At 66.0% G+C, this 55,900-nt stretch carries 55 protein-coding genes, 1 tRNA gene and 1 pseudogene (1 of these 57 cut by a window edge); 29 read left to right on the forward strand and 28 right to left on the reverse strand.

What is annotated here, in order from left to right:
• Window positions 1-123 precede the first annotated feature (123 nt).
• Window positions 124-5,340, reverse strand: a complete 5,217-nt coding sequence (locus GQE99_RS18425) for a RecQ family ATP-dependent DNA helicase (RefSeq protein WP_235917298.1) — start codon at window positions 5,338-5,340, stop codon at window positions 124-126.
• Between the two features lie 16 nt (window positions 5,341-5,356).
• On the reverse strand, window positions 5,357-6,280 hold the full coding sequence (locus GQE99_RS18430) for an HNH endonuclease (protein ID WP_161353341.1): 924 nt from the start codon (window positions 6,278-6,280) through the stop codon (window positions 5,357-5,359).
• A gap of 584 nt (window positions 6,281-6,864) precedes the next feature.
• Between GQE99_RS18430 and GQE99_RS18435 the strand changes: the two genes are divergently transcribed.
• Window positions 6,865-8,316 (forward strand): sensor histidine kinase, encoded by a 1,452-nt coding sequence (locus GQE99_RS18435; protein ID WP_161353343.1) that lies wholly within the window; start codon window positions 6,865-6,867, stop codon window positions 8,314-8,316.
• Window positions 8,317-8,401: 85 nt separating this feature from the next.
• On the opposite strand, the gene GQE99_RS18440 is transcribed toward GQE99_RS18435, so the two are convergent.
• The gene (locus GQE99_RS18440; protein ID WP_161353344.1) at window positions 8,402-9,538 is read right to left on the reverse strand and encodes an AI-2E family transporter; all 1,137 of its coding nucleotides are present in this window, start codon (window positions 9,536-9,538) and stop codon (window positions 8,402-8,404) included.
• A gap of 256 nt (window positions 9,539-9,794) precedes the next feature.
• Between GQE99_RS18440 and GQE99_RS18445 the strand changes: the two genes are divergently transcribed.
• The 5 genes from GQE99_RS18445 (at window position 9,795) to GQE99_RS18465 (ending at window position 13,000) form a co-directional block, all read left to right on the forward strand.
• Window positions 9,795-10,103: an SHOCT domain-containing protein gene (locus tag GQE99_RS18445; RefSeq protein WP_161353346.1), complete on the forward strand. Its 309-nt coding sequence runs from the start codon at window positions 9,795-9,797 to the stop codon at window positions 10,101-10,103.
• A 111-nt stretch (window positions 10,104-10,214) separates the two neighbouring features.
• Window positions 10,215-10,544 (forward strand): hypothetical protein, encoded by a 330-nt coding sequence (locus tag GQE99_RS18450; RefSeq protein WP_161353348.1) that lies wholly within the window; start codon window positions 10,215-10,217, stop codon window positions 10,542-10,544.
• Between the two features lie 168 nt (window positions 10,545-10,712).
• Window positions 10,713-12,104: a multicopper oxidase family protein gene (locus GQE99_RS18455; protein WP_161353349.1), complete on the forward strand. Its 1,392-nt coding sequence runs from the start codon at window positions 10,713-10,715 to the stop codon at window positions 12,102-12,104.
• Between the two features lie 21 nt (window positions 12,105-12,125).
• A complete protein-coding gene (locus GQE99_RS18460; protein ID WP_161353351.1) occupies window positions 12,126-12,557 on the forward strand; it encodes a c-type cytochrome in 432 nt (143 codons plus the stop codon).
• 20 nt (window positions 12,558-12,577) lie between these two features.
• A complete protein-coding gene (locus tag GQE99_RS18465) occupies window positions 12,578-13,000 on the forward strand; it encodes a c-type cytochrome (RefSeq protein WP_235917303.1) in 423 nt (140 codons plus the stop codon).
• A 63-nt stretch (window positions 13,001-13,063) separates the two neighbouring features.
• On the opposite strand, the gene GQE99_RS18470 is transcribed toward GQE99_RS18465, so the two are convergent.
• Entirely contained in the window at window positions 13,064-13,594 is a 531-nt protein-coding gene (locus GQE99_RS18470; protein WP_161353355.1) for a Crp/Fnr family transcriptional regulator, read from the reverse strand.
• 64 nt (window positions 13,595-13,658) lie between these two features.
• Between GQE99_RS18470 and GQE99_RS18475 the strand changes: the two genes are divergently transcribed.
• The gene (locus GQE99_RS18475; RefSeq protein ID WP_161353356.1) at window positions 13,659-14,216 is read left to right on the forward strand and encodes a hypothetical protein; all 558 of its coding nucleotides are present in this window, start codon (window positions 13,659-13,661) and stop codon (window positions 14,214-14,216) included.
• 77 nt (window positions 14,217-14,293) lie between these two features.
• Here GQE99_RS18475 and GQE99_RS18480 read toward each other — a convergent pair whose 3' ends face one another.
• Window positions 14,294-14,749: an EF-hand domain-containing protein gene (locus tag GQE99_RS18480; RefSeq protein WP_161353358.1), complete on the reverse strand. Its 456-nt coding sequence runs from the start codon at window positions 14,747-14,749 to the stop codon at window positions 14,294-14,296.
• Between the two features lie 325 nt (window positions 14,750-15,074).
• On the opposite strand from GQE99_RS18480, the gene GQE99_RS18485 reads away from it, so the two are divergent.
• Genes GQE99_RS18485 through GQE99_RS18520 form a run of 8 tightly spaced genes read left to right on the forward strand, consistent with a single transcriptional unit; the run spans window position 15,075 to window position 22,814 of the window.
• The gene (locus GQE99_RS18485) at window positions 15,075-15,413 is read left to right on the forward strand and encodes an NADH-quinone oxidoreductase subunit A (protein ID WP_161353360.1); all 339 of its coding nucleotides are present in this window, start codon (window positions 15,075-15,077) and stop codon (window positions 15,411-15,413) included.
• Window positions 15,410-16,303: a hypothetical protein gene (locus GQE99_RS18490; RefSeq protein WP_161353361.1), complete on the forward strand. Its 894-nt coding sequence runs from the start codon at window positions 15,410-15,412 to the stop codon at window positions 16,301-16,303. The genes GQE99_RS18485 and GQE99_RS18490 overlap by 4 nt, the downstream gene beginning before the upstream one ends.
• Entirely contained in the window at window positions 16,300-17,208 is a 909-nt protein-coding gene (locus GQE99_RS18495) for a complex I subunit 1 family protein (RefSeq protein ID WP_161353363.1), read from the forward strand. The genes GQE99_RS18490 and GQE99_RS18495 overlap by 4 nt, the downstream gene beginning before the upstream one ends.
• Complete coding sequence (locus GQE99_RS18500; protein ID WP_161353365.1) at window positions 17,205-17,816, forward strand: NADH-quinone oxidoreductase subunit J family protein; 612 nt, start codon at window positions 17,205-17,207, stop codon at window positions 17,814-17,816. The genes GQE99_RS18495 and GQE99_RS18500 overlap by 4 nt, the downstream gene beginning before the upstream one ends.
• The gene (nuoK, locus tag GQE99_RS18505; RefSeq protein WP_161353367.1) at window positions 17,816-18,121 is read left to right on the forward strand and encodes an NADH-quinone oxidoreductase subunit NuoK; all 306 of its coding nucleotides are present in this window, start codon (window positions 17,816-17,818) and stop codon (window positions 18,119-18,121) included. Before GQE99_RS18500 ends, nuoK begins: the two co-directional genes overlap by 1 nt.
• Complete coding sequence (locus tag GQE99_RS18510; protein ID WP_161353369.1) at window positions 18,118-19,980, forward strand: NADH-quinone oxidoreductase subunit 5 family protein; 1,863 nt, start codon at window positions 18,118-18,120, stop codon at window positions 19,978-19,980. The genes nuoK and GQE99_RS18510 overlap by 4 nt, the downstream gene beginning before the upstream one ends.
• Before the next feature lies 1 nt (window position 19,981).
• Window positions 19,982-21,463, forward strand: coding sequence for a complex I subunit 4 family protein (locus GQE99_RS18515; protein ID WP_161353371.1), 1,482 nt, complete (start codon window positions 19,982-19,984; stop codon window positions 21,461-21,463).
• A 1-nt stretch (window position 21,464) separates the two neighbouring features.
• Window positions 21,465-22,814, forward strand: a complete 1,350-nt coding sequence (locus GQE99_RS18520) for an NADH-quinone oxidoreductase subunit N (RefSeq protein ID WP_161353372.1) — start codon at window positions 21,465-21,467, stop codon at window positions 22,812-22,814.
• A gap of 230 nt (window positions 22,815-23,044) precedes the next feature.
• Here GQE99_RS18520 and GQE99_RS18525 read toward each other — a convergent pair whose 3' ends face one another.
• From GQE99_RS18525 to GQE99_RS18535, 3 genes are all read right to left on the reverse strand, one after another.
• Complete coding sequence (locus tag GQE99_RS18525) at window positions 23,045-24,736, reverse strand: dihydroxy-acid dehydratase (protein ID WP_161353374.1); 1,692 nt, start codon at window positions 24,734-24,736, stop codon at window positions 23,045-23,047.
• A 120-nt stretch (window positions 24,737-24,856) separates the two neighbouring features.
• Window positions 24,857-25,777 carry a PHP domain-containing protein gene (locus tag GQE99_RS18530; RefSeq protein WP_161353375.1) on the reverse strand — a complete coding sequence of 307 codons (921 nt, stop codon included), beginning with the start codon at window positions 25,775-25,777 and terminating at the stop codon, window positions 24,857-24,859.
• 24 nt (window positions 25,778-25,801) lie between these two features.
• Window positions 25,802-26,272, reverse strand: coding sequence for a MarR family winged helix-turn-helix transcriptional regulator (locus GQE99_RS18535; RefSeq protein ID WP_235917299.1), 471 nt, complete (start codon window positions 26,270-26,272; stop codon window positions 25,802-25,804).
• Between the two features lie 207 nt (window positions 26,273-26,479).
• Here GQE99_RS18535 and GQE99_RS18540 point away from each other — a divergent pair, with 207 nt between their 5' ends.
• From GQE99_RS18540 to GQE99_RS18545, 3 genes and pseudogenes are all read left to right on the forward strand, one after another.
• Window positions 26,480-30,415, forward strand: a complete 3,936-nt coding sequence (locus GQE99_RS18540) for a calcium-binding protein (protein WP_161353377.1) — start codon at window positions 26,480-26,482, stop codon at window positions 30,413-30,415.
• A gap of 12 nt (window positions 30,416-30,427) precedes the next feature.
• Window positions 30,428-30,499: pseudogene (locus tag GQE99_RS21980) on the forward strand (hypothetical protein); the annotation flags it as partial.
• Window positions 30,500-30,514: 15 nt separating this feature from the next.
• Window positions 30,515-30,709 carry a hypothetical protein gene (locus tag GQE99_RS18545; RefSeq protein WP_235917300.1) on the forward strand — a complete coding sequence of 65 codons (195 nt, stop codon included), beginning with the start codon at window positions 30,515-30,517 and terminating at the stop codon, window positions 30,707-30,709.
• Window positions 30,710-30,717: 8 nt separating this feature from the next.
• Here the strand turns inward: GQE99_RS18545 and GQE99_RS18550 are convergent, their stop codons facing one another.
• A complete protein-coding gene (locus GQE99_RS18550; protein WP_161353379.1) occupies window positions 30,718-31,314 on the reverse strand; it encodes an exopolysaccharide biosynthesis protein in 597 nt (198 codons plus the stop codon).
• A gap of 166 nt (window positions 31,315-31,480) precedes the next feature.
• Between GQE99_RS18550 and GQE99_RS18555 the strand changes: the two genes are divergently transcribed.
• Entirely contained in the window at window positions 31,481-32,164 is a 684-nt protein-coding gene (locus GQE99_RS18555) for a hypothetical protein (RefSeq protein ID WP_161353380.1), read from the forward strand.
• A gap of 260 nt (window positions 32,165-32,424) precedes the next feature.
• Window positions 32,425-32,547 (forward strand): hypothetical protein, encoded by a 123-nt coding sequence (locus GQE99_RS21770; protein ID WP_268892760.1) that lies wholly within the window; start codon window positions 32,425-32,427, stop codon window positions 32,545-32,547.
• 75 nt (window positions 32,548-32,622) lie between these two features.
• Here the strand turns inward: GQE99_RS21770 and GQE99_RS18560 are convergent, their stop codons facing one another.
• The 19 genes from GQE99_RS18560 to GQE99_RS18650 form a co-directional block, all read right to left on the reverse strand.
• A complete protein-coding gene (locus tag GQE99_RS18560; protein ID WP_161353382.1) occupies window positions 32,623-34,281 on the reverse strand; it encodes an ABC transporter ATP-binding protein in 1,659 nt (552 codons plus the stop codon).
• Window position 34,282: 1 nt separating this feature from the next.
• Entirely contained in the window at window positions 34,283-35,347 is a 1,065-nt protein-coding gene (locus GQE99_RS18565; protein ID WP_161353383.1) for an ABC transporter permease, read from the reverse strand.
• Between the two features lie 12 nt (window positions 35,348-35,359).
• Window positions 35,360-36,316, reverse strand: a complete 957-nt coding sequence (locus tag GQE99_RS18570) for an ABC transporter permease (RefSeq protein WP_161353385.1) — start codon at window positions 36,314-36,316, stop codon at window positions 35,360-35,362.
• Window positions 36,317-36,495: 179 nt separating this feature from the next.
• Complete coding sequence (locus tag GQE99_RS18575) at window positions 36,496-38,106, reverse strand: ABC transporter substrate-binding protein (RefSeq protein WP_161353387.1); 1,611 nt, start codon at window positions 38,104-38,106, stop codon at window positions 36,496-36,498.
• 344 nt (window positions 38,107-38,450) lie between these two features.
• The gene (locus tag GQE99_RS18580; protein WP_161353389.1) at window positions 38,451-39,719 is read right to left on the reverse strand and encodes a M24 family metallopeptidase; all 1,269 of its coding nucleotides are present in this window, start codon (window positions 39,717-39,719) and stop codon (window positions 38,451-38,453) included.
• A 206-nt stretch (window positions 39,720-39,925) separates the two neighbouring features.
• On the reverse strand, window positions 39,926-41,023 hold the full coding sequence (locus GQE99_RS18585) for a tyrosine-type recombinase/integrase (protein ID WP_161353390.1): 1,098 nt from the start codon (window positions 41,021-41,023) through the stop codon (window positions 39,926-39,928).
• 187 nt (window positions 41,024-41,210) lie between these two features.
• Entirely contained in the window at window positions 41,211-41,762 is a 552-nt protein-coding gene (locus tag GQE99_RS18590; RefSeq protein ID WP_161353392.1) for a hypothetical protein, read from the reverse strand.
• A 148-nt stretch (window positions 41,763-41,910) separates the two neighbouring features.
• Window positions 41,911-42,234 (reverse strand): hypothetical protein, encoded by a 324-nt coding sequence (locus GQE99_RS18595; protein ID WP_161353394.1) that lies wholly within the window; start codon window positions 42,232-42,234, stop codon window positions 41,911-41,913.
• A 482-nt stretch (window positions 42,235-42,716) separates the two neighbouring features.
• Complete coding sequence (locus GQE99_RS18600) at window positions 42,717-43,235, reverse strand: hypothetical protein (RefSeq protein WP_161353396.1); 519 nt, start codon at window positions 43,233-43,235, stop codon at window positions 42,717-42,719.
• Window positions 43,235-44,308, reverse strand: coding sequence for a phage portal protein (locus GQE99_RS18605; RefSeq protein WP_161353397.1), 1,074 nt, complete (start codon window positions 44,306-44,308; stop codon window positions 43,235-43,237). Before GQE99_RS18605 ends, GQE99_RS18600 begins: the two co-directional genes overlap by 1 nt.
• A gap of 2 nt (window positions 44,309-44,310) precedes the next feature.
• Window positions 44,311-44,844, reverse strand: coding sequence for a hypothetical protein (locus tag GQE99_RS18610; protein ID WP_161353399.1), 534 nt, complete (start codon window positions 44,842-44,844; stop codon window positions 44,311-44,313).
• Entirely contained in the window at window positions 44,835-45,446 is a 612-nt protein-coding gene (locus GQE99_RS18615) for an HK97 family phage prohead protease (protein ID WP_235917301.1), read from the reverse strand. Before GQE99_RS18615 ends, GQE99_RS18610 begins: the two co-directional genes overlap by 10 nt.
• A gap of 3 nt (window positions 45,447-45,449) precedes the next feature.
• Window positions 45,450-46,715: a phage major capsid protein gene (locus tag GQE99_RS18620; RefSeq protein WP_161353400.1), complete on the reverse strand. Its 1,266-nt coding sequence runs from the start codon at window positions 46,713-46,715 to the stop codon at window positions 45,450-45,452.
• 14 nt (window positions 46,716-46,729) lie between these two features.
• Entirely contained in the window at window positions 46,730-47,044 is a 315-nt protein-coding gene (locus GQE99_RS18625; protein WP_161353402.1) for an HNH endonuclease, read from the reverse strand.
• Window positions 47,035-48,549 (reverse strand): terminase large subunit domain-containing protein, encoded by a 1,515-nt coding sequence (locus GQE99_RS18630; RefSeq protein WP_202530942.1) that lies wholly within the window; start codon window positions 48,547-48,549, stop codon window positions 47,035-47,037. The genes GQE99_RS18625 and GQE99_RS18630 overlap by 10 nt, the downstream gene beginning before the upstream one ends.
• A complete protein-coding gene (locus tag GQE99_RS18635; protein WP_161353404.1) occupies window positions 48,546-49,088 on the reverse strand; it encodes a hypothetical protein in 543 nt (180 codons plus the stop codon). The genes GQE99_RS18630 and GQE99_RS18635 overlap by 4 nt, the downstream gene beginning before the upstream one ends.
• 94 nt (window positions 49,089-49,182) lie before the next feature.
• Window positions 49,183-49,578 (reverse strand): hypothetical protein, encoded by a 396-nt coding sequence (locus GQE99_RS18640; RefSeq protein ID WP_161353406.1) that lies wholly within the window; start codon window positions 49,576-49,578, stop codon window positions 49,183-49,185.
• Window positions 49,579-49,623: 45 nt separating this feature from the next.
• A complete protein-coding gene (locus GQE99_RS18645; protein WP_161353408.1) occupies window positions 49,624-50,343 on the reverse strand; it encodes a helix-turn-helix domain-containing protein in 720 nt (239 codons plus the stop codon).
• A 236-nt stretch (window positions 50,344-50,579) separates the two neighbouring features.
• Window positions 50,580-50,654 (reverse strand) — tRNA-Thr (locus GQE99_RS18650).
• An 86-nt stretch (window positions 50,655-50,740) separates the two neighbouring features.
• Here GQE99_RS18650 and GQE99_RS21330 point away from each other — a divergent pair.
• From GQE99_RS21330 to GQE99_RS18690, 9 genes are all read left to right on the forward strand, one after another.
• Window positions 50,741-50,890 (forward strand): hypothetical protein, encoded by a 150-nt coding sequence (locus tag GQE99_RS21330; RefSeq protein ID WP_202530944.1) that lies wholly within the window; start codon window positions 50,741-50,743, stop codon window positions 50,888-50,890.
• A gap of 9 nt (window positions 50,891-50,899) precedes the next feature.
• Window positions 50,900-52,165: a UDP-N-acetylglucosamine 1-carboxyvinyltransferase gene (murA, locus tag GQE99_RS18655; RefSeq protein WP_161353409.1), complete on the forward strand. Its 1,266-nt coding sequence runs from the start codon at window positions 50,900-50,902 to the stop codon at window positions 52,163-52,165.
• Window positions 52,162-52,641: a DUF2948 family protein gene (locus GQE99_RS18660; RefSeq protein WP_161353411.1), complete on the forward strand. Its 480-nt coding sequence runs from the start codon at window positions 52,162-52,164 to the stop codon at window positions 52,639-52,641. The genes murA and GQE99_RS18660 overlap by 4 nt, the downstream gene beginning before the upstream one ends.
• A 4-nt stretch (window positions 52,642-52,645) precedes the next feature.
• A complete protein-coding gene (gene hisD / locus GQE99_RS18665; protein ID WP_161353413.1) occupies window positions 52,646-53,950 on the forward strand; it encodes a histidinol dehydrogenase in 1,305 nt (434 codons plus the stop codon).
• Between the two features lie 83 nt (window positions 53,951-54,033).
• A complete protein-coding gene (locus tag GQE99_RS18670) occupies window positions 54,034-54,510 on the forward strand; it encodes a UPF0262 family protein (protein ID WP_161353415.1) in 477 nt (158 codons plus the stop codon).
• Between the two features lie 18 nt (window positions 54,511-54,528).
• Entirely contained in the window at window positions 54,529-54,978 is a 450-nt protein-coding gene (locus GQE99_RS18675) for an arsenate-mycothiol transferase ArsC (RefSeq protein ID WP_407943803.1), read from the forward strand.
• A complete protein-coding gene (locus GQE99_RS18680; RefSeq protein ID WP_161353417.1) occupies window positions 54,978-55,427 on the forward strand; it encodes a nuclear transport factor 2 family protein in 450 nt (149 codons plus the stop codon). Before GQE99_RS18675 ends, GQE99_RS18680 begins: the two co-directional genes overlap by 1 nt.
• Window positions 55,424-55,813: a nuclear transport factor 2 family protein gene (locus tag GQE99_RS18685; RefSeq protein WP_161353418.1), complete on the forward strand. Its 390-nt coding sequence runs from the start codon at window positions 55,424-55,426 to the stop codon at window positions 55,811-55,813. Before GQE99_RS18680 ends, GQE99_RS18685 begins: the two co-directional genes overlap by 4 nt.
• Window positions 55,810-55,900 carry the 5' end (the start) of a GNAT family N-acetyltransferase gene (locus tag GQE99_RS18690; protein ID WP_161353420.1) on the forward strand. Its footprint extends 497 nt past the window's final position, so the window shows 91 of its 588 coding nt (coding positions 1-91); it begins with the start codon at window positions 55,810-55,812; its stop codon lies beyond the right edge, outside the window. Before GQE99_RS18685 ends, GQE99_RS18690 begins: the two co-directional genes overlap by 4 nt.

Here is a 55,900-nt window from a genome sequence, read left to right on the forward strand (position 1 = left end):
GTCCCATCATCGCCAGTCCCCCCAAACCTTGCAGGAATTGAATCAGCAGGATGACCCTCGATCAAGCGCGAGTTTTTCAACGGAATACGCCCATAACTTCCGTTCTGACAACTCCTAAGCCTTTTAGCCGCCTCTGACCTCTTCGAAGACCAGTTCAGGCACTACGACCTCCCAGTCATCTCGTTTTATCAAGTGATGAAACCGCTCATCCGCATCCTCTTTGCGCCAACGAATGATGGCCGCAATCTCGCCGGAGACGAATTTCGTGCCCGTCGGTGGCTGGAAGGCTTTTGACATCCGTCCGAGCGCCCGCCCTCGATCATCCTCGATCTGCCAGCGATCGCCGCTGTTCGCGAGCCTGACGGGCGCTCCGACATTTGCCTCAGCGATCGCGTGATGGACAACGTGTCGATCACCCTGGCGTCCTGCGAAAGACAGGTCGACCATCTTCATTTCGGGCGACTGGAAATATCTGCGCGGGCCTGGAACCGTCGCCAAATCGGGAACAACGTGCCGTGTTACCACGGAAGGCGACGCGGTCGGCAGGTATTCGTGGTTGTCGTTGCTCATGACGATCAGATTTCTTCGCGCGCGCGTCATGGCAACATAGAACAATCGCCGCGGCGCGTCTTGGTCTTCGTTTCGCGATGGCCTTTCCCAGCCGCCATCCAGGATCACGACATCGTCGAACTCAAGCCCCTTGGCGCGGTGAGCTGTCAACAGCTTGAGGCCGCGCTGCTCTCCCCATGAATCCCTGGACCACTCCGCGAACCATTCTATCACATCAGAGGTTGGGAGCGATTTTCCATCCACCTCGCGTGCAAGCTGGCCAAGCCCTTCACCAATCCGGTCCGTCCAGCGGTTTGCGGGTATCGTGTTCAGGATCTCGGTCAGGTCCCCCAGGCTGACCATCGGCTCTTGCATCTCACGCAAACCGCCAATGAATCTTTGCATCTCGCGGGTGCGCCAGACACTTGGCAGGTTCTCGTTCGCCATTTCGACGGGAATCCCATGTGCCTCGGCATAGTCGCGGACCGGCAGCAGCTTGCGCCAATCACGAGAGATGATTGCCGCGCCTTTCCAGCTCCAGTCGGGAATGAGTTTTGAAAAACGGATCATCTCGCCCACCGCTGCAAGGGCCTGAGCGTCATTCCCAGCCGGACAGCCAAGAATCTGAACCCGCCCATGCGCAACCGGGTCGAGGCTTTCCATGATCCCCCCGGCCGGTTCTTTCTGCCGCGACTGGTCGACGGTGATCCCATGCCCTGTTTTCATACGCTCACGCGATCCTTCGATCACGGCGTTCGCAGCAGCGATGATGTTCTTCGACGAGCGGTAATTGTCGGTCAAAAAGACCGGCTTGGCCGAGTAATCCTGTTCGAACTGACGAATGTGGCGCACTGATGCGCCGGCAAACGCATATATGTTCTGATCGTCATCGCCGACCGCGAAGAGGCTGATCCGTTGATCGGGGTCGTCGATGCTGCGGCCGGCTACAGCCGCGATCAAGGCATATTCCTCGGGACCTACATCCTGATATTCGTCTACAAGAATCCAGCGGAACCCTTGGATCAAGGTATCTCGCAATGCTTCGGCCTCGACCTTGTCCAACCCGTCGCCACGCAAAAGGCCTGCTGCATCAGTCAGAAGTGTATCAAAATCGGGCGCTTCGGCCCCTGCCCGCCCTGCGAAGCTCGCCCCGACCAAGCGCATGGCCAGGGCATGAATGGTCAAAACGGTCACGAAACGAGCATCTTCGCCAACCAGGCGTCGCAAGCGCTCCCGAATTTCGGCGGCCGCGTGACGATTGTAGGCGAGCACCAGAATACCGTTGGGATCCTCGCGCCTAATCCGGACCAGATAAGCGACACGATGGACAAGCACGCGCGTCTTGCCCGAGCCCGGCCCCGCGAGCACAAGCACATTCGTCTGTTCGCGGTCGTCCCGCACGATTTGCTCCTGGGTCCTATTGCCCAGTTGGTCGACAATTTCAGCATAGGATTGGGGCGTCGCCTGCCGCCTGAACTCTGACATCCGGCCGGGCATCCACGCCTTCATGAAGTCGGATTGATCCATTGCGAAATAGTCATGCGCGAGCCGCTGCGCCTGATCGATATCATCAATGCCTTTGGTCGCGTAGGCCGCCATCACATGAGTCTGGACAGTCTGTTCGCTGTAGTGGTCTTCGAGCGGCGCGAAATGCTGGCTGGTGAAACCGCCACCTTTGGGGTTTATGTGCAACGTCATCGCGGAGCGGAACACGGACAATCCCTTGCCCAGCGTTACCACCTGCTGTTCATGCAACCACAAGAGCGCCCGGTCCATCAACTTGGACGGATCATTGACCGAAGCCCGTAACAAAGCATCGCTGTTGATCGCGGCCAGCAGGTCGCCCAACGTGGTCTCGACCGGAATATCTTTGCGACGCTGTCCCGCCTGCACTTTTCCAATCAAATGGGACATCAGACGCTCGGCCCCTTGCCTGCGAAGCTGAGCGGTCTGCTCAATCGTCGCCCACGATCTCTGGAGACGCACCAAAAGGCTGCTCTTGGAGACTTTGCGCAGGCCGATATTGCCTTTTCCGCCATCCATGTCTCGGCCATCTTGCGCGATCCCGCGGAGAAGCCCCTCGACAATGTCAGGCCGCACCGAGGCGTGACCACGCTCCCGCAGGGCCTGCGAGACCGAACCAAGATGGCAGGGCAAAGCTTCGTCTATCTTCGCGTCAGGTGCCTGTTCCCTCAGGATCGCAACTAGGTCTGCTTCCAACCTCGATGCTGCTTCGAAACGATTGGGGGACGAGGTCTTACCACCGATATGCACGAAGATGGTGATGTTTGTGTCGTCCTTGGCAATGCCGAGCGACTCGAGATCCGCCAACGCCTTGCGCACGCCGGATACCGACAGCCCGCTGACCCCGCAGAGTTCGTCCGTGGTTATGCCCTCTTCCTGCGGCGCGTTGATGATATGCTGCACGATGGCTGCCAGATCCCTGCGCCGCCGCTCCGTGATCTCAGCGGATGCGAGGATTTCGCGGGCTTCCTGCATACTCCTTACCCGGAGCGACGCGGGAAACACCTGCACCCGGTTTTCTTCACGGTTCAGAAGGTGCGCCTCTTCGAGCCAAGCGACGGCCGTCTTCACCCGCGTATCGTCGGTGTTGCTGTCGCGTTGAAAATCCCGGTCCTTCTCCTCATGCACGATCTCACCCGGCGTAGCGACAATCTCACCACCTTTTCCGGTCCGAACATCGAGCCTCCGAAGCGCCTTCAGGATCGCACCGATTTCGTGCCGCGCGAGCCGTGACCGCGCGCTAAGGCTGAACTGCCGGTCTACGTCCTCGTTGTTAAACATAAGGATGCAAGTCGCAGGCTCACGGTCCCGTCCGGCGCGACCCGCCTCTTGCAGGTAGTTCTCCAGAGACCCCGGCACGTCCCCATGAACAACCAATCGAATGTCCGGCTTGTCCACCCCCATCCCGAAGGCGTTGGTGGCCGCGATTACCCGCAGCATACCAATGCGGAAGGCCTCTTGGATTTCACGTTTGTCATCGGCGCTCAGGCCCGCATGATACCGCTCGGCAGAGATGCCCTGTTGCTTCAAAAAATCGGCAACGCGCTCGGTGGCGCTGCGTGTCGCACAATAGACGACCGCGCCCGAGACGCCCTCGCCAGGAAGCTGTGCCTCTATCGCATCGAGGATATCGGTCATCTTGGTCGCCCGCTGCGTTGGCAACACCTGAAAACTCAGGTTCGACCGCGATGCACCACCATCGATCAACGTCAGTTCAGAGCCAAGCCGCTCTTTGAAGTGATTGCGAATGTCCTGCACGACGTCCGGCTTTGCCGTAGCGGTCAGGCAAAGCACCTGCGCCGGTTCGTCTCCGGAGCTTTCCTTGATGAACCGCGCGACATAGCGGTAGTCGGGTCTGAAATCGTGCCCCCATTTGGACACACAGTGCGCCTCGTCCAACACCCACAGCCCGACCTCACGTTGGGCCAACACCGACCGAACGGTCGTGCTGCGCAGTTGTTCGGGCGAAATCAGCAAGATCGCCGCGTCCCCGAGCCGCACCTTGTCGAGCCCATCCTGCCGCTCAGGCAAAGACAAAAGACCGTTGATCGTCACCGCCGAGGAAATCCCAGCCCGCACCAAGCCCTGCACCTGGTCCGCCATGAGCGCCACGAGCGGCGATATGACGACCGTGAGCGCGCCCGTTTTGTCGAACCGAGATAGGGCGGGGATCTGGTAGCAGACGGATTTCCCGGTGCCGGTCGGCAGAATGCCCAAAAGGTTTTCGCCCTCCATCGCCGTGGCCACGATCTTTTCTTGAAGCGGGCGTCCGTCCTCGTCGGCCGGTTCCGGACGGAAACTTGGAAAGCCGAACCAGCGTTCAAGCGCACGGGTGGGATCGTTGTGCTCTGCGCAGTATGAACATTGCGGGTCACGACAATTCGTGTCCCGCAGGTCTTTGACCAGCCGTGCCGCGTCACGGAACTGCGCCCGCACCCAGGGCGGCATGACAGAGTCCCCACCAGCGACAGAGATCCAAGCAAGGGCATAGGCCATCGGCCAGCCCAGCGCACTATCCAAGAGCCGCTCAAGCACCGCATTCACCTGCGCGCCGCAAGCAGCATCCTTGAGTAGCGTTCGAATGGCTTCGTGCGCTTCGGCTTCGGACGGGATGGGCGCCCCTCGAACGTCGCTGAACAAGCGATTGAAGCCTTCGCTACCGGCCCCTCGGCAGCAAAGCCAGTGATATGCCAGCACCGTCGCTGGCGAAGACTTGCTCAGAGCAACAAGGGCATCGATCTGGTTACGCAGAACCTCGAATACAAGCCGCGCGTCGAACTCGGGATCGTTGACATGGCCGCTTTGAAGCCGCCCATCACGGTAATGCTTGACCAGATGATGATAGGGGTTTCGCGGGAACGCCAAGGGGTTGAGCCACAGTGTATCGATCGGGCCGTCCGCGAGCTTCGCAAAGCGAGGCGACACCGCCATGAGATGCGGCAAATCATGGCGCAAAATGTTGTGACCAATGACATGCGCGAAGCCTGCGCAAAACAGGTCGAGTTTTTCCAGCGCGGCCTTCGGATCGCCTTGCCGATGAACTATCCCCTCTCCGTCACCTTCCGGAACGGCGGCAAAGGCGAATATTCGAGCTTCTTTGGGATCGACCTCCAGATCAATCGAGAGACAGCGCGACAGGATCGCGAATTGGTCTCGCTGTGTCTGTATGCCGTCAATTACCGAATGACCAGCCTTTGCCGTTTCAGGCTGCTGTGATGCGCCACGCGCAAAGGCTTTCGAAATGCCTCGGGAAATGAAGTTCTTCATGCTGGCAGTTTAGTGTTTATTCCCATGGAACGGGACCTTCTGCGACCACTTGACCAAAAATGTTCTCGCGGTGCCATGCCAGATTGGCTGGATGCGGCCAGCTTTTCTTGTCTTCGGGCATCCAGATTTTTCCATTCGGACGTAAAAGCCGGTCGACGACATCCCCCGGCACCTTGTTTCGAGACACGAGGATCGTCGCATTGTCATCGGCCACCGAAATCAGGCCGCGATCGAACATCCAGTGCAGCGTCCCCGAAAGGGCGAGCCCGTTGCGCACGGAGTCGCTGCCATTGTGCTCGACGGGGCGAATGTGCGCCGCTTGCACCTCCGGACGCCCTCCCCCGTTTCGCAGCTGCAACCCCGACATTGCGCACCGGTAGCCGTAGGCTTCCCGCACTTTCCGTCGGAAGGCCACATCCCGATAAGGGCGGCGGGTGAGGCGCTCAAGCACAGGTCGCTCGAAGAGGGCCATGTCTTCAGCAACTTCTGAATTGTCTGGGTCATATCGCGTCGCTTCTTGCCGCTCGAGGTCCTCGGGAAGTCCAAGACGAACGATGCGCGCGAAATCTCCTTCGGGAAGGCGGCGCACGGCAAGCTGGACGGCGCCGCCCTTCTTCGGCGACCCGTCCGGCTCCGTAAGCGCCTGCTCCAATGGTCGCCCGTCGATCAGACGCGGCACTTCCTGGTCGAACGGTAGAAAGCTGCCGGGCTCGATCATCGCCAAGTAACGGCCTTCGACGCTTGGCTTCGGGATGACCCGCTCGATCTTAGCGACTGCGAAGTATCCGCGCGGCCCCGCTTTGACCGGTTCGTAATAGACGATCCAATCTCCGACCGCCTCCTGCACGGCTTTCAGGTAGGCCCGAGGGAAGTCGTAAACCACGTCGGGTTCGTCGTCGTAAATTGAGTCCGCTTTGTGAAGGAGCACGAGTTTGGTCATGCGCCCAGGGAATACGATCCGTTTGCGAAAGCAAGGTATCGATTGGCGAGCCGGCCGATAAAGCGGTTTACAGGCTGCCCGCCAACTCATTGATCTGAAACGACGCGAATTTCAGCCGGTTTACACGAAAACTCAACAAGATCAGTGGATGTATAGGGATTGCAAATCCGTGTACACCGGTTCGATTCCGGTACTCGCCTCCATTACCTTTGAATGACCTCGACATTCTCGCGGACCGGATTTCGGGTCGCCCAGCCTGCTTTGCGTTTCGGCTTCGATTTCGCCTGTGATCCGGAGCATCAGGGCATCACTTCTCTCGGAACGGAGCCCCTTTCGGCGCTGATACCCGCCGAGTCCGGTGGCGCGCCTGACGGATGCCGCCTTGCCGTGCCCGGGTGAGACTCGTATGCTCAATTCCGGTGCCGGGTCAAAATCTAGCGCGTGTCGCAGGCCTTGATGAGCCGCCGGGAGGATCAGGCGGTTCATGTCCGACTGCGCGCTCGTCGCCACCGGGTCGGGTGGTCGGCTCCTCGAGACATGATCAGTAATAGCGTCCTGCGGCAGGACATGCGCAGGGAGCTGCAATGGCTGAAACCTCGGAAAACCTCGAAGTCGAGGCGCTGCGCGATGCCGTGTTCGAGGCCGCACCGCACGGGTACCTGGTCCTCGATCCCGACTTCACGATCATCGACGTCAACGCGGAGTATCTGGACCTGACCGGCACGCGACGGGAGGATCTGATCGGCGTCGGGATATTCGAAGCCTTCCCCGACAATCCCGATGATCCGACGGCCGACGGGGTGCGCAACCTGCGCGCGTCCTTGGAAACGGCGCGGTCGACGGGCCGGCCCCATGCGATGCCGGCCCAGAAATACGACATTCCCCGGCGCTCGCCGGGGGGCGGTTTCGAAGAGCGCTACTGGAAGCCGTTGAACACGCCGGTCCTGCGCGACGGTCGGGTCGTGGCGCTGATCCACCACGTCCGGGATGTCACCGAGGAGACGATATTCCGGCGCGACCAGGCGATCCGCCTGCGCTCGGCCCAGCAGCTCGACGATCTCGCGTCCTGGCAATACGACCCCCGGACCGAGACGATCTATCTGTCGCGGGCGTTCGCCATCATGATCGGCTTTGCGGACCGGGAGGGTACGCTGCCGGCGGCGGATTTCTTCGCCCTGGTCCCCGCCGAAGACCGTGCCGACGTTCAAGCCGCCTTCCAGCGGGAAATGGAAGCACCGGACCATACGGCCGTGTCGTTCACCCACGGCCTCGTCCTCAAGGATGGCACGACACGTTGGTTGTCGTCGCATGGCGAGCTCGTGCGGGATCATCGCGATGCCCTGCCCCGCTTCGTCGTCGTCAGTCTCGACATCACGGGTTCGAAGGAACGCGAGGAAAAGCTGACGGAAACGCTGGAAGACCGGGACAGCCTGCTCGCCCAGAAGGAAGCGCTCCTGGGCGAAGTGAACCACCGGATCAAGAACAGCCTCCAGCTCGTGGCCAGCATCCTGCACACGGACGCGCGCAGGGCCGGTGAGGGCGAAGTGCGCGACCGGCTGGAGGGTGCGGCCGCGCGGGTCCAGGCCGTAACGTCCGTGCACGAGATGCTCTACCGTTCGAACGAGGTGACGACGGTCGCCTTCGGCGCCTACCTCCGCCAGCTGTGCGATTATCTCGCCGCGGGCGATGCCGGGACCGCCGGCGTGGAAATCCGGTGCGAGCCGGTGGAGGTCCAATTGCCGACCGACAAGGCGATCCCGCTCGCGCTGATCGTGAACGAATTGGCGGCGAACGCGATCAAGCACGGGCTTGCAGGTGTCGAGAACGGCATCATCCGGATCGCGGCCGGCCTGGAGGGTGAAGAGCTGGTGCTGGAAGTGACCGACAATGGAACCGGCAAGGCGGAAAGCACCGAAGAGGGCCTCGGCACGCGCATCATCGGCGGCCTCGTGGCGGAGCTCGGGGCCACGGTCAGCACCGACGCGGCCAAGCCGGGGTACCGCGCGACCGTCCGGGTGCCGCTTCAGCAGGATTGAGGCGCCTGCGGGCAATCCGGCGGTCGTTTACGCTGTCGCGCCCCGGCGTCTCGCGTCGGTCAGAGGCGCAAACCGCGCCCGATCGTCACTTCGCCTGCTCCTTTTCGTCCCCTTCCATGGGGTCGGGTCCGGACAGGAACTCCTCGATCTTAGAGAGCTGCGGAACGTGCTTGCAGAACACCCGGAAGGTGACCAGCAGCGGGACGGCCATGAGCATGCCCATGAAGGACCAGAGCCACGCCCAGAACGCGATGGAGATCACGATGACCACCGTGTTGAGCCGCAGCCGGCGGCCGACGATCATCGGGGTGACGACCTGGCCCTCCACGGCCGTGAGGCCCCAGTAGGTGAGTGCGCTCACCGCGGCGGCCCACGCCGTTTCCTGGGAGACGAGCGCGACCGAAAACACGAGCGCCGTGCCGGCCAGCGCACCGATGAACGGCACGTAGTTCAGCCCGAAGGCGAGCAGGCCGAACAGGAACGGGTTCGGCATGCCGAGCAGCGTGAACGCGATCACCACCGCGGCGCCGAGCCCGACATTGATGAGCGTGATCGACAACAGGTAGCGCGACACCTCGCGCTCGACATCGTAGACGATGGAAAGCGCCCGGCGCTTGTCCGAGAAGGTCGGCATGACCCGGACCAGCCGCTCGTAGAAGAGGTTGCCCGAGGCCAGCACGAAGTAGAGCAGGATCAGGACCAGCACCGTCTGTGCCGCGACCACCGGCGCTTCCAGCGCGATCGTGGACATCGGACCGCTCTCCTGCACCACGACTTCCATCGCTTCGCCGTCACCGCTGGCCGCTTCGGTCGCCTCCTTGATTTCCTTGTCGGCGTCCGAGACGGCCTCGGCGACACCCGACCACGATTGCAGCTTCTGTTCGATCTCCCACATGTATTGGGGGGCGTCGTCGATCCACCCGGCCACCGGGACGGCAAGCGAGGTGATCGCCGCGATCAAACCCGCGACCAGCGCGGCGACGATCACGGCGGCCGACACGGCCTCGGGTATGCGGCGACGGCGCAGCCAGCGGCACAGCGGGCTGAAGACCAACGACAGCAGGAACGCCATCATCACGGGGACGAGGAATTGGCGGGCGAGCGCGAACGCGGTGAGAACGGCCAGCAACGCGATCACGATGATCGCCCAGTCCGTCAGGGCCCGCCTTTGCTCCACATGGTCCGCCGCGGCGTCGGTCGACCCGTGCTGCGTCTGCGTCATTGTCGGTCCTGCGGATAATGCGCGTGCCCCCCGCATCGGGGTGCGAGCGTGAACGCATATGGAAAACTGGACATTCTTCTCTCGCTCCGCTCGTCGGCCGCTCGGTGGTCAATCCCGGCACCTGGCGGGAGACAATCAGAATGAAACGATCCGCCCTTCGCGTCCAGCCGTTGCGGCTGTTGACCTGCATCAAAGGCATACTTCCGCTGTGGGTCTAAGCCGGAACGAAGAAACGGACTCGCTGCAGGAGGCAATCATGTTCCGGAAAATCTTCTTCGCCGCGGGTCTTTTCCTGCCCGCACACGCCTGGGCCGGTGTCCCCGGTGACGGCTACTACCACCACATGGATGGCTGGGGTTACGGCATGATGGGGTTCGGCTTCATGGGCCTGTTCTGGATCGTCCTCGCGGTCCTTGTCGTCTTCGCGATCCGCTGGCTCGCACAGGACCACCGCGGCGCCGGCAGCCGGGCACCGGATGCCGTCGACATCCTGCGCGAACGGCTCGCACGCGGGGAGATCGACGTGGAGGAGTTCGAAGCGCGCAAGGCCGCCTTGGGCAAATGATCGCCGGCGACCGTCGCAAAGCCGGGCGCGGGACGTGAGCGAATTGACATGGTCGGCGCGTGCAGAGAAACTCGCGCCCACGCAAACCGACCTGCCGTCCGTGGAGGGCCTGTGAAGCACGCCGTGCTGACCTTTCTGTTCCTGGCGCTCGCCTTGCTCGGCGGGCCGCATGCGGCGTCGGCAGACGCGATGCCGGGGCCTCACGCGACAATGGCCGTGGGCAGTGACTGCGCGGGCTGTCCGGACGATCCCGCCCACGAACGCGTGGGACACATCGCCGATGGCTGTGCCAGCCCGTTCGCCTGCGCCCTGTTCATCGTTCCGGCGGCCGACGCGTTCGCGTTCATCGTCGACCTGGTCGACCGGGAACCGATCCGGCGCGCGACGCTGCGGATCGACACTCCGGACATCCCCCGGATCCTCCCACCGCCTCGAACCTGATTGAACGCTTCCATTCACCGCGCCGGTAAGGCGCGCCAGGCGGCGCGCGACCCTGCGCGAAACACAACGTTCAATTCATCGAGACACCATGAGCACACTATATCTTTTGGCCTACGGCCTGCCGGATCACGGCGCGCGCGTTTCAGCGCGCAAACGGGAGCGATCATCATGAGCGGCTTTCATGTGACGCGCCGGGCGTTCTGCGCCGGGAGCGCGGCCGCCCTCGCCCTTCGTCCCGCGCTCGCGGCGGGCGACATGCCCTCGCTCGTCGCGAAATCCGCCACGCGCCAGATCGCGCCGGAGGGATATCCGGCCACCGACGTTTGGGCCTACGAGGGGCAGATCCCCGGCCCGCTGATCCGGGCGACGCAGGGCGAACGGATCACCCGCCGGCTGGTCAACCAGCTGGAGGTCCCGACGTCCGTCCACTGGCACGGCATTCGGATCGACAACGCGATGGACGGCGTGGCCGGGCTGACGCAGGAGGCCGTGCCGCCCGGAGCGACGTTCGATTACGATTTCGCCGTGCCGGATGCTGGAACCTACTGGTACCATGCCCACACGAACTCGATGGAACAGGTCGCGCGTGGCCTGTCGGGCCCGCTGATCGTGGACGAGGTCGAGGCACCGGACGTGGACCGCGACGAGGTGCTGATGCTCGACGATTGGCTGATCGAGCCGGAGACGGGTCAGCTATACGACGATTTCGACCAGCCGATGATGCTGTCCCATGCCGGGCGGCAGGGAAACCTGATCGGCACGAACGGGCAGTACCGGTTCGAACTGCCCGCCAAGTCCGGCTCCCGCATGCGGCTGCGCCTGATCAACGCGGCGAACGCCCGGATTTTCGTCCTGCGCCTCGAGGGGCTGTCGGGATGGACCGTCGCGCTGGACGGGATGCCGCTCGAGCGGCCGATGCCCGTCATGCAGGAGATCATCCTCGCACCCGCCCAGCGCGTGGACCTGATCGTCGACGTCTCCGCCGCCGACGGCGAGACGGCTGCCATCCTGCGCCTTGACGACGATGACCAGTGGCGCGCGCAGGCGGCGTTCCCGGTGAAGGGCGTGCAAGCGTCCGCGTCGCGCGGAACGCCTGATCCCCTGCCCCCGAACCCGAACACCGCCCTGCCGGAGCTCGGCGACGCACGCGCGCTCGACATGGTGATGGAAGGCGGCGCGATGGGGCGCCTGAACGCCGCGATCTTCGAAGGCCGCAGGATGGGGTTCCGGGACCTGGTGGATCGGGGGCAGTTCTGGTCTCTCGCCGGACAGGTCGGGATGGGGGATGCGCCCTTCGCGCGGCTCGACCGGGGCGAAGCAATGCGCATGCGCATCGACAACCGAACCGTGTTCCCCCACGCGATGCACCTGCACGGCATGCACTTCCGCGAAGTCGCGCCGGACGGCACGCTCGGCCCGCTTCGCGACACCGTTCTCAGCATTCCCGGCGAGGCGACCGAAATCGCCTTCACCGCCGACAACCCCGGGTCGTGGCTGTTTCATTGCCACATGCTCGGCCATGCCGCGAGCGGCATGACCACTTGGATCGAGGTGGCCTGAGCCACCAATGAAGGAGGATAGATGAAATATCGTATCGCAACCCTGCTGATCGCCGCAGGAACCGCCGCTTTCGCGCACACCGGCATCAAGAACGAAGAGGTGCTGGCCCGCATGGACGGCATGTCCGCCATCGCGGACGCGGTCAAGGTGATCGGCACGATGGCCAAGGGCGAAACCGCGTTCGATGCCGAAGCGGTGGACGCGGCCCTGAGCGAGATCGAGGCGCGCGCGGGCGAGATCCCGGTGCGGTTCGAGACCGAGATCATCCCGGAAAAATCCGAGGCGCTTCCGGTCATCTGGGACAACACCGAGGACTTCGGTGACAAGGCCCGGGCGCTCGAAACGTTGGCGGCCGAACGCATCGGCTCGGTGCAGGCAGCCGACGATCTGCGCCCGCTCATGGCCGACATCGCCGGGGCCTGCAAAGCCTGTCATTCGGAATACCGGGAATGAGGGGCCCCATCGCGGCCATGATGGCGACCCTGACGCTCGTGCCGATCCAGTCGCGCGCCGACCACGTGCTGGGCGGCGCCGATCTTGCAGCCGGGGAGACGCTTTATGCCAACAATTGCGCCTCCTGCCACGGGGCCGATCTTGAGGGGCAGCCCGATTGGCGCTCGCCGGGACCGGATGGCATCCTGCCCGCCCCGCCGCATGACGAAAACGGGCATACGTGGCACCACGACAGCGCGATGCTGTTCGACTACACCAAGTTCGGCGGGCAAGCCGCGCTGGAGGCGCGCGGCGTCACCGGGTTCACCAGCGGCATGCCCGGGTTCGGCGACAGCCTGAGCGATGAAGAGATCCGGGATGTCCTGGCCTACATCCGTTCCACGTGGCCGGAGCAGGTGCAGGACGTTCAGGCGGCCCGCAGCCACGTGCCGGACGAAAACTGAACGGATCGGGGCGGGTCGTGCGATCCGCGCCGACCTTCCGGGGGCTCTTGAATTTTTGCGGGCCTACGGCTGCCTCCGGCGCGAAAGTTCCCGGTAGAGCGCTTCGCGCGTCGTGCCGAGTTCGGCGGCGAGATCCTGGTAGCGGCCTTTCTCGGGCAGTGTCCCGCCGAGCGCCAGCCAGGCGTCGAGGCGTCCCCGGACGGTGCGGATCGTGCGCAGTTCGGCCCGCGTGCGCGCGGCCTGCACGGATCTAGAGAGCGCCTTCGCCCAGGCTTCGGACAGGTCCGGATCGGCGCGGAGCGGTGCGCGGAAGGACGCGACGGGAATGCTGAGCACCTCGGTGTGTTTGGCCGCGACAACGCCATCGCAATGGTAAACCGCGCTGTAGGCCGAGGCTTCGGCCAGGACCTCCCCCGGACCCGCGCGTTGCAGGACCAGTTCTGTGCCCTCCGGGGTGACGCGGCGCAGGTCCACCGCGCCGCTGCTCAGCCGGTAAAGCGACTGCACGCCGTCGCCGGTCCGAAACAGGACCGTGCCCGCGTCCGCCACCACACGTCGCGCGCCGTCGAACAGGCGATCGAACATTCCTTGCATGATCGCAATCATATGGGGCCGCGCGGAGCCATGCAAACCTGCCCGCGATCAAAAGGAGAAATGAATGCTCAAGAGACCCCTCGCCATCGCAGCCATCGGAATGCTCGCCGCGGCGTCGGTCGCGACCGCCCAGGATCATGGCATGGACCACGGCATGCATGGCGATCACGTGATGGGCGCGACGCCCGTCGCCACCGAGCCGGGCCAATCGGCCTTCGCCGCCATACAGGAAGTCGTCGACATCCTAACGTCGGATCCGCGGACGGACTGGTCCAGCGTCGATATCGAAGGGCTGAGACAACACCTGATCGACATGGACAACGTCACGATGCGCGCGACGGTGACGCGGCGGTCGACCGATGACGGCACCACCTTCATCGCGACGTCCGACGACCCCGGCGTCACGGCATCGATCCAGCGCATGGTCGCTGCGCACGCCGCAACCATGAATGGCGTGAACGGATGGGCACTGACGGCCGAGACCGTGCCCGATGGCGCGGCGCTCACGGCACGGGGGAACCCGGACAAGATCGCGGCGCTCGGCTTCATCGGGATCATGGCGACCGGCGACCACCACCAGGTGCATCACCTCGCACTCGCCAAGGGCGCTTTGCCTCACTGACGGCGGGCAGGCCCGCGCGCATCGCGTCCTGCAATGGGCACCGCCACCGGCACCGTGGCCGGTGGCGGCGCGGACCTTCAGTCGTCGTCCATCATGGGGCTGTCATCCATCATGCGCCCCGGCCGGCCGTCGTCGGACCAGTAGCGGCGCATCCGTTCGTACATCCGCGCCGGTTCGTGCATCTCGTCGAGCGTGACCTCGCCGTCACCGTCCTCGTCGAGGTCCTGGAAGATGTCGACCATGTGGTCGCGAATCATCTCGGTGTAGAGCATTTCGAACTCCTCGATGGACAGGGTGCCGTTGTCGTCGGCATCGAACTCGGCCTGGAGATCCTCCATGCCCTGCTCCATCTCCTCGAAGGTGACGCGCCCGTCGCCGTTGGCGTCGAAGTCCTCGTGGTCCATCATCATCCCCGGCCCCGCCATCATGCCGAAGCCCGGGCCGGTCATCATCCCGAACCCGGGGCCGTTCATGATGCCGAAGCCGGGTCCCATCATCATGCCGGGGCCGAAGGCCTCGTCGTGCATCCCCATGAAGCCGGGGCCGAACCAGCTCCCGCCGGAGCGGGNGAGTTACGACTGTCCATGTGCCTTCAGTTAGGAGGTTCCAGCGCTGGAAGGTCAATCTGACGCATCGTCGCGACAATGCCACACGGGTCGGCGAGATGTATTCTAGGGCGGCACGGGGCGTTGGCCATGATGGCCGTCATAGGCGAAGGGCCCCGATTGACTGGACTGCGCAGCTGTCGACCCGGTTGGGATCCTTGCGGATTCTCAGCCCCTTGCCGTTTCGGAACCCGTATGCGGCTGCCTGCGTTGTGAGGACAATATTACCGGGACGAACCGGGGGACGTTGTTCATGGCGACATTACTGGTCATTGCCTTCTGGACGGCCGCGTCCGTGGCCCTCGCGCTTGCGCTGTCGCGGCTTCAGAACCGCACGAGCGCGCCGCAGGCCGCGCCGTTCCTGGGCGGTGGCACGCCGGACACCCATGCCTGGCAGAGATACCATTTCCGCGCCTACACGATGACGCTCCTCTTCATCGCCTTCGAGATGGAGATGATGTTCATGTACCCGTGGGCCGTGGTCTTCGTCTCGGAAGGGCTGAAGGCGATGGCCGAGATGGGCATGTTCCTGACCATTCTCGCCGTGGGCATCCTCTATGGCTGGCGCGAGGGGGTGTTCCGGTGGGAATGAGCTGGCTTGCCCGACTGGCCGCCGGGGCGCCGGCCCCGGTCTATCCCGTGATCGGCGAAGGCGCGCAGCCGAGGGTGGAGCGCCTATTCGCCTCCGCGGCGCTCGAACGCGCGCAAAGCCCGCGCGCGGCGGCCCTCCTGCTTGTCTCGGGCAACATTCCCGAGGCGCACCGGGAGGCACTCGACCGCGTGCATGACCAGGTGCCGCGCCCGCGCCTCGGCCTGCACTGGGAAGGGGACGATGGCATCGAGGAGCGGCTGCTCGACGCCTGGCGGACATTGTGCGCCGGGGCGACGGGCGACGCGGACCGCCTTCCGGACGAACCGCCCAACCCGTGGGAAGGCGAAGGCGACTTCGGACAAGGCGGCGAAGGCATGATGGGCGGTGTTCCCTATGGCCGTCCCATGGCGATGACCGGCGAGGACGTGCGCGACGGGCTCGAGCTCGACCGATACACCGCGCGCGTCGGGCCGTTCGCCCCGATGCTGCCGCCCGGACTGGTGCTCGAGGTCACGCTCCAGGGCGACGTGATCGTGGCCTGCGACGTCCTTTCGCCCCCCTATCCCCAACCGGAGGACGCCGACGACCCCGCGCTCTGCGCGGCCCGGATGCTGCGGCTCCTCGGCCTGCCCGGGCCGGCCGACCGGCTGATCCGGGGCGGCGCGGCCCATGCCATCGGGGCGCGGAGAGCGATCCCGAGGGGGCTCGGCCGGCTCGAGAACGCAGGCGACGCGCGCATGCGTTTCGCGGACGCGCTGCGCGGACGAAACGGCGGGGCAGCCGACGGGATATTCGACACGCTCATCGGCCTCGAATGGTCCGAAGCGGCGCTGGCGCTGGCCTCGGTCACGCCGTCGGCGCTGCGGCAAGCGGCCCTGGAGGTGGCATGACGACCGCACTCCTCGTTCTCACCCTCGCCTCCACGCTCGCCGTGGGCGCCTGGCTGGGCGCGTGGTTCGACCGGCTGGCCCCGCTTCTCTACGGTGGGCGCGCCGCCGGGCCGCTCGCCCCCTTGCGCGCAGGGGCCGCGGCCCTTCTGCGCCCGCGCATCGAGACCGAGGCGCCCGACCGCATGAACGCCCGGCTCGCGCCCGGCTGGTACCTTGCGCTGGCCGCCGCCGGGCTTTCGGTCGTGCCTTTCGCCCCCGGCGCGGCGCTGATCGAGACGCCGGTCGGGATCGTCGTGTGGGGCAGTTGCGAGGCGCTGACCATCGTCGCGGTCTTCCTGCACGGCTGGTCGCCCAACGCGCCCTTCCCGTTGATCGGGGCCTACCGGTATGCCGCAATCGGCCTGCCGGTGATGCTGCCGTCCATGTTCGTGCTGATCGCCGCCGCGCTGCCGGCGGAATCGCTGTCCTTCACGGCCATCGTCGAGAGCCAGCGCGAGGTCTGGAACATCGTCCGCCAGCCGCTCGGCCTACCCCTGTTCCTGATCGTTGGGCTGACGCTGACCCTCCGCGGGCCGATGGATTTCGCGGACGCCGCGGACATCGCGGGCGGCACGTCGGCCGAGGACAGCGGGCCCGGTCGCGCGCTGTGGCAGGGGGCGCGGCTTGCGATGCTGGTGTCGTTTTCCGCCGTGGCCGCGACCACTTTCCTCGGCGGCCCGCTCGGCCCCGCGCTGCCGGGGCCCGTCTGGCTCTGGATCAAGACCGCCGCGATCATGGCGCTGACGGTTGCGGTGGGCCACGGGGTCGCGCGCACGACGCCCAGCCGGATGCTCACCATCCTGTGGGTCGTGCTCCTGCCGCTTTCGTTCGTCCACCTGCTCGTCTCGGGGGTGCTGGCGCTATGATCGACGCACTCGTCATCCTTCTCGTGCTCTTCGCCGCCTGGACCGGCTGGCGCGTCTTCCGGGTGGATTCCATGATCCGCGCGACCTTTTCGCTCATGCTGTCCTTCATTTCCGTGGGGGCGATCGGCGTCCTGTTGTCGGCGCCCTACATCGGCGTCGCGACCGTCTTCATGATGGCGGTCGAGATGATGGTCATGGGGATCTTCATGGTCATGTTCATGATGAACCCCGCCGGGCTGAACCCGATGATGATGGTCCACCAGCACAAGCTGTCGATCGTGGCGGGCGTGCTCGCCGCGCTCGGGCTCGGCGCGGCGGTCCTGACCACGACGCTGCCGACGGACCCGGTCCCGGGCGAAACGGACGTCGTCAGCGACCTGGGCCACGAACTGCTGGGCCCTTCCATGCTGATCTTCGAGACGGCGGGTGTCACGCTGCTTGCGACCATGATCGGCGCGGTCGTGCTGTCGTCGCGCCGGGGCCGTTACGGGCAGGCGGACGAAGGGTCGCGCCCCCCGGGGCTCGACCCCGGCGGCCCACCGGCAGGGCGCCAGCCGGAGGGCGAAGGCGGGCACCACCATCACCACCACCATCACGGGGGCCATTGATGACCTTGACCATCGTTCTCCTGGGCGCCGCGGCGTTGATCGGCATCGGGCTTTACGGCGCGCTCAGCCAGCAGAGCTTCGTCATGCTGATGATGGGGCTCGAGCTGATGCTGAACGGCGCGCTGCTCGCGATCATAGGGCTCTGGAGCCTCGCCCTGGGCGGCATGCCCGAGGGGCAGCTGCTGGCGATCATCGTCATGGCCGTCATGGCGGTCGAGATGTCGATCGGCTTCGCGCTCATCGTCGCGGTCTACCGCAAGCGCCAGGCGGACATGACCGAAGCGCTGGGGACGCTGAAGGGATGATCTGGGCGCCGGTTCTCATACCCGCCCTGGCCGGGCTTGTCATCTGGGCCGTCGGCGGCGGGCGCGTGCGGCTCGGCGTCCTGGGCACCGGGGCCGCGCTCCTGACGCTGGCGGCGACGTGGGCAGCGGGAGACGCCACGGGCGGCTTCGACTGGGCGGGCACGCTGTCGCTCACGGTCGCCCTGCCGCCGATGGCGCAGGCGGTCGCGGTGACGACCGGGGCCGTGACGGTGGCGGTGATGATCTTCGCCGCCTCGCACGAGGAAGAGGCCGGGCTCGCGCGCCTCATCGGCCTGCTCCTCGTCTTCACAGGCGGCATGGAGCTCGTGGTGATCGCCTCTGACCTGCTCACGCTTCTGATCGGGTGGGAGATCGTGGGCGCCTGTTCCTGGGCGCTCATCGCGCATCACTGGCGCGCGGAGGCACCGGGCCGCTCGGCCACCTACGCCTTCGTCATGACGCGAACCGGCGACCTGGGTCTCTTCCTCGCCCTCTTCGTGACCTATACGGCAACCGGCGGGGCGGCCTACGCCGACCTCGCGGCGCTCGACGGCGGACCGCTGACGCTGGCCGCCGCGGGCATTCTGGTGGCGGCCGTATCCAAGGCCGGCCAGTTGCCCTTCGCCCCGTGGCTCTTTCGCGCGATGGACGGTCCCACCTCGGTTTCGGCGCATCTGCATTCGGCCACGATGGTCGCGGCCGGGGCCTACCTGCTCGCGCGCCTGCACCCGCAGCTCGCGCCCGCTACCGGCTTCGCTCCGGCCGCGATGGCCGTGGGGCTCGTGACCGCGATCCTCGCCGGTGTCGCGGCCGTCCGCCAGATGCACGCGAAGAAGGTGTTGGCAGGTTCGACCTCGTCCCACATGGGGCTGATGATCGCCGCCGTCGGCGCGGGCTTTCCGGGCGTCGCGATCCTGCACCTCTTGGTGCATGCGGCCATGAAGGCAGCCCTGTTCTTCGTCGCCGGGATCGCGAAACACGCCGCCGGCACCTTCGACCTGCGCGAGATGCGTCTTGGCCGGGCCCTGCCGATCGTGGCCGCGCTCGCCGCCATCGCCGCGTTGTCGCTGGCCGCCGTGCCGCCCCTGTCCGGCGGCTGGAGCAAGGAAGAGGTGATGAAGGCGCTGGAGCACGCGGGGCTCCTGAGCGCCGCGGCCGGCATTCTCGCGGGCGGCATCTCGGCGGCCTACGCGACACGCTTCGCCGTCATGGCCTTCTGGCCCGACGCACCGCGCGGCGAGACGAGCGGCCGGGGCGAGAACGCGGCCCTCGCGCTCGTCGGCGCGGCGGTGGTCGGCTTGTCAGCGCTGTGGTTTCCCCCGGTGCACGACGCCGCCGCCCAAGCGCTCGGCGCGACACTCCCCGAAGGCTCCACGGCGGGCCTCGTCGCCGCACAGGTCGCGGTCGCTCTGGGGGTGGTCACCGGCCTCTACCTCGCGCGAAATCCCGGCGAGGCGCCCGAGGCCGACTGGTTCGGCCTCCCCGGCCTGATCGACGCCGCCGTCACGCGCCCTGCCCTCGCGGTGTCGATGTGGGCGAGCCGCGTCGACGACGGCTGGGTCGACAAGGTCGTCACACGCTCCGCCACGGGGCTGGCGGGCCGGGCCACGGGTGCCGACACGGGCTGGATCGACCTGATCCCGCGCGGCAGCGCGGGGCTGGCCCGGCGCATGGCGGGCGGGGCCCAACGTTCGGACGCGCGCGGCCTGCCGGCGATGCTGTCGGACGGGTCGGCCCGGATGGTCGGCCATGCCGGGGCCGATGCGGGGCGCGCCCAGACCGGGCTGTCCCATCACTACTATGCCATCCTGGTCGCGGGCCTCGCGCTCGCGGTTCTTTTCCTGATCTTCGGAGCCTGACGTGCTGACACTGATTGTTCTCGTTCCCATCGCCGCCGCGCTCATCCTGGCCCTCCTGCCCGGGATCGGCGCGCGGTCCGCGCGGGCCACGGCAATCGCCGCGACGGCGATCTCGCTGGTGCTGCTGGTCGTGGTCTGGATCGGCACGCCCGGGGCGGAAGGCTTCCGCGCCGAGGCCGAGGTCCCCTGGATTCCCTCGCTCGGGGTCGCGTGGCGCGTCGGCGTGGACGGCATGTCGCTTGCCCTGTCGCTGATGAGCGCGCTGATCTTTCTGGCCGCCGCGGCCTGGCCGATCGAGCTCGACAACGCGCGCGGCTACTATGCCTGGGTGGCCTTCCTCGCGGGCGTGTCGCTGGGCCTCTTCGTGACGCTCGACCTGATCGTGTTCTACGTCTTCTTCGACCTCAGCCTCGTGGGCATGTATTTCCTCATCGGGCGCTGGGGCCACGGCAGCGCACAGGAAGCCGCGCTCAAGTTCTTCATCTACACGCTGGCCGGGTCGCTCTTGATCCTGATCGGGATCATCGTGCTGGGCCTTTCGATGCCGGAGCTCACCTTCGACATGCGCGCGATCATCGCGGAGACGCCACTTGACCCGGGCGGGCTTGCCGCGGGACTGGTGCTCCTGGCGTTCGTGATCGGTTTCGGCATCAAGACCCCGATCTTTCCCCTCCACACCTGGCTGCCGCCGGCACACGTGGACGCGCCGGGACCGGCCTCGGCGATCCTCGCGGGCGTGCTTCTCAAGATGGGGACCTACGGCCTTGTCCGTCTGCCCCTCCAGATGATGCCGGAGACCTTCGCGACCTGGGCATTGCCCATCGCGGTCGTGGGCGTCGTGTCGATCCTGTGGGGCGCGATTGTGGCGCTGGCACAGGAGAACCTGAAACGCCGGATCGCCTATACCTCGGTCAACCACATGGGCTACGTGATCCTCGGAATCGCGGTGGCGGGCTCCGCCGCCGGGAGCGAGGCGGCCCGAGAACTCGCCCTCACCGGCGCCATCGTGGAGATGGTCGCGCATGGCCTGATCACGGGGTCGCTGTTCCTCGTCGCGGGCGCGTTCTGGCAACGCACCCAGGACTACGATCTTGCAAATTACGGCGGCCTCGCGGGGCCCGCGCCGCGCCTGACCGCGCTGGCCACGCTCGCCGCCTTCGCCTCGCTCGGCCTTCCGGGGCTCGCGGGCTTCGTGGCCGAGCTTCACATCTTCCTCGGCGCCTTCGGCGTCTACCCGTGGCTCGCCGCCGTGGGCCTGCTGGGCATCCTCGTGACCGCCGCACTTTTCCTCGTGATGCTCCGCAAGCTGTTCTTCGGGGCGTTGCCGCCGAAGCGCGCGGGGTTCACCGACCTCGACCGGGGCGAGGTCGCGATCCTCGCCGTGCTCCTCGCGCTCGTCGTGCTGATCGGGCTCTGGCCCGCCTGGCTGATCTCGCTCATCGACGCGGGCGGACTGCTGACCGTGCTGCAAGGGGGAGGCTGACATGCCCATTGGCGACCTGGCGCCGGAACTGTCGGTTCTCCTGACGGCCGTCGCCGTGCTCCTGGCCGCGATGGCGCTGCCGCAGCGCCTGCACGGCTGGTGCGCGGTGGTGGCCATCGCGGGGCTCGCCGTGGCCGCCGGCTTCACCGTCGCGCAATGGGACGCGGCCCGGATGACCTTCTCCGGCACCTTCGCGCTCGACCGCGCGACCGGCTGGGCGCGGCTTCTCATCCTCGCCATGACGGCAGGCGTGGCGGCGCTGTCCCCCGCCTGGTTCGCCACCGACCGGCGCCATGGCGAATACTGCGCGGTGCTGCTCTTCTCGGCACTGGGGGCGCTCGCGATGGCCGGGGCGGCCGACCTCATGCAGCTCGTCATGGGTGTGCTCCTGTCCTCGGTCCCGGGCTACGTGCTTGCCGCCTATCACCGCGACTGGGAGATTTCGCTCGAGGCCGGCATGAAATACTTCCTCGTCGGCGCGCTCGCCAACGCGCTGCTCGTCACCGGCGTGATCCTCGTCATGGGGATGGCGGGCAGCACCGACTACGCGGCGCTCATCCTGGTCGGCCTGCTGTTCAAGCTGGGCGCGGTGCCCGCGCATGCGTGGATGCCGGACGTGGCCGAGGGCGCGCCGGTCCCATCTGCGGCCTTCCTCACCATCGTGCCGAAGATCGCGGCGGCGGTTGCGCTTTTCCGCGTCGTGTCGCTCGTCCCCGAAGAGACCTTTCCCCTGCGCCTCCTGGTGGCGATCGCGGCGGCGGCGACCATGACGCTGGGCAACCTCGCCGCTCTCTGGCAGACGGATTTGCGCAGGCTGCTTGGCTGGTCCTCGGTCTCGCAATCGGGCTACGCCCTGATGGCGGTCGCCGTGGCAGGCGCTGCCGAGACAGCGCTTCAGGCGCTCGTGGCGTTCGTGGGTGTCTATGCGCTCGCCAACCTGCTGGCCTTCGCCGTCATCGCGCACCTGCGCGGGCGCACCGCGCTCGAGGACGTGGCCGGTTTGCTGCGCGCCCGCCCCGTTGCCGCCATCGCGCTGACCCTTGCGCTCCTGTCCTTCGTGGGCATCCCGCCGCTTCCCGGTTTCCTGGGCAAGTTCGCGCTGTTCGAGGCGACGCTGGACGGGGGGCTGTCGTGGCTCGCGATGCTGGCCGTCGCCAACACGGTGGTGTCGCTCTTCTACTACCTTCGGGTGATCGGGCCCGCCGCGCTTTCCAAGCCGAAGGACGCGATGGGGACACTCGGGCGCGCGAGCTTCACGGTCATTCTCGTCGCGCTTCTGGCGATGGCCGTGTCGGTTCCCGTCTGGGGCGGGCTGTGGAACGGGTTGCCGGCCACGCTCCTGCCCATGTGACACGCCCAAAAGCGCGCGTCAGGTGGTGGCGGGCGCCGATAAGAATTCGGGCCGCACGAAGCTCCACGGCGGCACGCGCCTGCGCCAGCTTACCGAAGCGGAATTGTTCCGTCCGACGGCCCACGCGAAGCGCGCCCGCCTACGCGCCGCTGACGTTCGTGATCTCGCCCACGTTGAAAAACGCGGTCAAGCCGCCCGACGATGCCGCCGCCGAGGGCCCCGCCCCGCCCTCAGCGCGTGTTGCGATGGGTGGTCGCGCCCAGGTGCGCCGGGTCGACGAGCGAGGCGTATTTGCGCAGCGTCGCGGTTTCCGGGGCATGGGCCTCCGGGATCTTCACCGGCTCGCGCTTGGCCAGCTCCTCGGGCGGGACGTCGACGTCGAGCAGGTGGGCACCCGCGTCGATGCGGATGATGTCGCCGGTGCGGATGAGCCCGATGGGCCCGCCCGCCGCCGCCTCGGGTCCGACGTGACCGATGCACAGACCGCGCGTGGCGCCGGAGAAGCGGCCGTCGGTGATCAGGGCGACCTTCTCGCCCATCCCCTGCCCGTAGAGAAGCGCGGTGACGCCCAGCATCTCGCGCATCCCCGGCCCGCCGGCGGGACCTTCGTTGCGGATCACGATGACGTCGCCCGCCTCGTATTCCTTCTTGCGCACGGCCGCGACCGCGTCTTCCTCGCAGTCGAAGACCCGCGCGGGTCCCTCGTGGACGGTGTGCTTGAGCCCGGCCACCTTCAGCACGGCCCCCTCGGGTGCGAGAGAGCCCTTGAGCACCACCACCCCGGATTTGTCCGATATCGGCCGGTCCGCCGGGCGCAGCACGGTGCCGTCCGCCGCGTCGCCGCTGTCAGCAATCTCGCCGATGGTGCGGCCCTCGATGCTGGGGCAATCGGTGTGCAGCACGCCCGCATCGCGCAGCACGCGCAGGATCGCCGGGGTGCTGCCCGCGTGGTGCATGTCCTTGGCCCAGAAGGCGCCACCCGGTTTCAGGTCTGCGACCAACGGGACGGATTCCAGCACGCCGGCGATGTCGTCGAGGGTGAAGGAGAGGCCGACCTCGTTCGCGATGGCCGGCAGATGGAGCAGCGCGTTGGTCGACCCGCCGGTCGCACCCACGGCCACGACCGCGTTCTCGAGCGACTTGCGCGTGATGAGGTCGGAGGGCAGCGGCCCGCCCTCGTCGATCGCACGGCGCAGCAGGCCCGCGGCGCGCTTGATGAGGACCGAACGCTCGGAATAGACGGCCGGGAGATACGCGGTGCCAATCGGGGCCAGCCCCAGCACCTCGGCCACCAGCGCCATCGTGTTCGCGGTGAACTGCCCGGCGCAGGAGCCGACCGTGGGCACGCCCACCCGTTCCATCGCGGCAAGCTCTTCCTCCGTGGTCGTGCCCTCGTAGACCTGGCCCACGGCCTCGTAGACGTCGACCACGCCGACCTCGCGCCCCTTCCACGGCACCGGAAGCGCGGCGCCGCCGTAGAGGAACACGGCCGGGCGGTTCAGGCGCGCGATGGCCATCATCATCCCCGGCAGCGTCTTGTCGCAGGAGGCAAAGGTCATCAGCCCGTCGTAGGCATGGCCCCGCGCGACCGAGTCGATGCTGTCGGCGATGATCTCGCGCGAGACGAGCGAGAAGCGCATGCCCCGGTGATTCATCGACATGCTGTCGGCGACGGTGATGGTGCCGAACTCGAACGGGGTCATCTGTTCGCGGGTCACGCCGAGCTTGGCCGCCTCGACCTGCGGGCGCAGCGACATCGTGCAGGGCGTCACCTCGCTCGCGGTGTGGGCGATCCCCACGAAGGGGCTCTCCAGCGCCTGGTCGTCGTGGCCCATCGCGCGCAGGAACGCCCGGTGCGGGGCACGGTCGAGCCCCTCGACGATGGTGCGGGATACGAGGTGATCTGTCTTCTTGCCGGTCATGTCGCGCGGGTCCTCCCTGTGATCGTGCACAACATGAACGAACGCGCCCCACGTGCAAGGGCCATCCCGCCCCCTTTCGTCCATCCGCGCCGCGCGCGCCGGGATGCGCGGGCGCCGGGGTCAACGCCGGATCGGGTTCGTCCAGGCGCGCCGGCCCGCGCGGTCCACCACCGTCACCCGCAGCCAGTCGGAGGCGTAGAAGCGGTTGAGCGGCACGCTCGCGCGCGTCATGGATTGGCCGTGCGTCACCGCCGCGGCCTGCCCGTGCCCCTGCACGATGACCGAGGCGGCCGCCGAACACTCCACCACGATCTCGTTTCGGTGCATCTCGACCCCGTGGATCGCGGGGCCCTGCGAGGCATAGAAATCGCCGCGTTTGAGGGCGTCGAGCAGGAGGTCCGGATCGTTCGCCTCGGCCTTGACCATCACCCAGCCACCGAAGTGATCCGGCTCCGTGAAATGAGCGTCATCGGTCGCGATGATCGACAGGTCGCGCCCGTCCGAAAGCAGCAGGTCCAGCACGTGTTCCCCGCCGCCCCGGTCGCAGCCGACCGCGCAGCCGTGGTTATAGATCTCGACGGCGTGCGCCGCGTCGATGGTGCGCGCGTCGTTGAGCGTGAGCCCCGACCAGTGCGGATGCGCGATCGCCACGAAGGCCCCGGCATCGCGGGCGCGCCGCGCGATCTCGGCCCCCGTTTCCTGGTCGTCCACGGGCAGGAAGCCGGGCGAGTTCGACGGCGCGAAATCGGCGGGCAGCCCCACGGCGAGGATGTGCCACAACTCCCCGTTCTCCATCGCGCCCGAATGAAGCTCGGCCCCGATGATGGTGGTAAAGGCGTTCGTGCGGTGCGCCGTCGTGTCGGCCAGCGGATAGCCGAACATCCCGACGAAATGGTCCGTCAACGCGATGAAGTCATAGCCTTCGGCGGCGTAGCGGCGGCAGACTTCGGCCGGTTCCAGCGCGCCGTCGGACAGGGTCGAGTGGGTGTGCAGGTTGCCGCGCCAGAAGCGTCCGGGGGCGGAGAATGCGGAAAGGGCCATGATGCGCTCCGGGAAATGGTGTTGTCAGTCGGCGTCCGGCGCGTCGAGCCCGACCGCCTTCGCGGCCAGCGCCATGAAGGCCGCGTATTCATCGGGGTCGAGGCGTCCCAGGATGTCCCGTTGCAGGGCAGCCACGACCGGGAGCAGCGTGGCATACCGCTCCTGTCCCGCCGGGGTCAGCGCCAGCACGCGGGCACGCCGGTCGCGCGGGTTCACCTGCCGCGAGACGAGCCCCTTCTGCTCCAGCCGGTCGACCACGCCTCCGATGGTCGCGCGGTCGTAGGCGATCAACGCGGAAAGCTGCGCCTGGTCGATGCCGGGATGCGCGCTGAGTGCGTCGAGGGCTGCGAACTGCACCGAGGTCAGGTCGTGTCCCTCCTCCTGCATCCGCTTGTGGAAGACCTGTGCCGAGCGCTGCTGGAGCCGCCGGATCACGTGGCCCGGCATCGCCTGTGCGGCCATGCCGTTGCGGGCTTTCGTCTCGGTCTCGGCCATCTGTCGCTCTCCGCGCAGTGTTGGGTGTCGGGGGCATCCTGCCAGACGGTAGGCATGCATATCAATTGCCGTTTGGCCCGATCGTGGTATCCGCCACGTAAAGAACCGTTCGCATTGTTCGCAAGAGCCGCGAAGGCGCCACATTGCCGCTCCCGCGCGGTCACAGGCGCGCGCGACAGACGCGCTGCCGAACACATGGGGGTGGGTATGGCGATCATCGTTCAGGATCATTTCACGACCGGACTCGACGCGCTCGACCACGGGATCAGCGACCTCGCGCTGCACATGGGGCCCACGGGCCTCACGCTCGTGGCGCAATCGGGGCGCAACGGCGGGCTGGCCAGTTTCACGGTCGGGGCGGACGGGACGACCCGCGCGGTCGATCAGCTGGTCTACAGCGAGGGCTGGGGCACAGGCCTGTCCGACGCGCTGGCGCTGCTGCCGCAGGCGGGCGGCGGCTGGGAGGTGCTCTTCGGCACTACCCAGCCCGGTGTGCTGAGCAGCATGGACATGGACGCGCTTGGCGAACTCGGCTCCCCCTCTGCTTCGGGAAGCCTGGCCGCCGATGTCGGCCGGATCACCGACATGGCCGCCGCGCCCGGCGGTGTCGCCTTCGTGGATGCGGCGGGCACGCTCGCCTACGCGCCCGTCGACGCGACCGGAGCGTTGGGGGCGATGGTCACAATTCCGGACACGACGGATACGCACCTGTCCCACGTCAACGCCGTCGCCGCGGGCACCGTCGACGGCGCCACGATCATCATCGCGGGCGACGCGGCCGACGACGCGATCACGAGCTTCGTCACCACCTCTGGCACCCCCGTGCCGGCGGACATGGCGGGCCACGACGACGGGCTGGGCATGTTGTCGCCCACCGCGATCGAGATCGCCTCGGTGATGGGCCAGTCCTACGTCATCACGGCCGGCGCACGCGACGGCGGCGGAACGCTGTCGGTTTTCCGGTTGGGCGCCGATGGCAGCCTCACCAACACCGACCACGTGTTCGACACGCTCGACACCCGCTTCGGCGGGGGCGCCGACCTGGCCACCGTCACCCATGACGGCCGCCTCTACGTGGCCGCGGGCGGGGGCGATGACGGCGTCTCGCTCTTCGCGCTGGCGCCGGGCGGCCAGCTTCACCTGCTGGAGACGATCGCCAACAGCTGGACCGACGGCACGTCGGGCCAGGCCGCGCTGGCGGACGTGAGCGCGATCGCGGGCGCGACCCTGGCCGACCAGCTCCACCTTTTCGTGGCGAGCGAGGACGAGGCCGGCCTCACGCAACTGTCCTACGACCTGTCGCACCAGGGCACACAGCAGGTCGCGAGGGCCAGCGGCGACTCCTTGAACGGGACGGCCGGGGACGACCTCCTGGTCGGCGGTGCCGGGGCGGACGTCCTGACCGGCCAGGCCGGGGCGGACATTCTCGTCGACGGGGCCGGCACGGACACCCTCACAGGCGGGGCCGGTGCGGACGTGTTCGTGCTGTCGGCGGACAGCGTGTCGGACGTGATCACGGATTTCGACCCGGCACACGACCGGCTCGACCTGTCGCATTGGCCGATGTTCTATTCCGCCGCCGGACTGACGATCACCCCCGACGCGGCGGGCGCGTTGATCACCTGGGGCGCGGAGTCGATCCTCCTGCGCTCGGCCGGCGGCGGGACACTGTCGGCCGGCGACATGCGCGGTGCGGTGGTCGACACGCTGGATCGGCCGGTGGACCTGTCGGTTTTCACCTTCCCGGACCCCGATGACGCGGACGACACGGGTGACACCGATGACGGCACGACCGGCGGAACCGGTGACAGCGTGGGTGGCGACGACACGGGCGACACCACCGATGCCGGCGACGCCCCGGACACCGGCGGGACGGGTGACGAACCGGATCCCGACAACACACCCGACCCCGCCCCGGAACCCGAACCAGAACCTGAGCCCGAACCAGAACCTGAGCCTGAACCTGAGCCTGAGCCTGAGCCTGAGCCTGAGCCTGAGCCTGAGCCTGAGCCTGAGGAACAATACGACCTCTACGACACGGCGGGCAACGACACCCTCACGGGGGATTTCAATGCCCAGAGCTTCAGGCTGTCCACTGGCAACGACGTGGTGCGCGCGGGCGGCGGCGACGACGCGGTGGACGGCGGCGCGGGGCGCAAGCGCGTGCTGCTCGGACCCGGCGACGACGTGTTCGACGACCTGGGCGAAAGCGGCGCGCAGGACGGCGATATCCTGCGGGGCCACCTCGGCAACGACAGGCTGATCGCGGGGCTGGGGTCCGACGACGTGGACGGCGGCCCCGGCGACGACGTCATTCGCGCTGGCGGCGGAGACGACACGGTCACCGGCGGCGACGGCGCGGACGAGGCCTGGCTCGGTGACGGAGACGACACCTACGTCGACGCCGACGATGCGCCCGACGCCGACACGATCCACGGTGAAGGCGGCAACGACGAGATCACCGCCGGTGGCGGTGCGGACCGTATCGACGGGGGCGACGGGAACGATCGGCTGGGCGGACGCGGCGGCGACGACGTGATCTTCGGTGGCGCGGACCAGGATCTCCTGTGGGGTGCGTCCGGCCACGACATCCTGTCTGGCGACGCGGGCCGCGACCGGCTCTACGGCGGATCGGGGAACGACCAATTGTCCGGCGGCGACGGCGACGACGAACTGCGCGCGCACTGGGGCAATGACACCCTCGCCGGTGGTTCCGGGAACGACGAATTGCATGGCAACCAGGGGGACGACGTGTTGCACGGCGATGATGGCGACGACCGGCTGCTGGGCGGCACGGGCCACGACGCGCTTCACGGCGGGACCGGCGACGACCGCCTCCATGGCTTCCACGGAAACGACAGTCTCTTCGGAGACGAGGGCGACGACCAGCTTTTCGGCCAGGGCGGCGCCGACCTGATCGAGGGCGGCGCGGGCAACGACCTGCTACGCGCGCATTGGGGCCATGACACCCTGATCGGCGGCGATGGCAACGACACGCTGCATGGCGACGGCGGGCACGACCGGCTCGAGGGCGGCGGCGACGACGACCTGCTCTACGGCGGGGTCGGAAATGACAGGCTGTTCGGCGACGCGGGCGACGACCAGCTGTTCGGCGGGCGCGGCGAGGATGAACTTCACGGCGGCGATGGAAACGACACGCTGCGCGCCGAGGGGGCCGACGACACCGTCTCAGGCGGACGCGGTGACGACCGCCTGCACGGCAACCCGGGGAAAGACATCCTCTACGGCGACGCCGGGGACGACCAGATCTTCGGCGGCTGGGGCGACGACGAGGGGCACGGCGGCGACGGCAACGATACGCTGCGCGGCTTCCACGGCAACGACACGCTCTACGGTGACGCGGGCGATGACCTGATCTTCGGTGAAGGCGGCCGCGACCGGCTCGAGGGGGGCGCGGGCGACGATGTGCTGCGCGGCCATGGCGGGCACGACACGCTGGTCGGCGGCGACGGTGCCGACGAACTGCACGGCAACGCTGGGCATGACCGGCTGCAAGGCGACGGCGGCAACGACCGCCTGTTTGGCGGCTGGGGGCACGACAGGCTCTTCGGCGGAGAGGGAAACGACTCGTTGCGGGGCTTTCATGGCCGCGACACGCTCTACGGTGAGGCGGGCGACGACCAGCTGTTCGGGCAAGGCGGCAACGACGCACTCGATGGCGGGGACGGAAACGACCTGCTGGACGGCGGTGCGGGCAACGACGAGCTGGGCGGGCGCGACGGAGATGACCACATCATCGGCGGAGACGGCGACGACACGATCTGGGGCGCCACCGGCAACGACATGATCCTGGGAGGCACGGGGAGCGACAACATCTTCGGCGGCGTGGGCGATGACCGGATCGAGGCCGGGGATGGCGACGACCGGGTCGAGGGCGGTGACGGGAACGATACGATCGACGGGGGCGCCGGGGTCGACGTCCTGCTGGGCCTTGCCGGGAACGACAGCCTGTCGGGCGGCGACGGGCACGACCGGCTGGTTGGCCACGCGGGTGACGACCTGCTCCGGGGCGACGGGGGCAACGACCGCCTGTTCGCAGGATGGGGGAACGATACCGTCCATGGCGGGGCGGGCGCTGACCGGCTTTTCGGTCAGCCCGGTGCTGACGTGCTCTTTGGCTGAGCCGGGAACGACCGCCTGTTCGGGCAGGCCGACGACGACGTACTGGTCGGCGAGGCGGGCAGTGACCTTCTGTGGGGTGGCGCCGGCGCGGACCGCTTCGTGTTCGACCTGGGCGCGGGCAACGACCGGATCCGAGATTTCGCGGCCGAGGACACCCTGGTGCTCACGGGCGCCCTGCCCGACGAGGTGCGCCTGTCGCACGCGGACGGCGACTCGATCGTCGAATGGTCGGACGTCCGCATCGTGCTCGAGGATTACGGCGACCTGACCCTGCCGGACATCGACTTCACCTGACGGGCCGCTCAGATGGCGCGGACGACCACCGCGACCGCGATGACGATCGCGCCGTAGCCGAAGAGCGCGAACAGTCCGTCGCGCAGCAGCAGCGTGAGCGAAAGGAGCGCGACCGCCGCACCCATGATCGAGGACGAGAACGGGATGAACTCGAGCGCGGGCATCACGAGCCCCGCCAGCGTGCACAGAAGGAAGATCACGCGGTCGAGCGGCGGGGTCACCAGCACCTGCAGGCGCGGCCGGGCGTGACCGTCGATCCAGCGCGCGGGCTTGCGCAGGGCCTGCGCCGCGGATTCCAGTCGTTTCGAGGGGATCTTGCGGCGTCGCAGCCAGGCCGGAAGCCACAGCGACGTACGGCCGAAGAGCATCTGGACGGCCACCAGGGTGATGGTGATCCCGCATACGGAGGAGAAGAGCGGGATGCCCGACAGGGGCGTCACCACGGCCAGCGCGGGCGCGAGAAGCACGGGCACGAAGCCCGCGTGTTCGAGCTCTTCCAGCACGGCGCCGAGCGAGACCTCGTCGCCCTTCGCCGCGGACTCGAGGTCGTTGACCACGTCCATCATGCCGGCACCCTCCGGCGGGCTTTCAGTTTCGTCGTTCATGGTGTCCTTCGAGGCCGCCGTTGTCGTCCGGGTGCGAAGAGCCAACGCCGCACCCGCACGCCCGGGTTCCCCGCGATCTTACGCCCGGCGCGGACCAAGCGCACCCCGGAACCCGCGACGCCCCTGCCCCGTTTTGACAGCACGCGGACGACAGAAAGGAGCCAAGGTGCTGGACTGGATACAGGAATACGCCGACGTCATCCAGATCGCGGCGAGCGTGATCACGGCGCTCGTCTGGGTCGTCTACCTGCAGATCCTCGTGCACACCTTCCGGCGGCAGCGGCGTACGAGCCTGCTTATCAACCGGGGCGGCGCACAGGACATGAGCGCGCGCTGCCTGGTCAGCAACATGGGCAGCGAGCCGATCTACCTGCAGGACGTGCTGGCGGAAATCGAGACCGGAGAGGACCAGTACACCGCGAGCGTGGTCGACCACAGCGAGCTCAGCCGGGACGAAATCGACCGACCCGAGGAAACGACGAGCCAGGGGCCCGTGCACAGCGGCAGCTTCGTCGATATCGGCAGTTTCCGGGATATCCTCAGCCGGGCAGACCGGTCCATCGGCGACCGCAGCCGACCGGACCAGGTCCGCAGGCTGACCCTCATCGCGATCGCCGCGAGCAACCAGGCGCAGAACATCGTGGCCGCCTGCCGATCCTTCGACGTGGTGCGCGAGGAGGGCTCCGAATCACTCCTCCCGCCCAGCGTCCACACGCGCCAGATCCGGAGTTGGCGGAAGCGCCGGCAGCTCACGCGGATCCTCGACAGGCTCGAACGGGAGAGGGTCATGAAGCAAAGTGTCGGGTCGCAACTGACCGGGACCTATCGGCCCGCCTTGAGGACCGGATGACGGTTTGCGGGCTTCACCGGCAAAATGCCGCTGACCACGGGGCGAAAACGGCGCTTCTCATGCTTGAATCGACATTTTGCATGCCCACCTCGGGCGTGTCGACGGGGCACACCCCGAGGCATGCAGCCGCCGGTTAGCAGGTATGAACTGAGTGCATCAAATCAGAGATTTTTCTCTATTGATCGACTCGAAAAACGGGCGTAACGGCGGTTTTTACAACACCACTTGGTTTCGCTTTGGAAAGCGGACTGGAGGACGAAATGCTGACACGCGACCAACTGATCAAGGAATACGATGCCCGCCGCGGGACTCTGCCTGCGATGCTTGGCGTGTACGGTATTCTTGTGGCCGTCCTCGGTCTGACCGCTTCCGCGATCGTCTGAGCCACACGTACCAGCGCCAATCGATGAAAAAAAGCCCCGGCGCTTTCGCCGGGGCCCCTTTCTGCGTGCGTGCGTTCAGACGTCGGCCGCTTCGCCCACGTTGTCGACACCGCGTTCCTCGAGGAGCGTGGTGAGCCAGTTCGGGTCCATCTCGGGCACCGACGACAGAAGCAGGTCGGTGTAGGGATGGTGCGGGGGCGTGAACATCTCGTCCTTCGGCCCCTGGTCGACGACCTTGCCGTGCTGCATCACGACCACCTCGTCGGCGATGGCGCGCACCGTGGCGAGGTCGTGGGTGATGAACATGTAGGCAAGGCCCAGTTCCTTCTGGAGCCGGTCCAGCAGCTTCAGGATGCCTTCGGCCACCAGCTGGTCGAGCGCCGATGTGACCTCGTCGCAGATGATGAACTCGGGCTCGGCCGCGAGCGCGCGGGCGATGCCGATACGCTGCTTCTGGCCGCCTGACAGCTCCGGCGGATACCGGTTGTAGTACTTCGACGGCTCGAGCTCGATCAGGTCGAGCAATTCGTCGACCCGCTGCTTGAGGTCCCCACCCTTCAGGCCGGAATAGAACTGCGCGGGACGCCCGATGATCTCGTGGATCTGGACCTTCGGGTTCAGCGCCGTATCGGCCATCTGGTAGATCATCTGCGCCTGGCGCAGCTGGTCCTTGCTGCGGTCCGTGTAGCGCGGGGGCAGCGTTTCGCCCTTGAACTGGATCTCGCCCGCCGACGGCGGCAAGAGACCCGTGATGCAACGCGCCGTGGTCGACTTGCCCGACCCGGATTCGCCCACGACCGCGACGGTCATGCCCGGGTAGACGTCGAAGGACACGTCATCGAGCACCTTGACCCCGCCGGTATAGGCCGCGTCGATGTTCTTGACCGAGATGATCGGCGGCGTGCCGTCGGTCGGACGCTTCTTCTGCGGACGCTGGAAGCTGCGCACCGCCCAGAGGCTCTTGGTGTAATCCTCCTTCGGGCTCTTGAGCATCTGCTCGGTCGAGGCCTGCTCGACCTCCTCGCCCTTCAGGAGCACCTTGATCGTGTCCGCCATCTGCGCCACGACCGCGAGGTCGTGGGTGATGTAGATCGCGGCGGTGTTGAACTGGTCCACGATGTCGCGGATGGCCGCCAGCACCTCGATCTGGGTGGTCACGTCGAGCGCGGTGGTCGGCTCGTCGAAGATGATCAGGTCGGGGCGACAGGACATCGCCATCGCCGTCATCGCCCGCTGAAGCTGACCGCCCGACACCTGGTGCGGGTAGCGGAACCCGATTTCTTCCGGGTTCGGCAGGCGAAGGCGCTCGTAGAGCTCGATCGCATCCTCCTGCGCTTCCATCCGCTTCTGGATCCGGTACTGGACCGGCGCCTCGGTATGCTGGTCGATGATCTTGTGGGCCGGGTTGAACGACGCCGCCGCGGACTGCGCGACGTAGGCGATGCGCGATCCGCGCAGCGCCCGCCGTTCGGCCTCGGTCGCCGTGGTCAGCTCCATCGAGTCGAACTCGATGGAGCCGCCGGAAATCCGCGTGCCATCGCGGGCATAGCCCATGGCGGCGGCGCCGATCGTGGACTTGCCGGCCCCGGATTCCCCGATCAGGCCCAACACCTCACCGCGGTGGAGGGTCAGATCGACACCCTTGATGATGTCGATCCAGGTTTCGTCGGAGTAGCCCTGGATCTGGAGATCCTTGATCTCCAGCAGGATGTCCTTGTCGGAAAACTTACCCATATTATTGCTCCTTCAGGCCGGAGGACCGGAACAGCATCCAGTCGACGACGAAGTTGACGGACACGGTCAGCAGCGCGATCGCGGCGGCCGGGATCAGCGGGGTGATGTCACCGAACGAGATCAGCGTCGCGTTCTCGCGCACCATCGACCCCCAGTCGGCAGTCGGCGGCTGAAGCCCGAGACCCAGGAAGCTGAGGCCCGCGATGAGCAGGAACACGAAGCAGAATTCCAGGCCGAATTCCGCGATCAGCGGGGCCGTGGAGTTCGGCAGGATCTCGCGCCGGATGAGGTACCAGTCCCCCTCCCCGCGCAGCTTCGCAGCTTCGATGTAGTCCATCACCACGATGTTGCCCGCGACGGCCCGCGTGAGGCGGAAGACCCGCGGCGAGTAGATCACCGCGACGACGACCACGATCACCCAGGTCGACGTGCCGAGGATCGACAGCATCAGCAGCGCGAAGATCAGCGACGGGATCGACATGATCACGTCGGCGACCCGGCCCATGAACTGGTCGAACCAGCCGCCCTTCACGGCGGCGAGCAGACCCGCCAACGCGCCCAGGAAGAACGCGCCCAGCGTGGCGATCAGTGCCAGGCCCACGGTGTTGCGCGCGCCGTAGATGATGCGGCTGAAGATGTCGCGGCCCAGCTGGTCCGCGCCCAGCAGCATGTTGGCGTCCGGCGGCGCGAAGGCGCCCGAGATCACCTCGGCCTGCCCGTGCGGCGCGATGAGGGGCGCGAAGATGCCGGCAACCGCGTAGGTGAAGATGACGAACATCCCGAAGGCCGCCGTCAGCGGCGCCGTCTTCAGTTCCTTGGCCAGGTTCGGCTTGGCGATCAGGACCAGGAAGAACTTGAAGGCGTAGGACACGGCCGCGGCCGTTGCGAGCACCGCGACGAAGATCGTGATGACCTCCAGCGCCCCGGCCCCGCCGACGATCCCGGCCACGAAGGAGACCAGGAGCAGCGAGAAGACCATGAGGAACCACTTCTTGTAGTCCACATAGGCGAGGATCACCGAAGCGATGATGAGAGCGGCGTAATAGCCGAATACGAAAGTAGCCATTGATCCGCCCCCTTACTTCGGATGCCGCAGACGCGGGTTGGTGATGATCGCGCCCACGTCGGCCGCAAGGTTCAGCAGGATGAAGGTCGCCGCGAAGATCAGGCTCGAAGCCTGCACGACCGGGAAGTCGCGTTTGGACACGGCGTCGACAAGCGCCTGACCGATGCCAGGGTAGACGAACACCACCTCGACCAGCACGACGCCGGTGATGAGGTAGGCGAGGTTCAGCGCCACGACGTTGATGATCGGGGCCCAGGCGTTGGGCAGCGCGTGGCGCACGATCACCTTCCAGGGCGGCACGCCCTTGAGCCGGGCCATCTCGATGTATGGCGAGGCGAGGAGGTTGATGATCGCCGCCCGTGTCATCCGCATCATGTGCGCGGTCACGACCAGCACCAGCGTGAGCGCTGGCAGGAACGTTCGGTGCAGGAGCTCGCCCAGCGACATGTCGCTCGACAGGCTCGCGATCGCCGGGAACAGCGGAAGCTTCACCGACAGGTAGAGGATCAGGATGTAGCCCAGGAAGAATTCCGGGCTCGAGATCGAGGTGAGCGTCAGCACGTTGGCCACCCGGTCGAAGACCGAGTTGCGCAGCAGCGCGACCACGATGCCCAGCAAGATGGCGAAGGGCACGGCGATCACCGCGGCGTAGGCCGCGAGGAAGAGCGTGTTGACGAAGCGGTCCCCGATCGCGTTGATCACGGGTTCGCCGGACACGGCAGACACCCCGAAGTCACCGGTCACCGCACCGCCGAGCCATTCGAGATATCGAACGACGGCCGGTCGGTCGAGACCGAGCTGGTCACGCATCGCCTGGACCGTCTCGGGCGTCGCGCCCTGGCCCAGCACCGCCTCGGCGACGTCGCCGGGCAGGAGCTCAACCGCGAAGAAGATCAGGATCGATACGACAAGTAGCGTTAAGAGCCCGAAACCGAGCCGTTTCAGAACGAGCAGTAGCAGGTCGTTCATGGCAATCTGTCCCCTGTCCAAGTCCGGCCGGTTCATTGGTGCCGTGCCGGTTGTTTTTGCCGTCGTATCCTTGATGCCGCTCGGGTCCCGGCATCCCGCGCCGGGTGGGTCTCAGATGCGAATACGACCGGAAAGAAATCGGCCCGGCGCATTCAGCGCCGGGCCGTTGATCTGTGCGATCAGTCGGTGAACCACCAACGGCTCGCCGCGCGACCGCCGTCGCTCTCCCAGCTTGCTGCCAGGTTGTCCGGCGTGCCCACGTTGCCACGTGCGCCGTAGACGAAGTTGTTGAAGAACGGGATGACGGTGCCGCCATCGTTGCGCGCCAGCATCGCCATCTCGCGATACATCTCGGCACGCAGGCTGTCGTCCAGCTCCGCCTTCGCTTGGAGAAGCAGCTCGTTGAAGCGCTCGTTCTGCCAGTGGCTCTCGTTCCAGGCCGCGTCCGCCTTGTAGGCCAGCGTGTACATCACGTCCGGCGTCGGGCGGGCACCCCAGGACACGAGGCAGAAGGGCTTCTTCAGCCACACGTCCGAGTAGTAGCCATCGTTCGGCTCGCGCACGACGTTGATGGTGATCCCGGCGGCCTTGGCATGCTCGGCATAGAGCACGGCCATGTCGACGGCACCGGCCGAAACGCTGTCCGCGGTGGACAGGTTGACGGTCAGACCCTCGGCCCCGGCCTTCTTCAGAAGCGACTTGGCCTGGTCCGGATCGTACTCGCGCTGCGGGATGTCGTCGGGCCAGTAGGGCTGGGCCGGCGAATGGTGGAAGTCGTTGCCCTTCGTGGCCGCGCCGAACATGATCTTCTCGATCACCTCGTCACGGTCGATGGACAGCTTCAGCGCGTTGCGCACGTCGACGTTGTCGAACGGCGCGGTGTCGCAGAACATCGGCAGGGTGATGGCGCCGGCGGACGGCACGTTGAACACCTGGATGTTCGGGTCGCGCTGGAGCAGCGCCATGGTCTTCACGTCGACCTGGCTGACCGCGTCCACGTCGCCGGTGACGAGCGCCGTCTGACGCGCGTTCGGGTCGTTGAGCGTGAGCATCTCGACCTTGTCGAAATACGCGCCCTCGCCGTGCCAGCCTTCGTGACGCGACAGGCTGAACTGCACGCCGAACTCGCCCGAGTCGATCTTGTACGGGCCCGAGCCGTCGCCCGACTGCCAGTCGATCGTGCCGTCGTCGTTGGCCGGGCAGATCGCGAAGTGGTAGTCGGTCATCAGCCACGGCAGGTCGGCGTTGCCGCCGGTGAGAATGAACTTCACCGTCGTGTCGCCGTCGGCCACGATGTCTTCGACGTCCGACAGAAGCGCTTTCGCCGCCGAGGTGGAATCGTCACCGCGGTGGTGGTTGAACGAGGCGACGACGTCGTTCGCCGTGACCTTGCGCCCGCTGTGGAAGCTGGCGTTCGGGTTGATCGCGAAGGTCCACTCCGACGCGGTCTCGTTGGCTTCCCAGCTGTCCGCCAGGTCCGGGCCGAGCGACCCGTCGCCGTTGATCATGGTCAGGTAGGACCGGTGCGTGTGGGCCAGGAAGATCATGGTCCGGGTGACGTAGGTACCCGGATCGTGCGTGTCGCCGGTGTTCCCGTCGTGGATCCCCCACCGGAACGTGCCCCCCCGCTTGGCGTCCTGCGCGTGTGCGCTCGTCGCCCAAAGACTCGAAGCACCCGCCGCGGTCATGCCGGCGGCGGTTGAATAGCTCATGAAATCGCGGCGCGAAATCTGGCCCTTCTTCGCCCCTTCGGCGATCCGGCGGATCAGGTCGTTGTCTTTCTTCGTCATGTTAGCTCCCTGCTTTGATTGCCCGGCCTTGAACGGCCAAGCTTTCCGTCGAGCGTCCACCGCGCGGATGCATGCCGGACGCCAAAAAACGACATGTCATCACCAAAACACGAAATCTGTCGCGTATCCACCCCGCAGCAAATGGTTTTTTTAACCATCTCGTGAAGCGGATGTCGTTTTTGGAACATGCACCTCCCACGGTCCGGAAGATGCATCCCGGATGGCGGCAGAGCGCGGCAAGCCAGTTCCGGGCCGCGACAGACCCGGATGTATGGAGAGAGGATACACCGAAAAGGCGTTCAGACAAAGCGCGCGGTGCGGTGCGCCCTGCCCCGGCTGGCGTCTCAGCCCCCGGCCGGGGTCATCAGCGCCTCTTCGAAGGGGAACTCGGACAGAAGCTCGGTCCCGGTTTCGGTGACGAGGAGTTGCTGCTCGAGCTTCACCCCCTCGTGCCCGCCCTCGGCACCGATGTAGCTTTCCACGCAGAGCGTCATGCCCGGCTCGATCACCCCGTCGTAGCCCGCGCCCGGGAAGTCCCCGCGATGGTAGAGGTAGGGATACTCGCCCGTCATGCCGCAGCCATGCGCGCTCAGGTAGTATCGATTCGCGTGATAGGTGTGCGGGATGTCCCAGGCCCGGTCCGCGTAGTCGCGGAAGCTCAGCCCCGGCTTCAGGATGTCCATGTTGTGGTGCAGCTGCTCGAGCGCCGTCATGTAGAGCGTGCGCTGCGCATCGCTCGGCCGGCCGGGGCCGGAATGGAAGGTGCGCGAGAAGTCACTGTAGTAGCCGTGGCACCCGACCACGTCGGTATCGAGCGCGATCAATTCGTTCTCGCCGATGACGTTGGTGGAGCTTTCCTGGAACCACGGGTTCGTGCGCGCGCCCGCATTGAGAAGACGCGTTTCGCAGTAATCACCGTTCTGCGCGATGATCGACTGGTGCAGGACCGACCACAGCTCGTTCTCCGTGAGGCCGGGCCGGATCGCGTCGCGCAGGGCCGCAACGCCCGCCTCGGTCGCCCGGAGGGATGCGCGCACGCATTTCATTTCCTCGTCGGACTTGATGCAGCGCGCCATCTCGACCGGCGCCTGCGCGTCGACAACCTCGAACCCCGCCTCCGCCAGCGCGATGGCGGAGCCCGCGTTCATCCGCTCCATGCCGACGCGCACACCCCGCCCCACGAGCGAAGCGATCAGGTCGCCCATCTCGGCCGCCCAGGCCCGTTCGCGCGCGGCGATATGGGGGCCGGCGGCCACGAAGCTCGCGGTCTTGCCGGGGCGCACCTCGTCCACCGTCTCGAACCCGTCTGCCAGGAAAAGACAGCCGGTGAATTCGAACAGTATCGAGCGGTCGGCGGTCAGAAGCAGGTAGCGCGCCGCCTGGTTGCGCATCGAGAAGACCTGCATGTTACGCGTGCCGGTGGCGTAGCGGATGTTCACCGGGTCGCTCAGGATCACCGCGCCGATGTCGCGCCGGGCCATTTCCGCGCGCACGCGCCCGAGTCGGTAGAGCCGCACCGCGCGCAGGTCGATGCCTTCGCTTTCGGGGGCGCGGTCGAGCAGCGCGATGCCGGAGAGGTCGCTGCGCTCTGCGTGCCAGTCGAAGTTGGGCATTGCGGTCCTCCTGTTCGCGGGCCTTCGCCCTTCGTGCCTACGGGATTTCGCGCGACGACGACACCCGCAAACCGGCGTGCGGGCACGGCTTTGCGACATCCGCGAATCCGCGCGAACGTCCTGTAATCATGGGATTTTCGGGAAATGGTGCCGCAGGGGAGGATTGAACTCCCGACCTCACCCTTACCAACGTCGCGGTCATGTTCTCATTTCCTCTTTCTTTTCGGGTATTTATCGGCATCTATGATGTGGTTTTGTACGGGGTCTGTACGGAACTTCTCGCGCATTTCGAGTTCATTATCCTCGGGTCGAGCGTAGCGTTGGTCTGGCAATACTGAGTTCGTCCAGCGGCCAGCCTTGGCTGCGCTGATTGGGTCGATGCCCTGTCGAACTCGCAACTCTGTATAGAACCCCGCCCGACCTGCATCGTGGGCTGACATATAGGGGATCCCCGCCTTCTGGCATATCGTGGCCCACGCCTTCCGGTATCCGGAGCGGTCGCCATAGCCGAAAACCCGAGCCTCGCCTCTGTGGTCCGTTTTTCGATTGTGAGGCCGCTTGGGAGGAAGGTTGGCCAGTTCAACCATCATCGCACGCGAGATCTTCACCCATTGGGCCTCGTGCCCCTTCTGAGCCTTCAACCAGACTCTCTGGTTCATCAAATCGCAATCCTCCGGCAGGAGCGAAATTGCCTGATCGATCCGAGCTCCGGTTTCAAACATGAAGCGGAGAAGCGCGGCATTGTATGGGTCGGCATGGGTGCAGAACGCATCAACCCAAGCCCGGTCAGCAGCTTGGCGTTCTCGGCGGCTCCGGTGGCCTCTCGCGGCGTCCTGAGCGATGCGTTCGCTCTTGCTGTAATGCTTGACCTTGATCGGGTGGCAACGACCGAGTTCGGCGGCATTGTTGATCACAGACCGCACTGGCGTAACCACCTGGCGAAACCAAGTGTCCGTGCTCGCATTTGGATAATACTTCGGCCCGAGATCCCGGATCTCTTTCGGGGTGATTTCGTTGACGACGCGGGCGCTGAGCTCGTCCAAGATCTTCAGCAGGTACCGTGCTTCCTTCGGCTTGGCGTCGTACAGTTCCACCGCCTCGCTGAAAGTTAGTTGGTTCGCTTGCGAGCCAAGGAGGTGACCACGGATCGACCTTTGCGTTTTGGCTTCAATCCATCTCCTTGCGCCTTCTTCAGAAGATGATCCCGTGCTGACCCGCATGTAGTCTGTAATTGGGGTGCCGTTGAATTCGACACGGCCTTTGGCCCACCAAGTGCTCCCTCGCTTGTATGGTTCGAGCGGCATTGGCTTCCCTCCGTTATGATGCGATCGAGTTGCTCCGGTGAGATCAGCATATCTCTGCCGAGCTTGTGGCAGGCTCCGAGTTTGTTCGCCAACTCGCGCAGCCTGCGTGCACCAATAGTCAGCCCGCGACTGCGAAGAACGTCAACCCATTGCTCAGGTGTCTTGCATCTGTCGATTAGAGATCCGGTCACTGGCCCAACTCCTCGAAGGGTGCTGTCGCGCCGACGTTAAGCCTTGCGATCCACATTTCCCGCAGAACGAAGATACCTGCCGGCGAGATCTCAAAAGACCAGCGCGAATATGCCCCCCATGAGGTGCACGTCGAAAACGTGGTCATTACCTCAAATTCCCGGCCACCTCTCGCTGGGGACGCATAGCGGAAGGTCACGTACGGACGGCCAGCGCTTTTCGCGAAGATGATGCCGAAGCAACCCAAGCTCTCTGACTTGTCGAAGATTCTTGCGAACAAATCGCGCGGCGCCTCCTGCCGGTCGTCGTTTCCGGAAGGCACACCGAGCATCTTCAGCCTCTGACACTCATTGACCACGCCAACTATGTCGCCTTCGCGCTCCGCCAGGGCGACGGCACAGATTAAGTCGAAGATTTCCTGTGCATTGATGGTCTCTTGCGCACTTGGCGCGAGCCCGTTCTTGGTGAGGATGCGCGCCCACTGGTACACGTCCGATGCCTGCGCATCGCACACGTGAGCTACCGCGCGCGCGGCTTCAATCGCTCGCATAGCGTTCTCCGATGAAGATTTGGGGTGGCGACCCTTAAGGGGAAAAAGAAAAACGCCCGCGAGGAAATTTCCTCCGGGCGCAAAGGGGTCTAGTCGACTTTGTCAAGCTGAGCAGGAAATGTCAAAAACTTTCTTCGCAATTCGGTCCCTAATTGGCAGTTCGGCGCCTCATCAGCCCTAGCAGGCGAATCATGCGCATACCGTCTCCGTCTTCATTTAGCGCCATCAACGCCCGCAGCCACGGTCCCCGCTCGCCTTCTGGGAGGGAATGCAACATGCGCAGAAGTTCCTCATCCGCCGGCAGCTGCACGTCGCCATCCAGGCGCGGCTCAGCATATGTCAGGGTCAGCAAGTCATTTGCCAACAACTCGCGACGCTCGGAAATAGCCAGTATGGAGAGGTGGAAGATCGCACGGCTAGGATCGTCCAATCGGTCAGCGATGCGGTTCAGGTCTTCGGTGTTGGTACACATGGTTGCCTCCTGAGGCGATCCTAGATGACGTCGCCTTGTTCGCCTAATCGCAAATGGCGACATGATCCGACCGCCTTATCCCTTTGCGCGCTTCCTGCGGTTTTCTTCGGACCAACGGCATTTCTTGCTGCAGTAGATCATACGAAGGTCCGCGTGGCGTGGAATCTCAGTCCCGCAACTCACACAATGGCGGTTGCCCATGCCATAGCGCCGGTCGTCTTTCCGCGACGCATCTTTGCACTTGTCTGAACAGTACTTGCGGTCAACGCGGGTCGGGAGTCCGGTGGCCGAAAACTCTGGGATGGGCCCGCTGCAGAAAGCACACTGCCAGGCGCCCTTGGCTTCGATAGTAGCCGCACGCTTCATCCGCCTTCTGTGGGTAGACCGACACTTCGTTGAACAGAACATCACGTTGTCCCGCCTGCGCATACCAGACGCGGACCGTTCTGGGAGAAGTCTGCCGCAGCAATCGCATTCCGCACCTACGACGTCTTTCGCTTCGAATTCACGGCCAGCCGCACCGCCGTTTGCTCGTTCGCCGCTTTCAGCGAGGCGATGTAGTGGTGCATCGCCATGCTGCAGGCTTTTCCGCAGAACTTGTGATGCCCCTCTGGCAATGGCGCGCTGCAGCGAACGCAGCGGGTCCGCTCGATCAGGAGCCCTTCGTGTATCACCCATTCCGGTTGTCCCTCGTTCCAGGTGGGCCGTACCGCACGCACGCGGCGGAAGGCTTCGGCGAGCATGTCGCAGGCAGTCAGGTCAGCAGTTCCCCAGCTCCAACCCTGCAAGCACAGATCCGCACGGATACCGGCTCTGAGTGGGCCTTCCATGCCCCAAAGAGACGCCGTCGCCCCGGCGTCGAACGCCAGCCTGATCACGTCCGCCAGCTCCTTCACCAATGCGTCATAACGCGTCCTTCCAAGTTTGCCCCGCCGGGCCTCTAGCGCGCGGCGCTCCTTCCTGCGCTGCGATTTTCGGGCGGCTGGGGTCATGACCAGCATCACGCTGCCGCGTCGTTTGCGCCCCAGCTCACCAGCTTCATCGCTAGCTCTGGGTCGACCCCGGCCTCTTTTGCCTGGGCCAGCGCCTGGACGATGCCGGCCGCTGCCCGTGCGCGTCCGCCTGCGTCGAAGGCCTGAAGAGGCCGCATCACGTCGATTGCCACCGGCGCGCCCAGCTTCTCGCTCGCTTCTTCAGCCATGAGCGCGGCCATCGGTTGAAGCACCCACTGCGCCACGTGGCGTTGCGCCTCGCGCACCATCGGCCCCGTCGTCGTGGAGCTCAGAAGGCCGGGCAGCACGCCGAACACCCCGAGGATCGAGGCCCGCGCCGCATCGAGGCTTTCGCGCGTCATCGAGCGGCTGAGGTCGGGCGACAGGTCCGAGGGTTTCCAGTCCTGGGCCGGAGCGGGACCACCGCCGGCGGTGACGTTCACGCTCTCCCGCAACAGGATGCGCCCCCTGCGGCCGCGGAATGACCGGCTCAGGGTCTCGTTGTCCGTCTCGGGCGACTCGGGCATGGGCACGATTTGAGAGCCCAACGGCATGTCGTCATATGCTTCGGAAAGCGCGGTCTCCACGGCTTGAAGCATCCCGGCCGTGAGCTGCGCCCGTTTCAGCGGGGCCGAGCCCGCCCAGGGCACCACACCATCAACGCCGGTGCGGAAATGGAGAACCTCGGCCGCGAGCGCGGTCTGCGTCTTGCCGCCCCCAGCCTCGGCAATGCTGACCCGGTAGGCCCGAGGCACGCCGTCCCGCGTGGACAGATCCCAATCGCTGCACGGGACCACCTGGCCGGTGTCACGGATCAGGAACACCGCTTCGCCGCGAAGAGCCAGCGCGCGCCCTGCCATCGCCATGTGTCGCCGGGACAGAAGCGGCGTGCCCTCGATATCCGCCAGGGCAAGCCCGCCCTCCCAGAGCGAAACGCACATCTGCGTGGTGCCGGTCAGCTCCGCGATTCCGCGCCGGCCGCTGATGTAGGATTCGCGCGCCGACATGAGCTCAGCGGTGAAGCCCGACATGCTCGATCGCTTCTCGGTTTCGGGCTCGGCCCGTTTCGTGAATGGCCACATCGTCAGGCCCTCCTATACTTGCGGAGAAGGTCGCCAGCGCCGGAATACTGCATCGCCCTGGCGAGCCAGCTTGGCGTCCGTTCGATTTCCTCTGTCATTTCGCCCAGCTTGAGCGCGTAAGACGCAGTGCCTGGTCGGTCGTTGCTCTCGGCCATGTATTCGGCCAGCCGCTTGAAGGCTTCGTTCACCTCGGCCGGAACGGTCCCGCTGCCAACGGATGCCGTGAAGCGGTAGGGCCCCTCGCCGGGCAGGTCATAGCCGCCCAGGGGTGAAGCTGGGGGCGTCGTCACGGTCCAGGCATTGCTCTCCCACACCTCAACCGTGCTGACGGTCGCCGGGGTGAGCGGCGCGGTCCACTCGCCGTCGCCCTCAACGATCCAGGTCACGTCTCGCGCAGTCCACCGCCAGGCAATGAACGCCTCGATCCGTGCCCAGATCATATCGGAGTCGAGCGCGGCCGCCGCCGATGAAAGCCCAGCGGGCACGCTCGGATAGCTGGACGGCACCGCCTCGGTTTGCTTGATCGTTACCGCCATCTTTCCACCCCCAACAGCTTGCGCGGAGCCTCCGCGTGTTCCTGTCGTAGCGCCCAATTGCGCGCCTCAACCTGGGTCTCCGAGTAGGCGGGACGAGTGACCAAGCTCAATTCGTAAAGGATTGCCTCATGGATCGTGCGGATGAGCGCCTGCCCTTCCTCGGGCGGTTCTTCCTTGATCGTCTCCGCATCCTTCACCGTGCGCTCCGGCGGGATCCTGAAACCTGGTGAAATGCCGATGATCAGGCCAGCAGCCAGGCCGGCGAGCGCGTCGCGCACGTAACCGACTTCCATCAGCGCCGGCGCGATTTCGGCCGAGAAGGTCAGCGCATCGTCAGTGTCCGTCAGCTTCATGCTGCCCGCGCCGCGACTTGCGAGCGGCCGATCGAAGCTGTGACCGACCAGCAGATGCACTTCCTGGTCATTCTCGACCGAATGCCGAAAGGCCCCGGACGCGAATTGTTCCTTTCGCGGTCGCCCTGTGCGGCCCCCATCGGAGAGGACCGCCCGCGAATTGTAGGGGAAACGCCCGGACAACCGGGCGCCCCCATCTGGTTTGCGGCGAACCTCGAGCCCGCCATTATGGAAGCCGTAGAGCATCATGGATCACACCTGGATGCCGGTGATGACCTCGAGCTGCACCGCGCGGGCCACGGTTACATCGAGTGTCGCCAAGGCGGTAATCCGAAGGCCACCCGATGCCGCATCGCTGAACGGATCCCGGATCATGTCCACCGCACCCCATTTGCCCACGAAGATCGGCGACACACCCCCGGCCGCGGTCGTCAGCAGCGCCTTGCATTCCTCCGGCGAGCCGGTGGGGTCGGCGAGGCCATTGGTGGACATGGCGATGTTGGACGACGGGATGTTCTTGGTGAGACGATCCCACTCTGTCACGCCGGTCCCCGTGTCGATGTAGGTGTCATCCATCGAGTCCCAGACTTCGGGGCGGATGAGCATCCGGGCCGCACCCGGCGAGCCCGCCGCGTTGGCCTGCATGAACCGGACCACCGCCGCCCGGAACGCTGCCCAGGTCGGAGCGCCGGAAAGGTCGGTTTCCGTGATGCCGTAGGTCGAGGCCCCGGCGACGACGCCGAGCGGCTCGCCCGAAGACCCCGCGCCCAGGAACACCACCCGGTCGACCTCCTGGCCCATCGCCGCGTTCATGTCGCGACGCACGGCCGCCTCCATCGCAGCCCCGGATTGCTTCAGCGCCTTGCGGGTGATCTTCATTTGAACGCCAAGCGTTTGATCGGGTGCCAGCGCCTTGTCCGTGGTCTGGAATGCCTGGGGCGACCCCACGGAACCGGTTTCCGAAGTCTGCCAACCGACCGACGCACCTTGCGTCACCACCGGCCACTCGATTTCGCCGTGGTCGATCGAGATCATCTGCGCGCCCATGCGGGCGGCCACGCTGTCGGGAAACAGCCGGTCGATGATCGGTCGGGTCTGGATCGGGTCGGGCGTGCCGGAAGCGATGGTTTCGCCGGCGCGCTGTTCGAGAGCCTCCCACGGAACCGGGACACCCTGGTATGCCCCGTGGCTGCGGAGCTCCTGCACGATTTCCGCGGTCTGGCCGTCGATCTGGTGGCCGTGGTCTAGGGCCATCGCCACCTGGCGAACCTCGAAGCTGCCCATCAGCTCCGACCATTCGCGTTCCGAACGGGTTTCAAGCTCGGCCCCGGCTTCGCGGCGTTCCTCGTCTTCGGCCACCAAGGCGGCCCGGTAGCGGGTTTCGTTCGACCGATACTCGCGGTCGAGCTCATCCATCTGGCGCACCTCGTCTTCCGAGGGCGAGTCCTTGCCCGCCAGCCCGGCGAGGGTCTGGCGAATTTCCGACTGGCGCCGGGAGATTTTCACACTGTCGAGCATGTCATTTCCTTTCGTCACTGCTCTTGGAGCCCCTTGCGGAGCAAGGCTTTCCACGCCTCGCGGGCGGGATCTTCACGGCCGAGGCCGATTTCGAGGCGGGTCTTGCGCGAGTGGCAGGAGCCGCACAGGGATTGGAGATTGGCGAGAACGAATGAGAGGTCAGGCCGATCGCGCACGGGCTTGATGTGATCGACCTCGAGCCGGCCGCGCGCCCCGCATTTCACGCACTGGAAACCGTCGCGACGGAGTGCCTCGAGACGCAATCCTTTCCAGCGCCGCGAGCGCGTCACCTTGTCCGAGTGCCGGCGATATTCGCGGATCATGCCCATACGAAGCGCCCCCCGTTCGAGGCAGGGCGACCGATACGCCGCGCACCTTCAGCCACGGCCAGCACCGATGCCGCCGCCGCGTCGATCCGGCCCAGGCTGCGCGCCTTGGCCAGCTTGTGGTTGCCGGCCGGGTCCACCAGCGTGATCGCGTCCGCGAAGGCGGAGCGCAGGAGAAGCGAGGGCGCCGCCTGGACGTGCCCATCGAAGAGCGCACGCCGGAACCGTTCGATATCCTCGCTGCCATCCTTCCAACCGAACCCGCGCCATATGAACGGGACGCGGAGCCCGGCCCGCTGCATGGCTTCGGAAAACTCAGCATGGCGGAACCGGTCGCCAACGATGCAAGCCGGCGCAGACCCGTCCGCGACCTTCATCAGTTCGGCCAGCCATTGCGCGGGCGGAACCGTCGCCTCGCCCATGGTCCAGAGCTCACCGCGTTCGTGCATTTGCGAATACCGACCAGACACGCCATCCGCTGCGCCCCGATCGGCAAGGGTCGGCTGAGAAGGGAAACATCCATACGCCTCGAGCCTTCCCGTCCTGGGCCAGTAGAACGCGGCCGCCGACATGGAGCGCGAACCGCCCAGGTCCACGCCCAGGATGCACTCGCCTTCGCGTTCCGGCAGATCGTCAGGCGCCACCTCAGCAGCGAGCCATTCATCCACCGTGACCAGCACCGATCGGTCATCCGTGCTCACACGCTCGTTGCGGTTGAGGTTTCGGAAAGAGCTGAGAGCGGAGCCGCCACGGGCAACCGCGCGCCGCGCCTGGGCCACCAGCCAGTCCGCGCTCGCCCCGATTCCTTCGGTGGCACCGGGGTTCGCGACGAGCAGGCTTTCCAGATCGTCGGCCGGCAGCCCGAACGCGGGCCGGTGCTCTTGCACATACGTGCCGGGGGGCGGCTCATCGAGCCACCGGCTGAAGGTATTGGCGTCGTCTGGGGCACTCGTGCTGATGATCAGCGCCGTGCCGTCCCGCTTGCCGAGGCCGGAGAGGATCGCGTTTTCGAGGTTGTCGCCCTTCTCGCGCTCCCATGCCGCCCGCTCGTCGAGGATTGCCAACGTTGGCGCCCCGCCGAGAATGGACTTCCCGTCAGCCGCGATGCAGCGCGCGAGGCCCCCGCCGTTGCCGCTGTATTCGACCTCGAGCTTGGATCCGCGCCGGACCGTGAAGAGCTCCTGTTCTTCCTCGGAAAGCCCCTCCACGAACCCGGTCAGAAACTGGAAGGCGATCTTCGCCTGGTCCCGGTTGCGCGCAGCGAAGATAATTTCCCGCTTCGGCTGATCGTCCCACACGCCCATCAGAGAGCCGAGCGAGATGCCCGCCGAAAGCGCGGTCTTCGCGTTCCCGCGCCCGATCGAGAGACAGGCCACCATGTTGGCCGGCTCCATCGCCCCCGTCACGAAGTCGCGCTGAAACTGCGCCAGGCGAAGCGGCTCGCCGGCCTTCGGACCCTCGGGGATCTTGAGGGTCTCGAGGAAGTCGATCGCGGTCTCGGCCGTCATTCGACCACCTCAAGGACCGTGGCCGATGGGCAGGTCAACGCAGCCTTGTTGGCGTAGGAAGCGACAAAGTCGTCTCGAAATACCGATCCAAACTCGCGGGTCTCTCGCGCCATTTGCGGACTGCCGAGAAGAATGGCGACCGTGCGGACGCACCGCAGATCAATCCCGACCTCGCCTTTCGGCTGCACTCGATACAGGGAGCCTGCACATCCTTCCGCGAATTTCTCCGCGTCCTCGATCACTGGCGTGACGTAGACGGACTGCCGACGGAAATCTGCATCCTGGAAGCCATGAGGGTTTTGCCCTGTAGTGCCGCCCGGCAAGAGAAGGTCACCGACCTCGCGCCCGCGTAGTCCACCGTGAAACAGCGGCGCATCGCCCTCTAGAGACGCCAGCATCTGCTGTTCGATCTGGACTTCTCGCTCGCTTAGGCCTGTTTCCTCATAGCGTTCAATCACCCGGCGAACGGCCGGAACCATTTGCTGAAATGAAAGCTTCGAAGTCTTGCGATAGAGGACACGGCGTTGTTTCCGGTTCATGATTTCACCTCGGATTTTTTCGGGAGAGGGAAAGGAACACCCCCATCCCCGACCCCTCCCGGGGACACAATTCCGGGCATTGGGACCTTAATAATCACCAGATGCTCGAAACCGCCTCGGCGGCGTTTGCCTGGACAATGCTCCGCCACTTGCCGGCCGCAATATCTCGGAATTGGTTGCCAGGTCGGCCATTGCCCCCGTATTCGGCCAACCGCTCGTACCCGGTAGACCAACCACCTGTGACGACGTCGCCTGCACGCATCGCGGCTGCGATCGCCACGTAGCTGGTCGCGCCCTTCATCCGGCCAGCACGCCCCTCGACGGTCAGGCTCTCGCGCAACCGGCCGCTCTCAACGGGCATATTGCCACCCACGCTTCGGGGGCGTTGGGCTTCCTTGAACACGTCACGCGTGCTCCTGCTGGCGACGTAGTCGAACCGCTTTTCATAAATGTGAATGAGCTTTCCGATGTCACTGAAACTTACTTCCATGACGATGCCTTTCGTTTGGATGCTGAGCGCAGTCGCCTTTGTGGGTTAGGCGTCATTGCCCGCCTGGGCCTTTGCGCGGGCACGGGCGAGCAGGCCGCTGGCCGGCGCAGGAGCGTCTACATTTTGGGATTTGCGATATGCCTTTGCGCGACGCATCCATGCTTTCCAAGCGGCATCGAGGTTCTGGAACCGAGATCCTTTGGCAATGTGATGAAGCGCGCAGAGCTTCGTTTCTTGATCTATGTCGTGATCTGTGAAGCCTTCAGCCCAAGCCCATCGTTTGAGCTCATCCCCCGGTTCCCATTCTTCACTGAAACCAAAGGACTGTTGATCGCTTTTGCGTCCCTTACCGGTTACTTCCCGGTTCCTTACCGGTTTGTCTCCGGTGGGCTGGAGATAGGTCGTGTCCTGAATTGGAGATAGGTCGTGGTCCAAATTGGAGTTAGGTCGGGCCCTATCTCCAGAATTTGGAGTATGGTCCGTTGTGCGTTCGAAACCCAAAACGTAGCGGGTCGGCAGACGCTTCTTTTCTTTGTCGTCGTAGCGCCTTTTCCGTTGGATCAACCCGCGATCTTCCATGCTGCGAAGCGCGGTGTTGAGCGTGCCATTCGAGACCCCAGCCCGTTCGATCAAATAGGCTTGCGTGGGAAAACAGCCATGAGACGGATTGTGGCAATCACATAGATGAAAGAGGACGCGGAATTCTGAAGCAGAAAGTTGATCGGCCGGAATCGTCGCCAGCCAATGGGTCGCAGAGTGGCTCATCACGCCACCCTGCTGACGAGTCTGACCGCGGGCCGACCGTGACAGCCGATACGCGGTGCACAAGTCCCTTCAAATCCCCATGAAGCAGGAACAGTTCCGGAACATTTGGCCGGTTCCTGTACTGGAATTGTACGCGAGGCACCGGAATCGATCGAGTTCGTTCGTGCATCGTTCTGCATCGACAGCGAACGCAGGAATTTCTCGAACCGGCAAGTATTTGAATTTATGGGGTGTTCTGGTGCCGCAGGGGAGGATTGAACTCCCGACCTCACCCTTACCAAGGGTGCGCTCTACCACTGAGCTACTGCGGCGAACCGTGGCGGGTGATTAGACGCAATTCGCCGATCGTGCAAGCGCAATCTGGACGGTTTTTCGCGGCTCGGGTAAGGAGGTCGATATGACCCGGAATCCCGACACGTCGCCCAAGGAAAAGGCCGCCCGAGAGCGGGAAGAGCGTTTGAAAAAGGCGCTCAAGGCGAATATGGCCCGCCGCAAGGCGCAGGCCCGCGCGCGCGACGCGGATCCGGACAACGAAAAGAAAGATTAGAGGGCAGGCATGGACAGCATCGTTGTAACCGGGGGCGGCCCCCTCGCGGGCGAAATTCCCATCGCGGGCGCCAAGAACGCCTGTCTCGCGCTGATGCCGGCGACGCTTCTGTCGGAAGAGCCTCTGACCCTCACCAACACGCCGCGGCTGTCGGACATCAAGACGATGACCACGCTCCTGCAATCGCTGGGCGCCGAGGCCTCGGCGCTGCAGGACGGCCAGGTCATCGCGATGTCGAGCCACGACCTCAGTTCCACGCGCGCGGACTACGACATCGTGCGCAAGATGCGCGCGTCGAATCTGGTGCTCGGCCCCCTCATCGCCCGCTGCGGCCACGCCGAGGTGAGCCTGCCGGGCGGCTGCGCCATCGGGGCGCGGCCGATGGACCTGCACATCCACGGGCTCGAGCTTCTGGGAGCCGAGATCGACCTGCGCGACGGCTACCTGCACGCCAAGGCGCCCAACGGGCTCAAAGGCGCCGAGATCGAGCTCGCCTTCGCCAGCGTCGGGGCGACCGAGAACATCGTGATGGCCGCGACGCTCGCCAAGGGCACCACGGTGCTCACCAACGCCGCGCGCGAGCCGGAGATCGTGGATCTCGTCACCTGCCTCAAGCAGATGGGTGCGCAGATCGAGGGCGAAGGCACCCACCGGATCGAGATCCAGGGCGTCGACCGGCTCCACGGCGCGACGCACCAGGTGGTCGCGGATCGGATCGAACTGGGCACCTACATGCTCGCCCCCGCCATCGCGGGCGGCGAAGTGGAATGCCTCGGCGGCACGATCGACTTGCTGTCGGCCTTCGTGGAACGGCTCGACGCGGCCGGAATCGCGGTCGAGGAAACGGCGCGCGGGCTCAAGGTGGCGCGCAAGGCCGACCGGGTACGCGCCGTGGACGTGACGACCGAGCCCTTCCCCGGCTTTCCCACCGACCTTCAGGCCCAGATCATGGCGATGCTCTGCACCGCCGAGGGGACCAGCGAACTCAACGAGACGATCTTCGAGAACCGCTTCATGCACGCCCCGGAACTGACCCGGATGGGCGCACAGATCGAGGTGCACGGCGGGACCGCCCGGGTGACCGGCGTCGAACGGCTCAAGGGCGCGCCGGTCATGGCGACCGACCTGCGCGCCTCGGTGTCGCTCATCCTCGCCGGGCTCGCGGCCGAAGGCGAGACGGTGGTGAACCGGGTCTACCATCTCGACCGCGGGTATGAGCATGTCGTGCGCAAGCTCAGCGGCGTGGGCGCACAGATCGAACGGGTGAAGGCATGACGGAAGACGCACGGTTCGAGGATGGGGGCGACCGGCCCCTGCGCCTGATGGCGGTCGACGCCGACGACCTCGGCGTGATCTCGGCGCTCGCACAGGACGCGGTTTTCCCCGCCAGCGAAATGACCTGGCATCCCAAGGCACGCGAGTTCGCGCTGCTCCTCAACCGCTTCCGGTGGGAGGATGCCGAGGCCGCGTCCAAGCGCAACCGGCCGGTGGAGCGGGTGCAATCGGTGCTACTCTTCGGAGACGTTCAAAAAGTGCAATCCCAGGGCGTCACCAAGGGCGATCCGGACGTGGTAATGTCGCTTTTGTCCATCTCTTTCGAGCCCGGCGAAGACGGCACGGGGCGCGTGATCCTCACGCTCGCGGGCGACGGGGCCATCGCGCTCGACGTCGAAACCATCGACGCGCGCCTGCAGGACGTCACCCGCCCCTACGTCGCGCCGTCGCGCAAGAAACCCGATCACCCGGAGTGACCCGATGCCGGTTTTCCTGAACACCAAGGACGCGGATTTCGAGTCCGCTTTCCAGGCGCTGCTGGGCGCCAAACGTGAAGACAGCCCCGACGTGGACGATACCGTCGCCGCGATCATCAAGGACGTGCGCGACCGGGGCGACGCGGCGGTGATCGAGCTCACCTCGAAATTCGACCGCCAGGACCTGACCGCCGATACGCTGCGCGTGAGCGAGGACGAGATCGAGGCGGAATGCGCCAAGGTGCCCGAAGACGCGCGCCGCGCGCTCGAGACTGCGGCCGAACGCATCCGGGCCTACCACGTGCGCCAGGTGCCCGAAGATCACAGCTGGACCGACCCCGAGGGGGCGACGCTGGGCTGGCGCTGGTCGCCGGTGTCGGCTGCGGGGCTCTACGTGCCCGGGGGCCTTGCCTCCTACCCGTCCTCGGTCCTGATGAACGCGGTGCCGGCCAAGGTGGCGGGCGTCGGGCGGCTTGTCGTGACCGTGCCCACGCCGGACGGGGTGATGAACCCGCTCGTTATGCTCGCCGCCCGGATCGCGGGCGTCGACGAGGTCTACCGCATCGGCGGTGCACAGGCGATCGCCGCCCTTGCCTACGGGACCGAGACAATCGCGCCGGTCGACAAGATCACCGGGCCGGGCAACGCCTTCGTCGCCGCCGCCAAGCGCCGGGTCTTCGGCAAGGTGGGTATCGACATGATCGCGGGACCCTCCGAGATCCTCGTGATCGCCGACGGCGACAACGACCCGGATTTCATCGCGCTCGACCTCATGAGCCAGGCGGAGCACGACGAAAGCGCCCAGTCGATCCTGATCACCGATGACGCGGATTTCGGCCGCGCGGTGGCCGAGGCGGTCGACAAGCGCCTTGAAACCCTGGAGCGGCGCGCCATCGCCGGGGCGAGTTGGCGCGATTTCGGCGCGATCATCACCGTGCGCGACCTCGACGAAGCCGCGCGCCTGTCCGATCGGATCGCGCCGGAGCACCTCGAGCTTTGCGTGGCCGATGCCGAGGGGCTGTCGGACAAGATCACCCACGCGGGCGCCATCTTCCTGGGGCAATACACGCCCGAAGCGATCGGCGATTACGTGGGAGGCCCGAACCACGTGCTGCCCACCGCCCGCTCGGCGCGTTTTTCCTCGGGGCTCTCGGTGCTCGACTTCATGAAGCGCACCACCCTGTCGCGCATGACACCCGGGGCGCTGAAGGCGATCGGCCCGGCGGCCGAAACGCTGGCGCAGGCCGAAAGCCTCGAGGCGCACGGGCTGTCGGTGCGCGCCCGGCTGGACCGGCTGAACGAGAGCTGAAGCCCGGCCCCCGATGCCCGTGTTCATGAATTGCCGCGCCCCGCGGCTTCCTATATCCCTGAGCGAAAGAAAGACGGGATCCCATGAACCGCATCACCAAGATCGAGATTGACGACACCGGCCTTGCCGCGCCCACCCCGGCCATCGAGCAGGAGCGCAAGGTCGCCGTCTTCGATCTGCTGGAAGACAACAGCTTCGCCCCCGTCGCGCGCGACGGGCAGACGCTGCCCGACGGCCCATACGAGCTCAACCTCGCGATCCGCAACAAGCGGCTGGTCATGACCATCTCGACCGAGGGCGGACGCGAGGCGGGCGAAATCCACCTGTCGCTGGGGCCGTTCCGCCAGGTGGTGAAGGACTACTTCCAAATCTGCGAAAGCTACTTCGACGCGGTGAAGAAGCTACCCCCGGGGCAGATCGAGGCCATCGACATGGCCCGGCGCGGCATCCACAACGAAGGGGCGCGGGTCCTGATGGAGCGGCTCGAGGGCAAGGCCGAACTGGACATCGACACGGCGCGGCGGCTCTTCACCCTGATCTGCGTACTGCACTGGGGATAAGCCAGGGTGGTCGCCAGCATACCCCAATCGGTGCTGTTCTGCTGCGACCACAATGCCGTTCGGTCCCCGATGGCCGAAGGCATGATGAAGAAGTATTACGGCGACACGGTCTACGTCCAATCGGCGGGGGTTAAGAGCGAGATGGAAATCGACGGGTTCTCGATCGCGGTCTGCGAGGAAATCGGGGTGCCCCTGTCCAACCATCGTGCGCGCAGTTTCGACGAGATGCAGGAATGGGGCGACGACCTGTCGGCCTATGACCTGATCGTGGCGTTGAGCCCGGCGAGCCAGCGCAAGGTGCTGGACCTGACGCGTTACAACCACCTGGACGTGGAATACTGGCCGGTGATGGACCCCACGGGGCTCGGCACCAAGCGCGAGGAAAAGCTGGCCGCCTACCGGCAGGCGCGCGACCAGATCCGCGAGCGCATGATCTCGCGTTTCGGGCCGCCGCGGGGTGGCACCTGATGAGCGTCGCGACGGAGACCGACTTCCGCGACGCCGCGCGCACCGCCTGCATCGCGGTCTGCGCCGGGGATTGGGCGCGGCTCGAAACCGTGATGCGGCCCGACGCCGTGTTGCAGATCACCGAGGATGCCTACCTCTCCGGCATCGCGACGATGGCGCCCTATTTCGAGCATTACCTGGAATATTACCGTCTGACCCTGCCGCGGCTGGACGTGATCTGCGACGGCATGGAGGCGGCGGTCGAGGCGACCCTCCGGCTCGAATACGTGAAGGACAAGCCCGGCCTGCCCGCAAGCTCCGGGCAAGTCACGGAGATACCCATCGGGGTCTTCTTCACCTTCGCCGGCACGCGCATCGTGAAAGGACGCGTGTTCTATTCGCTCGACGACTGGATGGAGCTTTTCGCCGATCCGGTCGCGGGCCGGACCGCCGGGGAGGAAGCACCATGACGCGCGAAACCGGCGACCTTGTGCTCACCGCCTTCAATGCCCGCGACTGGGACAATGTCGTGGCGCGGTTCGCGCCCGACGGCCTTTTTTACCTTGGGCCCTGCGCTCCCTGCCAGGGACACACCGCGATCCGCAAACTGCTCGACGCCTTCGGCGCGGCCTATGACATCCGGATCAGGCATTGGTCCCACATCGTCGACGGCAACCGGCTGGCGACTCAGGCGGGCGCCCGGATCACCTACAAGCGTACGGTCGAAGGGCTGCCCGAGGCGCGCGGCCAGACCATCGACATGCCCTTCGCCACCTTCCTCACCCTGACCGACGACCGTGTGTCGCACTTCCGGGTGATCTTTTCGCCGGTCCAGTGGCGCAACGCGATCGCATGACCGTGGTCTACGAGACGCATACCGGCGACGCGGTCGGCCATGTGCTCGACGACGTGGCCCGGCTGCGAATCGCGGTGTTTCGCGACT

Origin of the sequence: Maritimibacter harenae, assembly GCF_009882975.1 — a bacterium.
Lineage (GTDB): Bacteria > Pseudomonadota > Alphaproteobacteria > Rhodobacterales > Rhodobacteraceae > Maritimibacter > Maritimibacter harenae.

Bases quoted from the DNA above. Each gene is read 5' to 3' on its own strand.
- GQE99_RS18490 (WP_161353361.1), top strand. From the start codon at position 15,410: ATGAGCTGGCTTGCCCGACTGGCCGCCGGGGCGCCGGCCCCGGTCTAT.
- GQE99_RS18630 (WP_202530942.1), bottom strand. From the start codon at position 48,549: ATGACGGCCGAGACCGCGATCGACTTCCTCGAGACCCTCAAGATCCCC.
- murA (WP_161353409.1), top strand. From the start codon at position 50,900: ATGGACAGCATCGTTGTAACCGGGGGCGGCCCCCTCGCGGGCGAAATT.
- GQE99_RS18500 (WP_161353365.1), top strand. From the start codon at position 17,205: ATGATCGACGCACTCGTCATCCTTCTCGTGCTCTTCGCCGCCTGGACC.
- GQE99_RS18510 (WP_161353369.1), top strand. From the start codon at position 18,118: ATGATCTGGGCGCCGGTTCTCATACCCGCCCTGGCCGGGCTTGTCATC.
- GQE99_RS18430 (WP_161353341.1), bottom strand. From the start codon at position 6,280: ATGACCAAACTCGTGCTCCTTCACAAAGCGGACTCAATTTACGACGAC.
- GQE99_RS18480 (WP_161353358.1), bottom strand. From the start codon at position 14,749: ATGGGGATGCACGACGAGGCCTTCGGCCCCGGCATGATGATGGGACCC.
- GQE99_RS18680 (WP_161353417.1), top strand. From the start codon at position 54,978: ATGAGCGTCGCGACGGAGACCGACTTCCGCGACGCCGCGCGCACCGCC.
- GQE99_RS18435 (WP_161353343.1), top strand. From the start codon at position 6,865: ATGGCTGAAACCTCGGAAAACCTCGAAGTCGAGGCGCTGCGCGATGCC.
- GQE99_RS18645 (WP_161353408.1), bottom strand. From the start codon at position 50,343: ATGAGCCACTCTGCGACCCATTGGCTGGCGACGATTCCGGCCGATCAA.
- GQE99_RS18565 (WP_161353383.1), bottom strand. From the start codon at position 35,347: ATGGCTACTTTCGTATTCGGCTATTACGCCGCTCTCATCATCGCTTCG.
- GQE99_RS18445 (WP_161353346.1), top strand. From the start codon at position 9,795: ATGTTCCGGAAAATCTTCTTCGCCGCGGGTCTTTTCCTGCCCGCACAC.
- GQE99_RS21770 (WP_268892760.1), top strand. From the start codon at position 32,425: ATGCTGACACGCGACCAACTGATCAAGGAATACGATGCCCGCCGCGGG.
- nuoK (WP_161353367.1), top strand. From the start codon at position 17,816: ATGACCTTGACCATCGTTCTCCTGGGCGCCGCGGCGTTGATCGGCATC.
- hisD (WP_161353413.1), top strand. From the start codon at position 52,646: ATGCCGGTTTTCCTGAACACCAAGGACGCGGATTTCGAGTCCGCTTTC.
- GQE99_RS18615 (WP_235917301.1), bottom strand. From the start codon at position 45,446: ATGATGCTCTACGGCTTCCATAATGGCGGGCTCGAGGTTCGCCGCAAA.
- GQE99_RS18610 (WP_161353399.1), bottom strand. From the start codon at position 44,844: ATGGCGGTAACGATCAAGCAAACCGAGGCGGTGCCGTCCAGCTATCCG.
- GQE99_RS18550 (WP_161353379.1), bottom strand. From the start codon at position 31,314: ATGAACGACGAAACTGAAAGCCCGCCGGAGGGTGCCGGCATGATGGAC.
- GQE99_RS18625 (WP_161353402.1), bottom strand. From the start codon at position 47,044: ATGGGCATGATCCGCGAATATCGCCGGCACTCGGACAAGGTGACGCGC.
- GQE99_RS18535 (WP_235917299.1), bottom strand. From the start codon at position 26,272: ATGGCCGAGACCGAGACGAAAGCCCGCAACGGCATGGCCGCACAGGCG.
- GQE99_RS18580 (WP_161353389.1), bottom strand. From the start codon at position 39,719: ATGCCCAACTTCGACTGGCACGCAGAGCGCAGCGACCTCTCCGGCATC.
- GQE99_RS18660 (WP_161353411.1), top strand. From the start codon at position 52,162: ATGACGGAAGACGCACGGTTCGAGGATGGGGGCGACCGGCCCCTGCGC.
- GQE99_RS18570 (WP_161353385.1), bottom strand. From the start codon at position 36,316: ATGAACGACCTGCTACTGCTCGTTCTGAAACGGCTCGGTTTCGGGCTC.
- GQE99_RS18640 (WP_161353406.1), bottom strand. From the start codon at position 49,578: ATGGAAGTAAGTTTCAGTGACATCGGAAAGCTCATTCACATTTATGAA.
- GQE99_RS18465 (WP_235917303.1), top strand. From the start codon at position 12,578: ATGGCGACCCTGACGCTCGTGCCGATCCAGTCGCGCGCCGACCACGTG.
- GQE99_RS18470 (WP_161353355.1), bottom strand. From the start codon at position 13,594: ATGCAAGGAATGTTCGATCGCCTGTTCGACGGCGCGCGACGTGTGGTG.
- GQE99_RS18585 (WP_161353390.1), bottom strand. From the start codon at position 41,023: ATGCCGCTCGAACCATACAAGCGAGGGAGCACTTGGTGGGCCAAAGGC.
- GQE99_RS18575 (WP_161353387.1), bottom strand. From the start codon at position 38,106: ATGACGAAGAAAGACAACGACCTGATCCGCCGGATCGCCGAAGGGGCG.
- GQE99_RS18685 (WP_161353418.1), top strand. From the start codon at position 55,424: ATGACGCGCGAAACCGGCGACCTTGTGCTCACCGCCTTCAATGCCCGC.
- GQE99_RS18440 (WP_161353344.1), bottom strand. From the start codon at position 9,538: ATGACGCAGACGCAGCACGGGTCGACCGACGCCGCGGCGGACCATGTG.
- GQE99_RS18600 (WP_161353396.1), bottom strand. From the start codon at position 43,235: ATGCTGGTCATGACCCCAGCCGCCCGAAAATCGCAGCGCAGGAAGGAG.
- GQE99_RS18495 (WP_161353363.1), top strand. From the start codon at position 16,300: ATGACGACCGCACTCCTCGTTCTCACCCTCGCCTCCACGCTCGCCGTG.
- GQE99_RS18560 (WP_161353382.1), bottom strand. From the start codon at position 34,281: ATGGGTAAGTTTTCCGACAAGGACATCCTGCTGGAGATCAAGGATCTC.
- GQE99_RS18525 (WP_161353374.1), bottom strand. From the start codon at position 24,736: ATGACCGGCAAGAAGACAGATCACCTCGTATCCCGCACCATCGTCGAG.
- GQE99_RS18425 (WP_235917298.1), bottom strand. From the start codon at position 5,340: ATGAAGAACTTCATTTCCCGAGGCATTTCGAAAGCCTTTGCGCGTGGC.
- GQE99_RS18530 (WP_161353375.1), bottom strand. From the start codon at position 25,777: ATGGCCCTTTCCGCATTCTCCGCCCCCGGACGCTTCTGGCGCGGCAAC.
- GQE99_RS18590 (WP_161353392.1), bottom strand. From the start codon at position 41,762: ATGCGAGCGATTGAAGCCGCGCGCGCGGTAGCTCACGTGTGCGATGCG.
- GQE99_RS18455 (WP_161353349.1), top strand. From the start codon at position 10,713: ATGAGCGGCTTTCATGTGACGCGCCGGGCGTTCTGCGCCGGGAGCGCG.
- GQE99_RS18635 (WP_161353404.1), bottom strand. From the start codon at position 49,088: ATGAACCGGAAACAACGCCGTGTCCTCTATCGCAAGACTTCGAAGCTT.
- GQE99_RS18540 (WP_161353377.1), top strand. From the start codon at position 26,480: ATGGCGATCATCGTTCAGGATCATTTCACGACCGGACTCGACGCGCTC.
- GQE99_RS18605 (WP_161353397.1), bottom strand. From the start codon at position 44,308: ATGTGGCCATTCACGAAACGGGCCGAGCCCGAAACCGAGAAGCGATCG.
- GQE99_RS18620 (WP_161353400.1), bottom strand. From the start codon at position 46,715: ATGCTCGACAGTGTGAAAATCTCCCGGCGCCAGTCGGAAATTCGCCAG.
- GQE99_RS18595 (WP_161353394.1), bottom strand. From the start codon at position 42,234: ATGTGTACCAACACCGAAGACCTGAACCGCATCGCTGACCGATTGGAC.
- GQE99_RS18475 (WP_161353356.1), top strand. From the start codon at position 13,659: ATGCTCAAGAGACCCCTCGCCATCGCAGCCATCGGAATGCTCGCCGCG.
- GQE99_RS21330 (WP_202530944.1), top strand. From the start codon at position 50,741: ATGACCCGGAATCCCGACACGTCGCCCAAGGAAAAGGCCGCCCGAGAG.
- GQE99_RS18485 (WP_161353360.1), top strand. From the start codon at position 15,075: ATGGCGACATTACTGGTCATTGCCTTCTGGACGGCCGCGTCCGTGGCC.
- GQE99_RS18520 (WP_161353372.1), top strand. From the start codon at position 21,465: ATGCCCATTGGCGACCTGGCGCCGGAACTGTCGGTTCTCCTGACGGCC.
- GQE99_RS18670 (WP_161353415.1), top strand. From the start codon at position 54,034: ATGAACCGCATCACCAAGATCGAGATTGACGACACCGGCCTTGCCGCG.
- GQE99_RS18460 (WP_161353351.1), top strand. From the start codon at position 12,126: ATGAAATATCGTATCGCAACCCTGCTGATCGCCGCAGGAACCGCCGCT.